Source organism: Enterobacter sp. R-25 (assembly GCF_049913205.1).
GTDB classification, from domain to species: Bacteria; Pseudomonadota; Gammaproteobacteria; order Enterobacterales; family Enterobacteriaceae; genus Enterobacter; species Enterobacter ludwigii.
This window is the reverse complement of the sequence record NZ_CP183982.1, coordinates 3786871-3844541: the sequence shown is the minus strand read 5'-3', so window position 1 is coordinate 3844541 and position 57671 is coordinate 3786871. Positions and strand designations below refer to the sequence as shown.

Here is a 57671-nt window from a genome sequence, read left to right as displayed (position 1 = left end):
ACAGGCGATCTCCCGGTGGCCCTGGTTGATCAGGTAATCCACGGCCTTAAAGGCGGCATCCTGCTGTTCGAAGAACACGCAGCGATCGGGCGCCTGGCTGACTTCACGGTTGATGACCACCAGCGGGGTTTGCACCGAATGGATCAGCTTCATGATCGCTTTTTCGCTCATGTAGCGGGTGTAAAGCACGATGGCATCGCATTTGCGATCGGCCAGCATTTGTACCGCCTGCTCTTCCTGCTCCGGGGCGTCGTGACCATCCGTGACGATCAGCTGTTTGCCGTGGGTTTCCGTCTGCCGGGAGGCCTGCTGAAGAAGACGACCAAAGTAAAAACCATCAAAGGTAGAGACCACCAGACCAATGCTGTTGCTGGTCTGGTTCGCCAGCGAACGCGCGAGAAAATTTGGGCGGTAGCCCAGCTCTTCCATCGCATTAAACACCTGCTGACGCGTACTCTCTTTAACCTGACCTGTGCCGTTCAGCACGCGCGATACCGTGGCTTTCGACACGCCCGCGCGCAATGAGACATCCAGCATTGTTGCCATTAGACATTCCTGATTCCACGTAACGATCTGCAGTTTAACACAGACCATCCGGTGCATAAGCGATGCGGAAAGGGCAAAACTTCCAGCACGATCACGCTTTTAGGTAACGATCGGTCAGTTCGACATACAGGGTTTTAAGTGGTATGCCAAAATCGATACAAACTGCATTTTGGAATACCTGTTACGTCCTTGAGAGCTTAATCACAGAACAAAACCCGACATGAAGCTATTTTTGGTATGCCAATAGTATCCGGCTGTACACCTTATCCAATAAAAGCCCTTTTACTGAGGTATTACCCTATGGCATTACAGGAAAAACTGATCGACGCTCTGGGCAGTTTTGCCACAAAATTCAACAGTTATCGCTATATCATGGCGATCAAGTCTGCCTTTATTACCTTAATGCCGGTCATCATCGTTGGGGCATTCTCTGTCTTGATCTCCAATATGGTACTGGATCCGAAAAATGGCCTGGCGAGCTTCCAGTCCCTCTCTTTTCTCGCCACGCTAAAACCCATCACCAGCGCGCTCAATTACGCTACCCTGAATTTCCTTAACATTGGCGCGGTATTCTTAATCGGTATCGAACTGGGCCGCATCAACGGGATCAAATCCTTATTCCCTGGCCTGCTGGCGGTGATCTGCTTTATCTGCGTGACGCCGACAACCGTTGAGATGCTGGTGGATGGTGAAATGCACGTGGTGAAAGACGTGCTGCTGCGTCAGTTCTCTGATACCCGCAGCCTGTTCCTCGGTATGTTTATCGCGATTCTGTCGGTAGAAATTTACTGCTGGCTGGAAAACCGCAAGGGGCTGAAGATCAGGATGCCGGACACCGTACCGCCAAACGTGGCGGCATCGTTCTCCGCGCTGATCCCGGCGATCATCACCACTACCGCAATTGCCACATTGGGTTTCGTCTTCCATCAACTCACCGGCATGTATCTCTATGACGCGGTCTATCAGGTGGTGCAACAGCCGCTGGAGCGCGTGGTGCAAAGCCTGCCGGGCATTCTGCTGCTGATGTTTGTCGCACAGCTTTTCTGGGTGATTGGTATTCACGGCAACCAGATGATCAAGCCGATCCGCGAGCCGCTGCTGTTAGGCGCCATCACCGTTAATATGAGCGCCTTTGAGCAGGGCAAAGAGGTGCCGAATATCATCACCATGCCGTTCTGGGATGTGTATATGAGCATCGGCGGGTCGGGGCTGACCATCGGCCTGCTGATCGCGGTCATGATTGCCACCAACCGCAAAGAGATGAAAGAGATCGCCAAGCTTTCCATTGGTCCGGGGCTCTTTAACATCAACGAGCCGGTGATCTTCGGCATGCCAATCATGCTTAATCCGATCCTCGCCATTCCTTTCATTATCACGCCGCTGGTGACCGGCTCTATCGGTTACTTTGCCACCGTAACCGGCTTTGCCGGTAAAGCCGTGGTGATGGTGCCGTGGACCACGCCGCCGCTGATCAACGCCTGGCTCTCCACCGCCGGATCGATGGGGGCGGTCATCACTCAGCTTATCTGCATTGTGACTGCCGTCATTATCTACCTGCCGTTTGTGAAGATTGCTTCACGACGTGCCGAACAGGCCGCGCTGCAACAGGCGACCGACAATGCATGAGGATGTGATGACGACAAAACAGATAACCATTCCGCAGGATTTCATTCTGGGCGCGGCCGCGTCAGCCTGGCAAACCGAAGGCTGGAGCGGCAAAAAGGCGGGGCAGGATTCGTGGATCGATCTCTGGTACAAAAACGATCGCCACGTCTGGCACAACGGCTATGGCCCGGCGGTGGCGACCGACTTTATCAACCGCTTTCGCGAGGATGTGGCGCTGATGAAGCAGGCAGGGCTGACGCACTACCGAACCTCGATTAACTGGTCACGTTTTTTAACCGACTATGAAAAAGTGACGGTGGACGAGGAGTACGCCGCCTATTACGACGCGTTATTCGATGAGATGCACCGTCAGGGCATTGAGCCGATGATCTGCCTTGAGCATTACGAGCTGCCGGGCGCGCTGCTTGACACTTACGGCGGCTGGGCTTCAAAGCAGGTTGTCGACCTGTTTGCCCGCTATGCGGAAAAAGTCTTTGAACGCTACCACGGTAAAGTCACCCGCTGGTTTACCTTCAATGAACCGATCGTGGTACAGACCCGCGTTTATCTCGATGCGCTGCGCTGGCCCTACGAGCAGAATACCGGTAAATGGATGCAGTGGAACCACCATAAGGTTCTGGCGACGGCAAAGGTTGTGCAGCTGTTTCGCGCCAAAGGGTACCCTGGCTCGGTTGGCTGTATTCTCAACCCCGAAGTCACCTATCCTCGCTCGTGCGCGCCGCACGATGTTAACGCCGCAGAGAAGTACGATCTGTTCTATAACCGCGTATTTCTCGATCCGCTGGTGCACGGGCGCTACCCGCCAGAACTGTTTACGCTGCTGGAACAGCATCAGGTGGCGTGGGACTACACCGCAGAAGAGCTGGAACTGATTGCGCAGAACACCGTCGATGAGCTGGGGATAAACCTCTATTACCCGCATCGGGTGAAAGCGCCGTCTCGTGCCTGGCATCCGGAGACACCGTTCCACCCGGCGTACTACTACGAACCGTTCGAACTGCCAGGACGGCGAATGAATAAATCCCGCGGCTGGGAAATCTACCCCCGCATTATCTACGATATGGCGATGCGGATAAAAAATGACTACCGCAACATCGACTGGTTCGTGGCGGAGAGCGGGATGGGCGTGGAGAACGAAGCGCAGTTTCGCAACAGTGACGGGGTCATTGACGACGAGTACCGAATTGCGTTCATTCGCGAGCACCTCTATTACACGCTGCTGGCGCGGGAGGAGGGGGCAAACTGTCATGGCTATATGCTGTGGGCCTTCACGGACAACGTATCGCCGATGAACGCCTTCAAAAATCGCTACGGGCTGATTGAGATCGATCTCGATAACAATCGCGCCAGGCGGGCGAAAAGGTCGGCGAGCTGGTTCCGGCAGCTGCGCGATGCGCGCGTGCTCACGCTCCCGGTCGATGATGAATGGAAGTAAGCGAAAACCATGCTGGTTCTGGTAAAATAGCGCACAAACTGGCCGGGAGGACGCCCGGCCTGCGCATTAACTGAAAAAACAGGTGAAAACGTGGATAAGGCTGTCATCCTGCCGGAAAAAAAACAGTACCAGGAAATTGGCGAGGATTTACGGGCGCAAATTATCCAGGGGCACTATCCCGTAGGTTCCCGTCTGCCGCCCGAGCGTAATATTGCTGAGAAGTACGGCGTAAGTCGTACCATCGTGCGTGAGGCATTGTTGATGCTGGAGCTGCAGGGCACGGTGGATATCCGCCAGGGGTCTGGCGTTTATGTGATGCGCATTCCTGAAGAACACGAAAACGAAGAAGAACGTTTTCTGAACAGCGACGTCGGCCCCTTTGAGATCCTGCAGGCGCGCCAGCTCCTCGAAAGCAACATCGCCGCGTTTGCTGCCAAAATGGCGACACGCGCAGACATCGACAATCTGCGCCGTATTATTGAGCAGGAGCAGCGCGCCATTGCCGCCAACGATAACAGCCAGGACAACAATAAAATGTTTCACCTGGTGCTGGCGGGGGCAACGCAAAACCAGATGCTGCTGGCAACGGTAGAGAGTATCTGGCACCACATGGACAGCAGCCCGCTGTGGCAGCAATTCAATGGGCATATCGCCAGCCGTGCATACCGCCTGAAATGGCTGGGCGACAGGCAAACCATCCTCGCGGCGCTTCGTCGTCGTGATGTGATGGGCGCCTGGCAGGCGATGTTCCAGCATCTGGAAAATGTGAAAAAGAGCTTACTTGAACTCTCCGATGAAGATGCGCCGGATTTTGACGGTTATCTTTTTGAATCTGTGCCCGTTTTTCAGGGGAAGCTGGTGTGACTATTCTGCCTCTCTATGCCGCGCCTCAGTATGCGGAACAGGTAACTGACTGGATCTGGCAGGCGTTCGGTGACGGGCTTACGCGGGCGTTTTTCCAGAGCATCGTTGAACACAGCCAGACGCCGGGCGCGTTACCGTTGACCTTTATTGCTCTGGAGGGCGAACAGCTTCTGGGTACGGTCGGGCTCTGGCGCTGCGATTTAATCACCCGACAGGATCTTTGTCCGTGGCTGGCTGCGCTGTACGTTGATGAAGCGGCGCGTGGTAAGGGACTGGCGGGAAAACTGCAGCAGCATGTTATCGCCTATGCCGCGCAGGCCGGGTATCACGAACTGCATCTGTGGTCTGCCTGCCGCGACTTCTACGAACGTTACGGCTGGCAGTACATTGGCGATGCGCTTGAATACCCGAACAAAACGGTACATCTGTATCGCTATTCCTCTCCCGCTTCTGCTGGCGAACCTACAGAGTGACGGCGGACTAAGGTGGGGCTGAACAGGTGGGTGATATCCGGTGGCTGGCGTTGTTCGGCCAGCGCCAGTGCCAGCTCCGCAGCCTGCGTTGCCATTGTGATAATCGGGTAACGTACGGTGGTCAGGCGGGGACGCACGTAGCGGGACACCAGCACATCATCGAAGCCAATGAGTGAAATTTCTCCCGGCACCTCGATTCCGTTGTCATTTAACACCCCCATTGCCCCGGCGGCCATCGAGTCGTTATAGCTGGCAACCGCCGTGAAATTCCGTCCACGCCCCAGCAGCTCTGTCATTGCCTGTTCGCCGCCACTCTCATCCGGCTCGCCGTAGGCCACCAGCCGGTCATTACACGGCAAACCGTTTTCGCGCAGGGCATCGTAGTAGCCCTGCAGGCGATCTTCGGCATCGGAAATCGGGTGATTGGAGCAGAGATAACCAATGCGGGTATGGCCCTGCTGAATCAAATGGCGGGTAGCAAGCCAGGCGCCGTAGCGGTCGTCGAGTGCCACGCAGCGTTTCTCAAAACCGGGAATAATTCGGTTGATGATCACCATGCCGGGGATCTGCTTCATCAGATGAATGAGTTCAGCATCGGGGATCATTTTGGCGTGAACAACCAGTGCAGCGCAGCGGTGGCGCATCAGCTGTTCGATAGCCTGGCGTTCTTTTTGTTCGTTGTGATAGCCATTGCCGATCAGCAGAAAATTGCCGGTCTGATAAGAAACCTGTTCAACCGCTTTTACCATGGCGCCGAAAAACGGGTCAGACACATCGCCCACCACCAGTCCGATGGTTTCAGTGGACTGTTGGGCAAGGGCACGGGCGTTGGCATTCGGATGATAATTCAATGATTCCATGGCGTTTTGCACCGCCTGGCGTGATGCGTCACTGGCTTTAGGGGAGTCGTTAATCACGCGCGAGACGGTCGCCACGGAAACACCAGCCAGACGGGCCACATCCTTTATTGTCGCCATTACATACCTTCTTAGTGGGGGTAAGCGTTTACACACGAAATAGTGTTGCGGAAAAGCGCCGTGCATTCAAGGGGCGCGGGGGTTCGCCCTCCACAAACGTGACGCAGCACAACCCTGGCCGTGTAATCGTTACACGGCCAGTCATGTCTGAATAATGTCAATCTGAACCTTTAGTTACACTTTGCCTCAGGCTGTTGCGATTGTCCGATGGCGAGGATGAGGGGGAGATTGATAGAGTCGAGATCCCAGAGGTATTGATTGGTGAGAATTCTTAGTACGGTTTCGTACTCTTCTCTTGCACCAACCTGCGCGGATGCGCAGGTTTTTTTTCGCCTCAACTTTGCAGTCGCTCCCGTATCACTTCTCGTGTAATCTGCCACCATTTACTATCAACCCTTCACACTGGCTGGCAAAGGGAGTTGAGATGCTTTTTGGGTTCTTCCGTACACTCTTCCGTATTCTCTTTCGCATTCGCGTCACTGGCGATGCTCAGGCGCTTCGCGGCGAACGCGTTCTTATCACACCAAACCATGTTTCCTTTATCGACGGCATTCTGCTGGCGCTATTTCTGCCCGTGCGTCCGGTGTTTGCGGTTTATACCTCCATCAGCCAGCAGTGGTACATGCGTTGGCTCACGCCGCTGATTGATTTTGTGCCGCTCGACCCGACCAAACCGATGATGATTAAACATCTGGTGCGTCTGGTGGAGCAGGGGCGTCCGGTGGTTATTTTCCCGGAAGGTCGCATCTCGGTGACCGGTTCACTGATGAAAATCTACGACGGCGCCGGGTTTGTCGCGGCGAAGTCAAAAGCAACCGTGGTGCCACTGCGTATTGAAGGGGCGGAGCGCTCCTATTTCAGCCGTCTGAAAGGGCTGGTAAAGCAGCGCGTGTTCCCAAAAATTACGTTGCATATCCTGCCACCAACGTCGTTACCGATGCCTGAAGCGCCCCGTGCACGCGATCGCCGTAAAATTGCCGGAGAGATGCTGCACCAGATTATGATGGAAGCGCGTATGGCGGTCCGCCCGCGCGAGACGCTGTATGAATCCCTGCTGTCGGCACAGCACCGCTACGGCGCGAAGAAAAACTGCATCGAAGACATCAACTTTACCCCGGATACCTATCGCAAGCTGCTCACCAAAACATTGTTCGTGGGCCGTATTCTTGAGAAGTACAGTCAGCAGGGTGAAAAGATTGGCCTGATGCTGCCCAACGCAGGCATCAGTGCGGCGGTGATTTTTGGTGCCGTTTCCCGTGGCCGTATTCCGGCGATGATGAACTACACGGCGGGCGTGAAAGGGCTGACCAGCGCCATCACGGCAGCGCAAATCAAAACCGTCTTTACCTCCCGCCAGTTCCTCGACAAAGGCAAACTGTGGCATCTTCCTGAACAGCTTACCCAGGTACGCTGGGTCTTCCTGGAAGATCTTAAAGCGGACGTGACGACAGGCGACAAACTGTGGATTTTTGCTCATCTGCTGATGCCGCGTCTGGCCCAGGTGAAACAGCAGCCGGAAGACGACGCGATTATCCTCTTCACCTCTGGCTCTGAAGGCAACCCGAAAGGTGTCGTCCACAGTCACAAGAGTATTCTGGCGAACGTTGAGCAGATCAAAAGCATTGCCGACTTTACCGCGAAAGACCGGTTTATGTCAGCGCTGCCGCTGTTCCACTCTTTTGGTCTGACGGTGGGGCTTTTCACGCCGCTGCTGACCGGTGCCGAAGTCTTCCTTTATCCAAGCCCGTTGCATTACCGCATTGTGCCGGAGCTGGTGTATGACCGTAACTGTACCGTGTTGTTTGGAACCTCAACCTTCCTCGGGAACTACGCGCGTTTCGCCAATCCGTATGACTTCTTCCGCGTGCGCTATGTGGTTGCTGGCGCGGAAAAACTGCAGGAGAGCACGCGACAGATCTGGCAGGACAAATTTGGTCTGCGCATCCTCGAGGGGTATGGCGTGACAGAGTGTGCGCCGGTGGTCTCTATCAACGTGCCAATGGCGGCGAAGCCGGGGACAGTAGGCCGAATTCTGCCTGGGCTGGATGCTCGTCTGCTGGCGGTGCCTGGTATTGAAGACGGCGGCCGTCTGCAGCTGAAAGGGCCAAACGTGATGAACGGCTATCTGCGCGTGGAAAACCCCGGCGTGCTGGAAGCACCGACTGCAGAAAACGTTAATGGCGAGATTGAAACGGGCTGGTACGACACCGGCGATATTGTACGTTTCGATGAGCAAGGCTTTGTGCAGATCCAGGGGCGTGCAAAGCGCTTTGCCAAGATTGCGGGTGAAATGGTCTCGCTTGAGATGGTTGAACAGCTGGCATCGGGCGTCTCCGCCGAGAAGATGCATGCCACGGTTGTGAAGAGTGATGCAAGTAAAGGCGAGGCGCTGGTGCTGTTCACCACCGACAGCGAGCTTAAGCGCGACCAGTTACTGAGCTATGCCCGCGAGCACGGCATTCCGGAGCTGGCGGTACCTCGTGATATTCGCTACCTGAAACAGCTTCCGGTGCTCGGCAGCGGTAAGCCCGACTTCGTGACCCTCAAGGGCATGGTTGAACAGGCGGAACAACATAATGCGTGAGTCAGTACACACTAACACCTCTCTGCGCTCAAAAGGCATGATGGCGGTGATTGCCGCCCAGTTCCTTTCCGCCTTTGGCGATAACGCGCTGCTGTTTGCCACGCTGGCACTGCTCAAGGCTGAGTTTTACCCCGACTGGAGTCAGCCGGTTCTGCAGATGGTGTTTGTGGGCGCTTACATTATCTTTGCACCGTTTGTCGGACAGGTTGCGGACAGCTTCCCGAAAGGCCGGGTAATGATGTTTGCCAACGGTCTGAAACTGCTGGGAGCCGCCAGCATTTGTTTTGGTTTCAATCCGTTTATTGGCTATACGCTGGTCGGCATTGGCGCCGCAGCCTACTCCCCGGCGAAGTATGGCATCCTCGGGGAGCTGACCACCGGTGATAAGCTGGTGAAAGCCAATGGGCTGATGGAGTCCTCTACCATTGCGGCAATCCTGCTTGGCTCCGTCGCAGGCGGTGTCCTCGCTGACTGGCACGTGCTGGCGGCCCTCGGCGTGTGTGCCGTGGTGTACGGTGGCGCGGTAGTCGCTAACCTGTTTATTCCGAAACTGCCGGTGGCGCGTCCGGGGCAATCCTGGCGCTTTAAGCCGATGACCGGCAGCTTCTTCAATGCCTGCCGCGTACTGTGGCGTAACGGTGAAACGCGATTCTCTCTGATGGGCACCAGTATGTTCTGGGGCGCTGGCGTTACGCTGCGCTTCCTGCTGGTGCTGTGGGTGCCGGTGGCGCTGGGGATCACGGACAACGCGACGCCAACCTACCTTAATGCAATGGTAGCGATCGGGATTGTGGTGGGCGCGGGGGCAGCGGCAAAACTGGTGACGCTCGACACCGTTGCTCGCTGCATGCCGGCAGGGATCCTGATTGGCGTTGCGGTGCTTTTTTTCGCGCTGCAACACGCGTTATTGCCAGCCTACGTACTGCTGATCCTGATTGGTATTCTGGGGGGCTTCTTCGTGGTGCCGCTGAATGCGCTTTTGCAGGAGCGTGGCAAGCAGACGGTCGGGGCGGGCAATGCTATTGCGGTGCAAAACCTCGGTGAAAACCTGGCGATGCTGCTGATGCTGGGCCTGTATTCGCTGGCGGTTAAAGCCGGTGCGCCTGTGGTAGGGATTGGCGTCGGGTTCGGTGGATTGTTCGCGCTGGCGATTGCCGGCTTGTGGGTCTGGCAGCGCCGCCGCTGATTCGGATCGTCTTCAGCGCCTTTTCACAAGCGGGTGCAAACATTAAAAACGGCAACAGAGGTTGCCGTTTTGTTTTTTTACGGTGCCGGATAGGTATAAACCTGATGCACCGCGTCAATCTCCGCCAGCACGTCCTCGCTCAGGTCCAGATGGAAACTCTCAATGTTGGTTTTCAACTGTTCCATCGTCGTTGCGCCCAGCAGGGTGCTGGCCACAAACGGCTGACGGCGTACGAAGGCCAGTGCCATCTGGGCAGGATCGAGCCCGTGACGCTTCGCAATATCAACGTAGGCCGCGACGGCTTTCTGCGTCTGCTCGCCGCTATAGCGGGTAAAGCGGCTGAAGAGCGTATTACGCGCGCCGGCTGGCTTCGCACCGTTCAGGTATTTACCCGTCAGCGTACCAAAGCCCAGGCAGGAATAGGCGAGCAGCTCAACCTCTTCATATTGCGTCACTTCGGCCAGACCCACTTCGTAACTGCGGTTGAGCAGGCTGTAGGGGTTCTGGATGGTGACAATGCGCGGCAGATCGTGTTTATCAGCCAGGTGCAGGTAGCGCATAACGCCAAAAGCCGTTTCGTTAGACACGCCGATGTAGCGGATTTTGCCCGCTCGCTGGCATTCGGTCAGCGCTTCCAGCGTTTCAAGCAGCGTAACGGCGGGAGCACTTTCGTTCCAGCTGTAGCCGAGCTTACCAAAGCAGTTGGTTGGACGCTGCGGCCAGTGTACCTGGTAGAGATCAAGATAATCGGTTTGCAGGCGCTTCAGGCTGGCATCCAGCGCGGCACGGATATTCTTGCGATCGAGGATCTGGTTTGGGCGGATCCCGGCATCGCTGTTACGCGCAGGGCCGCTGACTTTCGAGGCGATAACCAGTTTTTCGCGATTGCCGCGTTTTGCCAGCCAGTTGCCGACGTAGGTTTCGGTAAGCCCCTGCGTTTCCGGGCGTGGAGGAACAGGGTACATCTCTGCGACATCAATCAGGTTAATGCCCTGGCTGACGGCATAATCGAGTTGTGCATGGGCATCGGCTTCGCTGTTTTGTTCACCAAATGTCATCGTGCCCAACCCCAGTTGGCTTATCTCCAGAGAGCTGTGGGGGATACGGTGATAATGCATAGCCGGCTTCCTTCAATAGACATGTAGACCGCGTCAGGAACCTCCCGACAAAGGAATATAAACATGGCAGAGGGGAAGCAAAAGGGGAAGAAAAAAATCAAAAAGGCCAGCAAGGTACTGACCTCTCTCTGTTTATCGCTCGATAATTTGCGAGACTTCGTCGCGATTGATCTGCATTTTATTCCCGGACTGATCGCGGTAGCTGACCAAACCAGTGTCATCATCAACTTCCGGCTTGCCGTCTGTCAGGATCATCCGGCCATCTTTTGTCGCCATCACGTAATCGCTGCTACAGCCCGATACTGCAAACGCTAATCCGACTGCTGAAATTAACACTGCCCATTTTTTCATCGTTATCGTCCTCACCTGGCTCGTATCAAATCATAGTGTAGTAATAACCCGATATTTCGACAGGAGGAAGCGGTAAAATCTTAAAAACCAGGTGATTATGTTTGAGAGCTCTCAAAATAAGTAAAAAACTACGTTTTGAGTAAGAAATGGCGAGCAAGGAGCGCCCCGGTAAAGTTCTTTTTGAGATAAAAACCGCGTGGCAATGTCAGTATCGGCTCGCCCCGGGCACCGATTGCTTCCGTGAGCGCTTTACTGTTCGCCGCCTTTGGCCGCAGCTGTAACACCTCTCCGTGTCGGGCGGTGATGCGCTCAACCTGACCGAGGACAATCATATCCATCAGCTCTTCCCAGTCCAGACGCAGCTGATGCTCTTCATCTTCATCCGGACTCCACAGCAGCGGTGCGCCAACCCGGCGTTCAGCCAGCGGGATCTGACGTTCTCCTTCTACGGGGACCCAAAGCACGCGCTTCAGTTTATGGCGAACGTGACTGGTTTCCCACGTCACACCGGTATTCCCGGTTAACGGTGCAACGCAGACAAATGTCGTTTCCAGGGGCTTCCCAAGGCTATCGATGGGAATGGTTTTTAACTCTACGCCCAGGGCGGCGAAATCCTGCTCCGGTTTACTCCCTGCGCTTGCACCCAACCACAGCTCCAGCAGCATGCCGATCCAGCCTTTATCCCGCTTCAGATCCTGAGGGATCGGCAGGCCAGCCATTGCCGCCAGCTCGCCAAGCGAAAAGCCTGCCAGACGCTGCGCCTGCTGTAGCAACTGGGTTTCGCTGGACGGCGGTGAAAGCAAGGGTAAAAGCGAATGCATGAAGGTAACCTTTTGATTAAAAAATACACTAAGAAATTGTCCCCTGTGGATAGAGTTTAACTTTTTCTGTACGAATATGCCATGTGCATGATTTATAGGTTTTTTTAGTACACTAAAAATGGATGGCGAGGGACAAAAATTCGGTTGTTCAATTCTGGTCACTGACAATGAACAGGATCTTACACCATGTTATCCACAGAAAAGTGGGATAACTGGGCATAACCCTGACTACTGTTTCAATTTACAGCCTTGACGTGCGACGAAAATCCAATTTTCAAACAAATTGTGCCTAACTTATTGGCACAATCTGTGGATAAAACCGACGCTGTTCGATCTTTCATCAGCACAACGATCCCTGATGTGACGATCGTCACGCTTAAGCGGTGTGGGTTGGTTTTATGGTGATTAACTTTATGAAAATAATAATTTTATTTTCTTTCGGTAATGGAGAGGGATTGACGGCGGCTGAGGTTGTTCATCGGTAATCAGACACTTCTTCACAACTATATCCACAGAAAAGGTGAATAAAATTCCCCTCAGAGCCGCTCATCTGTTTATAACTCTGCCTGTATTTGTGAGTTATTCAAATGTTATTAGGTTGCAGCCCTGTAAGAGAGTGGTTTACCGCCTCCCTGTAGTGTGAAACAATCATTCATATATAAGGTTTAGTTTGGGGTAGTCCGGTGATTGATGACGATGGCTACCGCCCGAACGTAGGAATAGTAATTTGTAATCGTCAGGGCCAGGTGATGTGGGCCCGTCGATATGGTCAGCACTCCTGGCAGTTCCCGCAAGGCGGGATCAACCCGGGAGAGTCCCCAGAACAAGCGATGTACCGGGAGCTGTTTGAAGAGGTTGGTTTAAGCCGAAAAGATGTTCGCATCCTGGCTTCGACCCGCAACTGGTTGCGTTACAAGTTACCGAAACGTTTGGTGCGTTGGGACACAAAGCCGGTTTGTATCGGCCAGAAACAAAAATGGTTTCTACTGCAGTTGGTGGGCAACGATTCAGATATCAATATGCAAACCAGCAGTACGCCGGAGTTTGATGGCTGGCGTTGGGTGAGCTATTGGTATCCTGTTCGTCAGGTCGTGTCATTTAAACGCGATGTTTACCGTAGGGTGATGAAAGAGTTCGCAAGTGTTGTCATGCAGCTTCAGGAGATCCCGCCTAAGCCGCAGAGCGCACCTGCCTGGCGACGTAAAAGAGGTTAAGCTACGCAAATCATGCTCACCCGCTTGCGAGAAATAGTCGAGAAGGTGGCCAGTGCGCCGCGTCTGAATGAGGCGCTGAACATTCTGGTTACCGACATCTGTCTTGCGATGGAGACCGAAGTCTGTTCGGTGTATCTGGCCGACCACGATCGGCGTTGCTATTACCTGATGGCGACCCGTGGTTTGAAAAAGCCACGTGGACGCACCGTAACGCTCGCGTTTGATGAAGGTATCGTTGGTCTGGTTGGGCGACTCGCCGAACCTATCAACCTTGCCGACGCGCAAAAACACCCCAGCTTTAAATATATCCCCTCCGTAAAAGAAGATCGTTTCCGCGCCTTCCTTGGCGTGCCGATTATTCAGCGCCGTCAGCTGCTTGGTGTGCTGGTGGTACAGCAGCGTGAGTTGCGTCAGTACGATGAAAGCGAAGAGTCTTTCCTCGTCACGCTGGCCACGCAGATGGCCGCGATCCTCTCCCAGTCCCAGTTGACGGCACTGTTTGGTCAGTATCGTCATACGCGTATTCGCGCGCTTCCGGCGTCGCCGGGCGTCGCTATCGCCGAAGGCTGGATGGACGCCACTCTGCCGTTGATGGAGCAAGTGTACGAAGCCTCAACGCTTGATGAAGCGCTTGAGCGTGAGCGTCTCACCGCCGCACTGGAAGAGGCGTCGAATGAGTTTCGTCGCTACAGCAAGCGCTTTGCCGCTGGGGCGCAAAAAGAGACAGCGGCCATTTTTGACCTTTACTCGCACCTTCTCTCCGATGCACGTCTGCGCCGCGAGCTTTTTGACGAAGTCGACAAAGGTGCGGTTGCGGAGTGGGCGGTTAAAAAGGTCATCGAAAAATTTGCCGAACAGTTTGCGGCACTGACCGACGGTTACCTGAAAGAGCGGGCCGGTGATTTACGCGCCCTGGGGCAGCGTTTACTGTTCCATCTTGATGACACTATTCAGGGCGCGAATGCCTGGCCAAAACGTTTTGTGCTGGTTGCCGATGAACTCTCCGCGACAACGCTGGCTGAACTGCCTCATGACCGCCTGGCGGGCGTGGTGGTACGCGATGGCGCGGCGAACTCGCACGCGGCCATTATGGTGCGCGCGCTGGGAATTCCCACCGTTATGGGGGCGGATATCCAGCCATCGGTGCTGCACCGACGCACCCTGGTGGTCGACGGTTATCGCGGTGAGCTGTTGGTTGATCCTGAGCCGGTTCTGCTTCAGGAATACCAGCGCCTTATCAGCGAAGAGAATGAATTAAGCAAGCTGGCAGAGGATGACGTTAATCTGCCCGCGCAGCTCAAAAGCGGCGAGCGAATCAAAGTCATGCTCAACGCAGGTTTAAGCCCCGAGCATGAAGAGAAGCTCGGCAGCCGCATCGACGGTATCGGCTTATACCGCACCGAAATCCCGTTCATGCTGCAAAGTGGCTTTCCCTCTGAAGAGGAGCAGGTCGCGCAGTATCAGGGCATGCTGCAGATGTTTAACGACAAACCGGTCACCCTGCGCACCCTTGATGTCGGGGCAGATAAACAGCTGCCGTACATGCCGATCAGTGAGGAAAACCCGTGCCTGGGCTGGCGTGGGATACGCATTACGCTCGATCAGCCTGAGATCTTCCTGATCCAGGTGCGTGCCATGCTGCGCGCGAATGCGGCGACGGGTAACCTCAGCATTTTACTGCCGATGGTCACCAGCATTGATGAGATTGACGAGGCGCGGCGTCTGATTGAGCGTGCCGGTCGTGAAGTCGAAGAGATGATTGGCTATGCGATCCCCAAACCACGAATTGGGGTGATGCTTGAAGTGCCGTCAATGGTCTTTATGCTGCCGCAGCTGGCTAACCGTGTCGACTTTATCTCGGTCGGTACCAATGACCTGACGCAGTATATTCTGGCCGTCGACCGTAACAACACGCGTGTTGCCAGCATCTATGACAGCCTGCACCCTGCGATGATCCGGGCGTTAGCGATGATCGCGCGAGAAGCCGAACAGCACGATATTGATTTGCGCCTGTGTGGTGAAATGGCCGGAGATTCGATGTGCGTTGCAATCCTGATTGGGCTGGGGTACCGCCACCTCTCCATGAACGGCCGTGCGGTTGCCCGCGTGAAGTACCTGCTGCGGCATATCGATATTGAGGATGCCCGCGAGCTGGCTGAACGCAGTCTTGAAGCGCAGCTGGCCGCTGAAGTGCGTCATCAGGTGGCTGCTTTCATGGAACGACGCGGTATGGGCGGCCTGATTCGCGGCGGTCGCTAATACGTACTTTTCCCCTCACTCCGTCCTCGTCCTTTGTGACAGGGCGGAGGTGAGGATATAACACACTCCTCTATACACATCTTTTACATCTCTGGCGCATCCTCCGCGTCCGCCTTATGCTATGATTCGCAACTTTGGAGCCTCTGCTAACAGCAGAATCGCATTTCTACCGCTGTCCACTTTCAGCGGAATAACAACATCTTGTGGTGACAGATGAACAGTGGTTATCTGCATTTTCCGGAATTCGATCCGGTCATTTTCTCAATAGGACCTGTTTCGCTTCACTGGTACGGTCTGATGTACCTGGTCGGCTTCATTTTTGCCATGTGGCTTGCTGGCCGTCGCGCCAGTCGTCCCGGCAGTGGCTGGACCAAAAACGAAGTCGAGAACCTGCTGTATGCAGGTTTCCTTGGCGTGTTCCTGGGCGGCCGTATTGGGTATGTTCTGTTCTATAACCTCCCGGTATTCCTGAACGATCCACTCTACCTGTTCCGCGTCTGGGATGGCGGCATGTCCTTCCACGGCGGGCTGATTGGTGTGATCCTGGTGATGGTGATTTTTGCCAAACGCACCAAGCGCAACTTCTTCCAGGTGTCAGATTTTATCGCGCCACTGATCCCGTTTGGTCTGGGAGCAGGACGTCTGGGCAACTTTATCAATGGTGAGCTCTGGGGGCGTGTCGACCCGAGTGTCTCCTTTACCATGCTGTTCCCGGGCTCGCGTGCAGAGGACATGGCGCTGCTGCCGTCTCATCCTGAGTGGCAATCCCTGTTCGATACTTACGGTGTTCTGCCGCGCCACATGTCTCAGCTTTACGAGCTGGCGCTGGAAGGTGTGGTGCTGTTTATCATCCTGAATCTGTTTATCCGTAAACCGCGTCCGATGGGGTCTGTCTCAGGTCTGTTCCTGATTGGCTACGGTGCATTCCGTATCATCGTCGAGTTCTTCCGCCAGCCCGATGCACAGTTCACCGGCGAATGGGTACAGTACATCAGCATGGGGCAGATCCTCTCCATTCCGATGATTGTCGCGGGTGTCATTATGATGATTTGGGCGTATCGTCGTCGTCCACAGCAACAACTTTCCTGAGGAACCATGAAACAGTATCTTGAACTGATGAAAAAAGTGCTCGATGAGGGCACGCCGAAAAATGACCGTACCGGTACCGGCACGCTCTCCATTTTTGGCCACCAGATGCGCTTCAATCTGCAGGAAGGTTTTCCGCTGGTGACGACAAAGCGCTGCCACCTGCGCTCGATCATTCATGAACTGCTCTGGTTCCTGCAAGGCGATACCAACGTTGCGTATCTGCATGAAAACAACGTCTCTATCTGGGACGAATGGGCAGATGAAAACGGCAACCTGGGCCCGGTGTACGGTAAGCAGTGGCGCGCATGGCCTACGCCGGATGGCCGCCATATTGACCAGATCACCACCGTGATGAACCAGCTGAAAAACGATCCGGACTCGCGCCGTATTATCGTTTCCGCCTGGAACGTCGGCGAGCTGGACAAAATGGCACTGGCACCGTGCCATGCGTTCTTCCAGTTCTATGTGGCAGACGGTAAGCTCTCCTGCCAGCTCTATCAGCGTTCCTGCGACGTGTTCCTCGGCCTGCCGTTCAACATTGCCAGCTATGCGCTGTTAGTGCATATGATGGCGCAGCAGTGCGATCTGGACGTGGGCGATTTCGTCTGGACCGGTGGGGATACCCATCTCTACAGCAACCATATGGAACAGACGCATCTCCAGCTGACTCGCGAACCGCGCGCCTTGCCTAAGCTGATTATCAAACGCAAACCGGAATCCATTTTTGATTACCGCTTTGACGATTTTGAGATTGAGGGTTATGACCCTCATCCTGGCATCAAAGCGCCCGTCGCTATCTGAGTCCGTCAATCGTGACATAACCGGTGCTGTTTAGCGCCGGTTTTTTTTCGCCTTCTTGCCGCTTTCCGACGCGTTATCCAGAACGTATGCAACGCACTGCAACCGCTTAACTTTCCTTGATAAGGGCTCGTAAAACGGTCATCCGTTGCTCGTCAATTCCAGGCCATTTCGCCACACTCCCGGCATGAAAAAAGAGAACGGTTTTACGCTTATCGAAACCCTGGTGGCTATCTCGCTGGTGGTCATTCTCAGCGCCTCCGGGCTATACGGCTGGGACAACTGGCAACGGCAGCAACGGCTCTGGCAAACTGCCGGGCAGGTGCGTGATTACCTGGTCTTTCTGCGTAATGACGCAAACCGGCACAACCGTGACCACCAGGTCACACTGCGGCGCGACAGGGGCGTCACCTGTCTGATGAGCGCATTCGTGCAGGGCTGTGATAAGGGCAGTCCGTTTGTATTTATTCCCCTGTGGCCGGAGGTCACGGTGAGTGAAATAACGCCGTTATTTGGCTTCTATGGACTCAGGGATACGGCATGGGCAGGGCGAATACGCCTGCAAAGTCGTGCAGGAGAATGGCTCGTCATTGTCTCGAATGGAGGGCGAATCAGGATGTGCAATGTCACAGGAGAAGGTTCATGTCCCTAAACCAGCAGGGTTTCTCACTGATGGAAGTTTTGATTGCCACGGCGATCAGCAGTCTTTTACTGATAAGCGCCTCGCGCTTTTTACCGGGCTTGCAGCGGGCTGTTTTACAGCAGTCCGGTCAGCGGGAGCTTGAGGAGGAGGTGTGGCAACGCCTTTTTTCCCTCGGCAAGCAGCTTCAGCGTGCGGGTTATTGCGCCGGAAACTGTGCGGGGCAGGGACTGACGATCGGCAGGCAAGGTCGCTGTGTCATTGTACGGTGGGATGCAAACAGTAACGGTAACTGGGATAGCTCGTCTTCGGAAAACGACAGCACAGGTTTTCGTCTGGAATCAGGTGCACTGGAGACCCTGCATGGGGCGACCTCGTGTGAAGGTAAAGGATGGGAGAAACTCACTGACCCCAACAGGCTTCTCATCCAGCACTTTGTGGTGAGTCAAGTTGAGCATGCGGGGTTTGCCCCCCAGTTGAATATTGAAATGACCGCCCTTCGTCAGGGCGAGCAGGGGGTGCCCTGTCAGGCTTTTTATGGCGTCACAGGGTACAACCTGTGAACCGGCAGCGCGGGATGTCCTCGCTGGCGCTGGTGTTACTTTTACTGGTGTTGGGCTCGCTGATCCTCACCGGCCTCAATCAGCAGCTGACCACGTTTAGCGCACTGGTGGGCGGTGAGAGCCGCTCGGTTCAACAGCAGGCATCCGTGCAGTCAGCGCTTGAATGGGGACGCGTTCAGAGCTGGTTATCTGAGCCTGAGATCCAGTGCAAAAAGGTATCGGCGTGGCGAGTTTGCCTGCGGCTACTGAATGAAGCGCGTGTGCTGCTTATCGCCGGGAGTGATGACCTGCAGCTATGGCGCAGAGGCGAAATCATCGACGGTAAGATCCATTTCTCGCCACACGGCTGGAGTGATTTTTGTCCGCTTAAGGAGAGTGCGTTATGCCAGCTGCCGTGAGCAGAGAAAAAGGCTTTAGCATGGTTGAGGTATTACTGGCGATGATGCTGCTGGTGATGATCGTCACGGCACTGTCGGGTTATCAGCGGGCACTGGCGACGCGGTTCTCCATGTTTAATCAGTATCGTCAGCTCTGGCACCATGCCTGGAATCAGTCTCAGCTTTCAACAATTGCTCTCCCGGCAGGCTGGCAGGTCAGTCGGGGGCAGACAACACTCTCTGGATGTGTCAGCATCACGGTTACACTTATTTCTCCTCTGGGGCGGCGCGGCGAGATGACGCGTCTGCATTGCCCGGTTAGCCAGTAGTCGGGAGCGTCTATGTTAAGGGTCTACCACTCAAATCGTCTGGATGTGCTGGAAGCGCTGATGGAATTTATCGTTGAGCGCGAGCGGCTTGACGATCCTTTTGAGCCAGAAATGGTGCTGGTGCAGAGCACCGGTATGGCGCAGTGGCTGCAGATGTCGCTTTCGCGTAAATTCGGCATTGCCGCAAATATCGATTTCCCGCTGCCCGCGAGTTTTATCTGGGAGATGTTTGTCCGCGTGTTGCCGGACATCCCGGAACAGAGTGCCTTCAACAAGCAAAGCATGAGCTGGAAGCTGATGGCATTGTTGCCGGACATGCTGCAGCATGATGAATTCGTCATGCTACGCCACTACCTCAATGACGACACCGATAAACGCAAGCTGTTCCAGCTGGCATCGCGCACCGCCGATCTCTATGACCAGTATCTGGTGTATCGCCCGGAATGGCTGACTCGCTGGGAAGCGGGCGAGCGGGTCGACGGGTTACCGGAGGCGCAAGTCTGGCAGGCACCGCTCTGGAAAGCGCTGGTGGAACACACTGAGAAACTTGGCCAGCCGAAGTGGCACCGTGCAAACCTCTACCAGCGGTTTATCTCCATACTGGAAAACAGCGCTGAGCGACCAGCCCGGCTGCCCTCTCGCGTGTTTATCTGCGGCATCTCGGCGCTGCCACCGGTGTATTTGCAGGCGCTGAGTGCACTGGGTAAACACATCGACATACATATCCTCTTTACCAATCCGTGTCGCCAGTACTGGGGCGACATTCAGGATGAACGCTGGCTTTCGCGACTGGTGTCTCGCCAGAGACGACGCCTGTTTGAAGAGCGTACCGTACCATTGTTTAAAGACAGCGCGTCTGCCGCACAGCTATTTGATGAGCACGGCATTCAAAACCTGCCAAACCCGCTGCTTGCCTCTTGGGGAAAGCTGGGCCGCGACTACATTCACATGCTCTCAGACATCACGTCGTCAGGCGAAGGGGATGTGGATGCCTTCGTCGAGATCGCTCCGGATAGCCTGCTGCATAATATCCAGCTCGACATTCTGGATCTCGAAAACCGCGCCGTCATGGGCGTTACGGCGAAAGAATTTGAACGCAGCGACAGTAAGCGCAAGCTGGACGGCGACGATCGCAGCGTCACGATCCACGTTTGCCACAGCCCGCAGCGCGAGGTTGAAGTCCTTCACGATCAACTGCTGGCGATGCTGCAGGACGATCCTGAGCTGACGCCACGTGACATTGTGGTGATGGTGGCGGATATCGACAGTTACAGTCCCTTTATTCAGGCTGTTTTTGGGAGTGCGACGGGTGAACGCTACCTGCCGTACGCCATTTCTGACCGACGGGCCCGCCAGTCTCATCCGGCCTTGCAGGCCTTTATTACTTTGCTTTCATTACCGGATAGCCGGTTTATCTCCGAAGATGTCCTGGCATTACTGGATGTCCCAGTCCTGGCCGCACGTTTCAATATCAATGAAGAGGGGCTGCGCTACCTTCGTCAGTGGGTTAACGAGTCCGGCGTACGCTGGGGCATTGATGATGACAACGTTCAGGCGTTCGAGCTTCCTCCTACCGGCCAGCACACCTGGCGGTTTGGCCTGACGCGTATGCTGCTGGGCTATGCGATGGAAAGCAGCCAGGGCGAGTGGAATGAAGTCCTGCCCTACGATGAGTCCAGCGGGTTGATCGCTGAGCTGGTCGGTCATTTAGCTTCCCTGCTGATGCAACTTAACCGCTGGCGGCTTGAGTTGATGCAGCCGCGTCCGCTGGATGCGTGGCTCCCGGTTTGCAGGGCATTGCTCAATGATTTCTTCCTGCCGGACAGTGATACCGAAGCCGCTATGGCGCTCATTGAAACGCAGTGGCAGGCAATCGTCGAAGAGGGCGTGAGTTCCCACTATAACGAGGCTATCCCATTGTCATTGCTGCGCGATGAGCTGACGCAACGGCTCGATCAGGAGCGAATTAGCCAGCGTTTCCTGGCAGGCCCAATCAATATTTGCACCCTGATGCCAATGCGTTCTATCCCGTTCAAAGTGGTGTGCCTGCTCGGAATGAATGACGGTATTTATCCACGCGCCCTGGCACCACTGGGTTTTGATCTGATGAGTGCGAATCCAAAGCGGGGCGATCGTAGCCGTCGTGACGATGACCGCTATCTCTTCCTTGAGGCGCTCATTTCGGCTCAACGTCAGCTGTATATCAGCTATATCGGTCGTTCTATCCAGGACAACAGCGAGCGCTTTCCTTCTGTTCTGGTGCAGGAACTGGTGGATTATATCGGGCAGAGCCACTATCTGGCGGGGGATGAAGCCCGTAACTGTGATGAAAGCGCGCAGCGGGTGAAGGCGCATATCACCCGCTTCCATAGCCGCATGCCGTTTGACCCGGTGAACTACGTGGTCAGCGATCATCAGAGCTATGCCCACGAATGGCTGCCTGCGGCGAAAAAAGAGGGGAGAGCGCATACCGATTTCATTCAGGAGCTTGATCCTCGCCCGATAGACACCCTGACCTTTGAACAGCTTCAGCGGTTTTGGGGGCATCCGGTACGCGCTTTCTTCCAGCAACGGTTGCAGGTCAATTTCCGTTCTGAAGAGAGTGAAATTCCTGATGCAGAGCCGTTTACGCTGGAAGGGCTGGAGCGTTATCAGTTAAACCTGCAGCTGCTGAACGCGCTGGTTGAAGAGGAAGATGCCGACAAGCTTTACCGCCGCTACCGTGCTGCGGGGCAGTTACCCTACGGGGCGTTCGGAGAAATTGTCTGGGAGGCGCAGCGCCAGGAGATGGAAGCTCTGGCAGAACGCGTGAGGGAATGCCGGCAACCCGGAACCAGTCTTGAAATCGATCTCAACTGCCAGGGTGTGCAGCTCACGGGCTGGCTAACTCAGGTACAGCCGGATGGGCTCCTGCGCTGGCGTCCTTCCATGCTTAGCGTTTCACAAGGTTTGCAACTCTGGCTCGAACATCTTGTCTACAGTGCTGGCGGCCATAAAGGCGAAAGCCGTATTTTTGTCCGCAAAGAGGGCGAATGGCGCTTTCCGCCGATGGACGCAGAGCAGGCGTTACGTTATTTATCCTTGTACGTTGAAGGCTATCTGCGGGGAATGAATAAACCGCTCCTGCTACTGCCCGAGAGCGGTGGCGCCTGGATAAAAGCTTGTTATGACGCACAGAATGATGCCATGTTAACGGATGACGCTTCACTGCAGAAAGCACGGAGTAAATTCATGCAGGTGTATGAAGGTAACATGATGGTGCGCGGCGAAGGTGAGGATGTCTGGTATCAACGTTTATGGCGAACGCTTGAGCCTGAATACTTCGAGGCTATCACGGAAGAAGCACAACGCTACCTGTTACCGTTGTTCAAATTTAATCAGTCCTGAGTGCTGTATAAAAATTGCGCAGCATGGGGTGTTCATTTATGATGCACTTCTTATCACGGACTGATGTACCCAAAGAAAGAGATGTTGGTGAGTCCAGCACGCAGTTTGTTAATGATGTAGCCGTGATAAAGAGGTCGTAATGCCAGGCAGCACCTTGTTCAAAGCGTTTGTTTTGTTTGTCGCCCTTTGGGCACCTTTCACTCAGGCAGGCTCCGGTTGGCAACCCATTCAGGAAACTATCCGTAAGAGCGAAAAAGATACCCGTCAGTATCAGGCTATTCGCCTTGATAACGGGATGACTGTGCTGCTGGTTTCCGATCCGCAGGCGGTAAAATCCCTGTCGGCACTGGTGGTGCCGGTTGGGTCGCTGGAAGATCCGGAAGCCCACCCTGGGCTTGCACACTATCTGGAACATATGACGCTTATGGGTTCCAAAAAATACCCACAGCCAGATAGCCTGTCCGAATTTCTCAAAATGCATGGCGGCAGCCACAACGCCAGCACGGCGCCGTACCGTACAGCCTTCTATCTCGAAGTTGAGAATGATGCGCTGGGAGGTGCAGTGGATCGTCTGGCGGATTCTATCGCGGCTCCCCTGCTGGATAAAAAATACGCTGACCGCGAGCGCAATGCCGTTAATGCTGAACTGACCCTTGCCCGTACGCGAGACGGGATGCGCATGGCGCAGGTGAGTGCAGAAACCATTAACCCGGCGCACCCGGGATCGCGTTTTTCCGGTGGTAACCTGGAGACGCTGAGCGATAAACCGAACAGCCCGGTGCTGGATGCCCTGCATGCCTTTCGCGATAAATACTACTCCGCCAATCTGATGAAAGCGGTCATCTACAGCAACAAACCGTTGCCTGAGCTGGCAAGCATGGCGGCACAGACGTTTGGCCGGGTACCGAATAAAAATATCGACCTGCCGCAGATAAACGTTCCTGTGGTCACGGACGCGCAAAAAGGGATCGTTATCCACTACGTTCCTGCACTGCCGCGTAAAGTGTTACGCGTTGAGTTCCGCATTGATAACAATACGGCGCAGTTTCGCAGCAAAACCGATGAACTGGTCACCTACCTGATTGGCAATCGTAGCCCGGGAACACTTTCTGACTGGCTGCAAAAACAAGGGCTGGTGGAAGGTATCCGTGCCGACTCCGATCCGGTTGTGAACGGCAACAGCGGCGTGCTGGCGATCTCCGCCACCCTGACTGACAAAGGTCTGGCTCACCGTGATGACGTCGTGGCGGCTATCTTCAGCTATCTCTCTTTGCTGCGCGATAAAGGCGTCGATAAACGCTACTTTGATGAACTGGCGCACGTGCTGGATCTCGATTTCCGTTATCCGTCCATTACCCGCGACATGGATTACGTTGAATGGCTGGCGGATACCATGATCCGTGTGCCGGTGGAACATACCCTCGACGCGGTCAATATTGCCGACCAGTATGACGCCGACGCGGTAAAAGCCCGCCTGGCGATGATGACGCCGCAGAATGCCCGCGTCTGGTATATCAGCCCGAACGAACCGCATAACAAAATGGCCTATTTTGTCGATGCCCCTTACCAGGTGGATAAAATCAGTGACCAGACCTTCGCCGACTGGCAGAAAAAGGCCGGTGAGATCGCGCTTAAATTGCCGGAGCTGAACCCCTACATTCCGGATGATTTCTCGCTGATTAAAACCACGAAAGCCTATCCGCACCCGGAACTTATCGTTGATGAGCCGACGCTGCGCGTGGTGTATACGCCAAGCCGCTATTTCGCGAGTGAACCGAAAGCCGATGTGAGCGTGGTTCTGCGTAACCCAAAAGCAATGAACAGCGCTAAAAATCAGGTGATGTTTGCGCTCAATGACTATCTTGCCGGTATCGCACTCGATCAGCTTAGCAATCAGGCGGCCGTCGGCGGGATAAGCTTCTCGACCAACGCCAATAACGGTCTGATGGTCAATGCCAACGGCTACACCCAGCGTCTGCCGCAGCTGTTCCAGGCGTTACTGGAAGGTTATTTCAGCTATACCCCGACGGAAGAGCAACTTGAGCAGGCCAAATCCTGGTATGCGCAGATGATGGATTCTGCCGAGAAGGGTAAAGCGTATGACCTGGCGCTCATGCCGACGCAAATGCTTTCGCAAATTCCCTATTTCCAGCGCGAAGATCGCCGGGCGCTACTGCCCTCTATCACCTTAAAAGATGTGCTGGCGTATCGTGATGCGCTGAAAACGAACACGCGTCCGGAGTTCCTTATCGTCGGAAACATGAGTGACGTACAGGCCAAAACACTGGCAGAAAATGTCCGTACGCAGCTTGGTTCGAAAGGTGACGAGTGGTGCCGCAACCAGGACGTACTGGTTGAGAAAAAACAGAATGTGATTTTTGAAAAGGCGGGTAACAGCACGGATTCAGCCCTGGCTGCTGTGTTTGTACCCACGGGTTATGATGAATTCACCAGTACCGCGCAGAGTGCGGTGCTGGGGCAGATTATTCAGCCGTGGTTCTACAACCAACTGCGTACAGAAGAGCAGCTTGGTTACGCGGTCTTTGCCTTCTCCATGAACGTGGGTCGCCAGTGGGGGCTGGGCTTCCTGCTGCAAAGCAGTGATAAACAGCCTGCTTATCTCTGGCAGCGTTATCAGGCATTCTTCCCACAGGCGGAAGCGAAGCTGCGGGCGATGAAGCCGGAGGAGTTTGCTCAGATTCAGCAGGCCGTCATCGCGCAGGTGATGCAGCCGCCGCAGACGCTGGGTGAAGAAGCATCACAACTGAGCAAAGATTTTGATCGCGGTAATCTGAAATTTGATTCGCGTGATAAAGTAGTGGCCGAGATAAAACAGCTGACGCCGCAGAAGGTTGCTGATTTCTTCCACCAGGCGGTGGTTAAACCGCAGGGAATGGCGATTCTGTCGCAGGTTTCCGGTAGTCAGAATGGGAAAACGGACTACGTTAACCCGAAAGGCTGGACGATCTGGAAGAGCGTCAGCGCGCTGCAGCAATCTATGCCCTGGAGTAAGAAAGAATGACCGATACCGCTGAGCCCCTTAATCCCTTACGTTTACCTCTACAGGGTGAACGATTGATTGAAGCCTCAGCGGGAACGGGAAAAACCTTCACCATTGCCGCGCTCTATCTGCGTCTTCTGTTAGGGCTTGGTGGTAACGCCGCTTTTCCACGTCCGTTAAGCGTGGAAGAGCTGCTGGTGGTCACCTTCACCGAGGCCGCTACCGCTGAGCTGCGCGGTCGTATTCGTGCCAATATTCATGAGCTGCGCATCGCCTGCCTGCGCCAGACCACGGATAACCCTCTCTACGCCAGCCTTCTTGAAGAGATTGCAGATAAGCAACAGGCCGCCCAGTGGCTGCTGTTGGCGGAACGGCAGATGGACGAAGCGTCCGTTTTCACCATTCATGGTTTTTGTCAGCGCATGCTGAGCCTGAATGCGTTTGAATCCGGAATGCTGTTTGAACAGCAGCTCATTGAAGATGAATCTGTGCTTCGCTATCAGGCCTGTGCGGATTTCTGGCGTCGCCACTGTTACCCTTTATCGCGCGATATCGCTGAAGCGGTCCATGCGTTGTGGAAAGGTCCCGAAGAGCTTCTTTGCGCTATCGACCGTTATCTTCAGGGCGAAGCGCCGGTTATCAAATCCCCGCCACCTGCAGACGAAACGCTGGCTTCACGTCATGAAAAGATCGTCGGAAAAATTGCTGCGCTCAAGCAACAATGGAATGAGTCTGTCGGTGAGATTGAGGCGATCATCGAAAACTCCGGGATCGACAGACGTAAATTTAACCGCGGCAACCAGGGTAAATGGATCGAGAAGATCAGCGCCTGGGCGCAGGAAGAGACGCGCGGTTATCAGCTTCCGGACGCACTGGAGAAATTCTCGCAGCGTTTTTTGATTGAGCGGACTAAAGCCGACGGCATTGTGCCTGAGCATCCTCTGTTTGTTGCGATTGAATCGCTGCTCGCTGAGCCACTTACGCTCAATGACCTGATGATCACCCGCGCCATGACGGAAATTCGCGAAGCCGTATCACGTGAGAAACGTCGCCGTGGCGAACTGGGTTTTGACGATATGTTGAGCCGCCTTGATGCGGCGCTGTGCAGTGAAAACGGCGAAGCCCTTGCCTGCGCGATCCGTACCCGCTTCCCGGTAGCGATGATTGACGAATTTCAGGATACGGACCCTCAGCAGTACCGTATTTTCCGCCGCATCTGGCGACAACAGCCCGACACTGCGCTGTTGTTAATCGGCGATCCGAAACAGGCCATTTACGCCTTCCGCGGTGCGGATATTTTCACCTACATGAAGGCCCGCAGTGAGGTAGAGGCGCACTATACGCTGGATACCAACTGGCGCTCTTCCCCGGGCATGGTGCAAAGCGTCAATGCGCTGTTTAGCCGCATGGATACGGCGTTTATGTTCCGTGAGATCCCCTTTCAGCCGGTAAAGTTTGCCGCAAAAAACAGCTCGTTGCGTTTCGAATTCAACGGGATAACGCAGCCAGCCATGAACTTCTGGCTGCTGGACGGCGAAGGCTGTGGCGTCGCGGACTATCAAAATGCCATGGCCCAGCATTGTGCCGCGCAGATCCGTGACTGGCTCAGCGCTGGTGCGCGTGGCGAGGCGCTGTTGTGGAAGGAAAATGAGTCAGCCCCCGTGAAGGCGTCTGATATCACGGTGCTGGTGCGCAGTCGTCAGGAGGCGTCGCTGATCCGCGATGCGCTTACCCTGCTGAACATCCCGTCCGTGTACCTCTCAAACCGTGACAGCGTTTTTGAAACCCTGGAAGCACAGGAGATGCTGTGGCTGCTTCAGGCCGTGCTGTCCCCGGAGCGCGAAAGTACGCTTCGCAGCGCACTAGCCAGCGCAATGCTCGGTCTGAACGCCCGTGACATTGATGCACTCAATAATGACGAAGCCGCATGGGATGCGGTCGTCGAAGAGTTCGTTCACTACCGTGAGCGATGGCAGAAGCGCGGTGTGATGGCGATGGTGCGCGAGCTCATGGCGAAGCGACACCTTGCGGAGAATATGCTCGCGACAGCAGGCGGTGAGCGCCGCCTGACCGACATTTTACATATCAGTGAGCTGTTGCAGGAGGCGGGCACGCAGCTTGAAAGCGAACATGCTCTGGTGCGCTGGCTGGCGCAACAGATTGCCGACCCAAACAGCAACGCCTCCAGCCAGCAGATGCGTCTTGAGAGTGATAAACATCTGGTACAGATCGTCACGATTCACAAGTCGAAAGGCCTGGAGTATCCGCTGGTCTGGCTGCCGTTTATCGCCAATTACCGCGTGCAGGATCAGGCCTTTTACCACGATCGCGAGTCGTTCGACGCGGTGCTCGATCTCAGTAAAGCGGAGTCCAGCGTTGAGCTGGCCGAGGCCGAACGTCTGGCGGAAGATTTACGCCTGCTCTACGTGGCATTGACCCGTTCGGTCTGGCACTGCAGCCTGGGCGTGGCGCCGCTATTCCGCCGTCGTGGCGACAAGTCGGGGGAGAGCGATTTCCACCTGAGCGCGCTGGGGCGACTCATTCAGCTCGGCGAGCCCAAAGATGCTGCCGGGCTGCGCCAGTGCATCGAGTCGCTGTGCGGCGAGCATGTTGCCCTGCACATTCCGTCGCCACCCGATAACAGCCGCTGGCAGATGCCGGACTGGCGGGAATCTAAACTGGAAGCCCGGCAGATTCTGCGCACCATTGCCGACGACTGGCGCGTTACCAGCTACTCCGGGTTACAGCAGCACGGGCAGAGCATTGCGCAGGATCTGATGCCAAAGCTGGATATTGATGCCGCCGGAGCCGGTAGCGTACCGGTTGAGCCTGCGCTTACGCCGCATCAATTTCCACGCGGCGCGTCACCGGGAACCTTTTTGCATAGCCTGTTTGAAGAGCTGGATTTTACCCAGCCTGTCTCTGACGAATGGGTCCTGAAGATGTTACAGAGTGGGGGCTATGATGCACAATGGCAGCCGGTCCTCACCGAGTGGATCCGCGCTATTCTGCACGCCCCGCTCACGGCAGAGGGCCTCTCTCTCAGCCAGTTGACCGCCAAAGATAAACAGGTGGAGATGGAGTTTTATCTTCCCATCGCCAGCCCGCTGCGGGCTGACGCGCTTGATGCGGTGATCCGCGAGTATGACCCGTTGTCCGCCGGTTGCCCGCCGCTAAACTTCCGCCAGGTGCAGGGGATGTTAAAAGGCTTTATCGACCTGGTTTTCCGTCACGAAGGGCGCTACTACCTGCTGGATTACAAATCAAACTGGCTGGGTGAGAACAGCGAAGCCTACACCCAGCAGGCGATGGCATCCGCCATGCAAATGCATCGCTACGATCTGCAGTACCAGCTCTACACTCTGGCGTTGCATCGTTATCTGCGCCATCGCATTGCTGAATACCGTTACGAAGAGCACTTTGGTGGGGTGATTTACCTTTTCCTGCGCGGTGTGGATGCGGCTGACCCGCGTTCAGGTATCTTTAGCACACGCCCGCATGCGGCACTGATTGAGAAAATGGATAACTTATTTGCAGCAAACACGGAGGAAGTGGCATGACGATGCAGGAATTGTTGCTGGAAGCGGTAGAACAGCGACTACTGCGCCACCTGGACGTACAGTTCGCCATGATGGTGTCAGGTGATGAGCCTGCCGTGATGCTCGCCGCTGCCATCCTGAGTAAAGACGCAGGGGAAGGGCATGTTTGCCTGCCGCTTTCGCGTCTGGCGATGGATGAGAAAATGCCCGCGACCCTGCAGTCCTGCTTTGCTCTGCTGGGAGAATCCGTGGACTGGCCGACGGTGTTGCACCGTTCGCCTGCCGTCAGCGCAGCCGATAGCCAGACCCCCATGATCCTGACGGGCGATCGTTTGTATCTCAACCGACTGTGGCGTAATGAACTGGCGGTCGCGCGTTTTTTCAGCGAGACCAATGCGCCTCTTCCCTGCGATGAAGACCAACTGCGGCAAACGCTGGATACCTTGTTTACCTCTGTTGAGGCGACAGACTGGCAGAAAGTGGCGGCGGCCGTGGCCTTAACACGGCGGATCTCCGTCATCTCTGGCGGCCCGGGAACCGGTAAAACCACCACCGTGGCCAAACTGCTTGCCGCCCTGATTCAGTTATCAGGTGAGCAAAAGTGCCGTATTCGTCTGGCGGCCCCTACCGGCAAAGCGGCGGCGCGCCTGACCGAGTCGTTAGGTGGTGCGCTGCAGAAGTTGCCACTCACCGGGGAGCAGCTTGCCTTTTTCCCAAACGAAGCCAGCACGCTGCACCGGCTGCTGGGCGCTCAGCCGGGAAGCCAGCGTCTGCGTTATCACGCCGGTAACCCGTTGCACCTGGATGTGCTGGTGGTGGATGAGGCGTCAATGATCGACCTGACGATGATGGCGCGGTTGATTGATGCTCTGCCAGCGCACGCCCGCGTCATTTTCCTGGGCGATCGCGACCAGCTTGCCTCGGTGGAAGCCGGGGCGGTGCTGGGAGATATCTGCACTTATGCAAGCCTGGGATATACCGCTGAACGCGCTGAGGAGCTGTCCCGTCTGACCGGCTGTTCGCTCGCCAGTGAAAACCATTCCCTGGCGGGGGCGCTGCGCGACAGCCTGTGCCTGCTGCAAAAAAGCTACCGTTTCGGCAGCGACTCGGGCATCGGTCAGCTGGCTTCGGCTGTGAACAGAGGCGACCGGCAGACGACCTGTGCGGTATTTGACGGTCAATTCACCGATATCGAGAAAAAATCGCTGCAAACCGGGGACGAGTATCAGGCGATGCTTGATGACGCCCTGCAGGGGTATCAGCATTTCCTGACGGGTGTACAACAGCAATGCACGCCGGCACAGGCGCTCGCCGCCTTTGGCGAGTATCAGCTACTGTGTGCACTGAGGGAAGGGCCATTTGGCGTGAGCGGTCTGAACGACAGGTTCGAACAGCTGCTGGGCCAGAAACGCAAAATCCACCGTACCCCGCACTCGCGCTGGTATGAGGGGCGCCCGGTGATGATCGCCCGCAACGATAGCGCGCTGGGGCTGTTTAACGGGGATATCGGGATTGCCCTCGATCGTGGACTGGGGCTGCGCGTCTGGTTCCAGATGCCGGATGGAAGCGTGAAATCCGTTCAGCCCAGCCGTCTGCCTGAACATGAAACGGCCTGGGCAATGACGGTGCATAAGTCTCAGGGCTCCGAGTTCAACCATGCGGCGCTGATCCTGCCGACGCAGCTTTCGCCCGTCATTACCCGCGAACTGATTTATACCGCCATTACGCGCGCGCGTCAGCGCCTGTCGCTGTATGCCGATGAACGTGTGCTGCTACAGGCGATTGCCACCCGCACGGAACGTCGAAGCGGCCTGAGCGCGATATTTGAATCCCTTTAAGCGAAAGCCCCCACCGGGTGGTGAGGGCTTCGTATTATCCCAGATCGGCCATCAGCACTTTTGACCGGCGCTGATAGTTGTACATCTCTTTCTTACTCTCCGGCAGTGATTCAATGTCCACCGGTGTAAATCCGCGCTCCTGGAACCAGTGAATGCTGCGCGTAGTCAACACGAACAGCTTGTTCAGCCCCATCTGACGCGCCTGAGCCGCCACGCGTTCAAGCAGCATTTCACCCCGTGAAGAGCTCCGGTAGTCAGGATGCACCGCTACGCAGGCCATTTCTCCGATCTGCTCTTCCGGGAACGGGTAGAGGGCGGCGCAGGCAATGGTCAGGTTATCGCGCTGAATAATGGTGAATTTGTCGATCTCCATCTCCAGCTGTTCGCGGGAGCGCCGAACCAGAATGCCCTGCTGTTCCAGTGGGCGAATCAGCTCCAGAATTCCGCCGATATCATTGATGGTGGCGCGACGGATCTGCTCCGCGCTCTCCATCACAATCTGGGTGCCGATACCATCGCGGGAGAACAGTTCCTGCAGCAGGGCACCGTCTTCCTGATAGCTGATCAGGTGGCTACGGCGTACGCCGCTGCGACAGGCCTTCACAGCACCGCGCAAAAAACGCACGGTACCCGAGTGGTAATCCCCTTCGGCTTCCAGCGCTTCCACGCGAGCCTGGGCCTCATTCGGGAAGAGCTCTGGCACAATCACCCCTTCATCATTCACGACGCCCTGGGAAGAGCAAAACCCAATCATTTTCTCCGCCTTCAGCTTGATGGCCAACTGAGTGGCAATCTCTTCTGAGGTGAGGTTAAAGCTTTCACCGGTCACGGACACTGCCACAGGCCCCATCAGCACGATGGCACCGCTGTCTAGCTGGCGGTGAATGGCCTCTTCATCGATACGACGAATACGTCCGCTATGGCAATAGTCCACGCCATCGTCCACGCCGAGAGGCTGAGCGATGATAAAATTGCCGCTCACAACGTTGATGTGCGCGCCCTGCAGCGGTGTGTTGTTAAGGCTCATCGACAGGCGAGCGGTGATATCCAGCTGCAGCAGACCCGCCGCCTGTTTCACCAGCTCAAGGGTTTTCGCATCCGTGACGCGGGTATGTTTATGGTAAATCGGCTCGTGGTGATGCGCGGCCAGGTTGGCATCAATCTGCGGGCGCGCGCCATACACCACAACCAGGCGGATCCCGAGGCTGTGCAGCAGGCCAATGTCATTGACGATGCTGGAAAAGTTTTCATGCTCAATGGCTTCGCCGCCGAGCATGATGACAAACGTTTTTCCCCGATGGGCGTTGATATAGGGAACAGAATGGCGGAATCCCTGGACCAGTTCGGTTCTACGTTCCTTCACCATGACACAACCCTTAATGAATGTTTATTCGTAATTTCTGTATTTTTATTCGATTGTGGCCATGTGTGCAAGCCTAAATTTTCTGCGACCCATAGAAATTGATAAGTAATCCGTGCGTTAGCGTATGAATGTTTACCCTTTTATAGATGACAGTTTATGCGTCATTCGTTAAAGTTTTCGGTCAATTTAGCGATTTTGTAAATCAATCACTTTTCTTGCTCGGGAGAAGCATGTCGGGATCCAATTCAGCAATAAGCCGCCGCCGGTTGTTAAAAGGGGCAGGGGCGATGTGGTTGCTTAGCGTCAGCCAGGTGGGTCTTGCCGCCACCAGTCAGGTGGTGGCGGTGCGCGTCTGGCCGTCGTCGACCTATACACGCGTTACGGTAGAATCCAATCGGGTGCTGAAATATAAGCAATTTGCCCTCAGCAATCCTGAGCGTGTGGTGGTGGATCTCGAAGGTGTTAACCTCAACTCTGTGCTTAAGGGAATGGCGGCGCAGATCCGCGGCGACGATCCGTTTATCAAATCGGCGCGCGTGGGTCAGTTTGATCCGCAAACCGTGCGCATGGTGTTCGAGCTGAAGCAAAACGTTAAACCGCAGCTGTTTGCCCTGGCACCTGTTGCGACGTTTAAAGAGCGTCTGGTCATGGATCTCTACCCGGCGAATGCGACGGATATTCAGGATCCGCTGCTGGCATTACTGGAAGACTACAACCAGGGCAACCTGGAGAAGCAGGTACCACCGGCCCAGAGCGGTCCGCAGCCCGGAAAAGCAGGGCGCGATCGCCCGATTGTGATCATGCTTGATCCTGGCCATGGCGGCGAAGACTCGGGCGCAGTGGGGAAATATCGTACCCGGGAAAAAGATGTGGTGCTGCAAATCGCCCGCCGGCTGAAGGCGCTGATCGATAAAGAAGGCAATATGCGCGCCTACATGACGCGAAACGAAGATGTCTTTATTCCACTGAAAGTCCGCGTGGCGAAAGCCCAGAAGCAGCGTGCAGACTTGTTCGTCTCGATCCATGCCGATGCGTTTACCAGCCGCCAGCCGAGCGGTTCGTCGGTGTTTGCGCTCTCGACTAAAGGGGCAACTAGCACCGCCGCAAGATTCCTGGCTGACTCTCAGAACGCCTCGGACCTGATTGGCGGCGTGAGCAAAAGTGGCGACCGCTATGTCGACCACACCATGTTTGATATGGTGCAGTCGCTGACCATCACCGACAGCCTGAAATTTGGTAAAGCGGTGCTGGGCAAGCTAGGCAATGTTAATAAGCTGCACAAAAACAGCGTTGAACAGGCCGGGTTCGCGGTGCTGAAGGCCCCGGATATTCCGTCGATTCTGGTCGAGACCGCGTTTATCAGTAACGTGGAAGAGGAGCGTAAGCTCAGGACGGCAAAATTCCAGCAGGAAGTGGCAGAGTCGATTCTGGCAGGGATCCGGGCGTATTTCTCTGATGGGGCGACGCTGGCAAGGCTTGGGTAGTTGAGTGCGCCGGGTAAACGCCCGGCAGTTTCACACACCGCAGATACAAAAAAACACCCTGAAGGGTGTTTATTGTTTTAGAAGTATTGGTTGCGGGGGCCGGATTTGAACCGACGACCTTCGGGTTATGAGCCCGACGAGCTACCAGGCTGCTCCACCCCGCGTCCGTCTTTCTACTCTTGTAGAAACTTACTTCTTCAAATTTGATTGGTTGCGGGGGCCGGATTTGAACCGACGACCTTCGGGTTATGAGCCCGACGAGCTACCAGGCTGCTCCACCCCGCGTCCGTCTTCCTACTGTCGTAGAAGATACTTCATCAAATTTTAATTGGTTGCGGGGGCCGGATTTGAACCGACGACCTTCGGGTTATGAGCCCGACGAGCTACCAGGCTGCTCCACCCCGCGTCCGTGGAAGCGCACTATACTCGGTTAGGTTTGTGATGCAACCCCTTTTTCACATAAATCATTAACTTTGTATGTAAATTGAACGGCGTTGCGATATTTGGACTATTTTTTGCTCAGAATTTGCCAAAGGGCATGTGATTCCGTTTCTTTAGAACAGTGGGTTTGTTATCTTCATCACGCGGTAATGGGCAACTTTAAGACGAGATATAATGAAAGGACGTTGGGCGAAGTATCTAATGACAGGGGCAATGGTAGCCATTCTTGCGGCCTGCTCTTCTAAACCGACCGATCGCGGTCAACAGTATAAAGACGGGAAGCTATCCCAGCCTTTCTCTTTAGTTAATCAACCTGATGCCGTTGGCGCACCGATCAACGCCGGAGACTTTTCCGAGCAGGTTTACCAGATCCGCAACGCGTCGCCACGTCTGTATGGCTCACAGAGCAGCGTTTATAACGCGGTACAGGACTGGCTGCGCGCGGGCGGTGATACGCGCAATATGCGCCAGTTTGGTATCGACGCCTGGCAGATGGAAGGGGCGGATAACTATGGCAACGTCCAGTTTACCGGCTACTACACCCCGGTTATCCAGGCGCGACACACGCGTCAGGGCGAGTTCCAGTATCCCATTTACCGAATGCCGCCTAAACGCGGTCGTCTGCCGTCCCGCGCTGAGATCTACTCCGGTGCGCTGAGCGAAAACTACGTTCTGGCCTACAGCAACTCGCTGATGGACAACTTCATCATGGATGTTCAGGGCAGCGGCTATATCGACTTTGGCGATGGCTCCCCCCTGAACTTCTTCAGTTATTCCGGTAAAAACGGTCATGCCTATCGCAGCATTGGTAAAGTGCTGATCGACAGAGGCGAAGTGAAAAAAGAAGACATGTCGATGCAGGCGATCCGCGAGTGGGGTGAAAAACACAGCGAAGCCGAAGTGCGTGAGTTGCTGGAACAGAACCCGTCGTTTGTCTTCTTTAAACCGCAAAACTTTGCGCCAGTGAAAGGGGCGAGTGCCGTTCCACTGATTGGCCGCGCCTCGGTAGCTTCGGATCGTTCTATTATTCCTGCGGGCACCACGCTGCTGGCGGAAGTGCCTCTGCTGGATAACAACGGCAAATTTAACGGTCAGTACGAGCTACGTCTGATGGTCGCGCTGGATGTCGGCGGTGCGATTAAAGGTCAGCACTTCGATATTTATCAGGGCATTGGCCCGGATGCGGGGCACCGTGCAGGCTGGTATAACCACTATGGGCGCGTATGGGTGCTCAAGGCAGCCCCTGGCAGCGGTAACGTATTCAGCGGCTGATTGTGGTATTCTGAGTCGTACTGAATTAACAGAGAAGGGTGAGGAATAACCTCACCCTTTTGACATCTGAGGTTTTATGTCTGTAGTAATCAGCGATGCCTGGCGTCAGCGTTTTGGCGGCACGGCACGTCTATATGGTGAAAAAGCCCTGCAGCTGTTTGCGGATGCGCATGTCTGCGTCGTGGGGATTGGCGGTGTTGGCTCCTGGGCGGCGGAAGCGCTGGCGAGAACCGGCATTGGCGCGATCACGCTGATTGATATGGATGACGTTTGCGTCACCAACACCAACCGTCAAATCCATGCCCTGCGCGATAACGTCGGGCTGGCGAAATCTGAGGTGATGGCGGAGCGTATTCGCCTGATTAACCCGGAATGCCGCGTGACGGTGATTGATGACTTTGTGACGGCAGATAACGTCGCCGAATACATGAGTAAAGGATACAGCTATGTCATCGACGCTATCGACAGCGTGCGTCCAAAAGCGGCGTTGATTGCCTACTGTCGGCGTTACAAGGTTCCTCTGGTTACCACCGGGGGGGCTGGCGGGCAAATCGATCCCACGCAGATTCAGGTGGCCGATTTGGCAAAGACGATTCAGGACCCGCTGGCGGCCAAGCTGCGCGAGCGCTTAAAAAGCGATTTTAACGTCGTGAAAAACAGCAAAGGCAAGCTGGGCGTTGACTGTGTCTTTTCGACGGAAGCCCTGGTCTACCCGCAGGCTGACGGTTCGGTGTGTGCGATGAAAAGCACGGCGGAAGGGCCAAAAAGGATGGATTGCGCCTCAGGCTTTGGTGCGGCCACCATGGTGACCGCCTCTTTCGCCTTTGTAGCCGTCTCTCACGCCCTGAAGAAAATGATGGCGAAGGCGGAACGTCAGGCCTGAGCCTGACGCGCGGCATCCTGTACTGCCTCACTGAGCGCGATCAGGCCCTGACCGCGCGAGGCGCTGAGCTGCGCCCGTAGCCCCAGTTCATCGAACAATGCCAGCGGCGAGTGCGTCAGCAGCTCCGCTGCGCTTTTCCCTTCCACGGCGGTTAACAGTACCGCCAGCAGCCCGCGAACGATACGTCCTTCGCTGTCGCCAAAGAAATGCAGTTTTTCACCGGATACCGTGCATCCCAGCCAGACGCGGTTCTCGCAGCCGGAAATCTCTTTCGCCTGCGCTTTGCGTTCGTCTGACAGCGCCGGCAACTGCTTGCCGAGCAGGATCAGCTGGCGATATTTGTCTTCCCATTGCAACAGCGGGGCGAAAGTCTGTTTTAAGGTCTCTTCTGTGATGACCGTGCCAAACGGATGCTCGGCTAACGCTGAATTCGTCATTAATCCACCAGTATTTCAAGGGCGCGGTCAACGGCATCAACCAGCGCATCCACATCGCTTTGCGTATTATACGGCGCAAACGACGCACGCAGTGTACCGCTCACACCCAGCGCGGCCAGTAATGGCTGCGCGCAGTGCTGGCCGGCACGCAGGGCAATGCCATACCCGGCAAGCAACGTAACCATATCGCTATGATGAACGCCGGCAAAATCAAAGGCCAGCAGGCTTGAGTCCTGCACGCGGAACGATCGAAAACCCGGACGTTTCTGCAGCGCCTCTTCTGCAAGCGTCGCCAGACCCCGGCTCCAGCGTTCTGCCTGAGCGATATCCGTTTCAGCCAGCCATTCAAGCGCGGCACTTAGGCCGATGACGCCTGCGACGTTCGGCGTTCCGGCTTCCAGACGGTAAGGGACATCCTGAGTTTTAAAGCCCTCAAAGGTCACCTCGGTGATCATTTTGCCTCCCCCAAGCCACGGCGTCATTTGCGCCAGCAGGGCCGGTTTTCCGTACAGCACTCCGATCCCGGTTGGGCCGTACAGCTTATGTCCTGAGAAGGCATAAAAATCAATATCCAGCTTTTGTACATCAGCGGGGAAATGCACCACGCCCTGGGCACCGTCGACCATCACCACCATGTCGTTGGCGTGGGCCACGTCGATGGCCAGAGCCAGATCCGGGCAACCCCCTGTGACGTTCGACATTTGTCCGAGTGCCAGAATGCGGCTGCGGGGGGTAATGAACTCAGATAAGCGCGCTACGTCTGGCAGAAGATCTGCACCCAGCGGCAGTTTCACAATGCACGCGCCCGTTTGCTCAGCCACCATCAGCCACGGAACCAGGTTGGCGTGGTGTTCTGCCTCGCTGACAATAATTTCATCGCCGGGCTTTAGCCGCGGGCGCGCATAGCACTGGGCCACCATGTTAATGGCTTCAGTTGTGCCTCGCGTCCAGACGATATTTTTCCCGCTTTCGGCGTTGATCAGGCGTGCGACCTGATCGCGCGCGGCTTCATAGCGCGCGGTTAATCGCTGTGCTTCGGCAAACTGGCTACGGTGCACGTTCCCGGCGCTCAGGCTGTAGAACTGCTGCGTCGCCTCAATGACTGCCTGAGGCTTAAGGGCGGTGGCAGCGCTATCAAGGTAAATACCGGCATCGGCCAGCGCCGGGAACTGTGCGCGAAACTGCGCGGGACTGAAAGCGTTCATGGAATTCCTCATCTCAATAGTGAGATCGTCGCGCAATTTCATCGGCAGGGCAAGGAGGTTGATATCTATCAGATTTGTCTGCTAATCCTCACTTATCCTGGCGACTCTGAAAAAGCAGGTTATGCTAAATAAGGTTAGGTGAATGTTTAAGCCTGTTATAAATCGATGTTTGAATAGCATTAATTGCTAAAGGAGAATAAGCATGAAAAAGACAGCCGCCATTATCTCTGCCTGTGCGTTGACCTTTGCCCTGAGCGCCTGTTCCGGTAACAACTACGTAATGCATACTAACGATGGCCGTTCTATCGTCTCTGAAGGGAAACCGACAACCGATAACGACACCGGTATGATTTCGTATAAAGATGCGAACGGGAACAAGCAGCAGATTAATCGCACTGACGTGAAGGAAATGAAAGAAATCGAGCATTAATCGATCGCAGGCGAAAAAAAAGCACCGCAAATTGGCGGTGCTACATTAATCACTATGGACAGACAGGGTAAATGTACAGGAAGTGAAAAATTGGTAGCGTTGCTACCGTGGTCTGAATCGCAGACCAATTGCAAACACAACAACACAACATCACAACCGTAAGCCAAAAGCCCTTCAGAACACGCATTCCGAAAAAAGCTCTTCGTTCCGGCTCAGGAAGTGCCGCCACTATAGGTATTTGCTGGTAGTTCCTCAACGGACAAATTATAATGCCTCAGATAAAAAAAACTAATAGGTTAAACATTGTTTCCTGTTTGTTAAATCTCGTTAACATCTAAGCCAGATAACCATGTCGAAGCGATTGCCACCCCTAAATGCATTACGTGTTTTTGATGCAGCAGCACGTCACCTGAGTTTCACGCGCGCAGCCGATGAGCTTTTTGTGACACAGGCCGCAGTAAGTCACCAAATCAAGTCTCTGGAGGATTTCCTGGGCCTTAAGCTGTTCCGTCGGCGCAACCGTTCATTACTTTTGACCGAAGAGGGGCAGAGCTATTTTCAGGATATTAAAGAGATTTTTTCCCAGCTCACGGAAGCCACGCGCAAGCTGCAGGCCCGCAGTGCAAAAGGCGCGCTGACGGTAAGTTTATTACCCAGTTTTGCCATTCAGTGGCTGGTGCCAAGACTCACAAGCTTTAACTCAGCTTATCCGGGAATCGACGTTCGAATCCAGGCGGTGGACCGTCAGGAAGACAAGCTGGCCGATGATGTGGACGTCGCCATTTTTTATGGCCGCGGTAACTGGCCAGGCTTGCGTGTCGAAAAATTATACGCAGAATATCTGCTGCCGGTCTGTTCACCGCTGCTCTTAACGGGCGAAAAGGCGCTGAAGACCCCCGCTGACCTGGCGCGACATACGCTTTTACATGATGCTTCTCGCCGTGACTGGCAAACTTATACCCGTCAATTAGGTCTTAATCATATAAACGTGCAGCAGGGCCCCATTTTTAGCCACAGCGCAATGGTGTTACAGGCTGCCATTCACGGGCAAGGCGTGGCGTTGGCAAATAACGTCATGGCGCAGTCCGAAATTGAGGCAGGCCGTCTGGTTTGTCCATTTAATGATGTGCTGGTCAGCAAGAACGCGTTTTATCTGGTTTGTCATGACAGTCAGGCAGAACTGGGTAAAATAGCCGCTTTCCGACAGTGGATTCTGGCGAAAGCGGCGAGTGAGCAAGAAAAATTCCGCTTCAGGTATGAACAGTAACTTTTGTGTGCCGGGCACGCATCACTTTAGGATTTAAACATGACCAGCCGATTCATGCTGATTTTTGCCGCGGTGAGTGGCTTTATTTTTGTTGCACTGGGCGCCTTTGGCGCACATGTATTAAGCAAGTCGTTGGGGGCGGTAGAAATGGGCTGGATCCAGACCGGCCTTGAATACCAGGCATTCCACACGCTGGCGATTTTTGGGCTGGCGGTGGCAATGCAGCGCCGCATCAGCATCTGGTTTTACTGGAGCAGCGTATTCCTGGCGTTAGGCACCGTGTTGTTCAGCGGTAGTCTGTACTGCCTGGCGCTTTCGCATTTACGCCTGTGGGCGTTTGTTACACCTGTCGGCGGCGTCAGCTTCCTGGCAGGTTGGGTATTAATGTTTATCGGAGCCATCCGTCTGAAACGCAAGGGCGTTGTTCATGAATAAGGTTGTTTTATATTGTCGCCCAGGGTTTGAGAAAGAGTGCGCCGCGGAAATTACTGATAAAGCGGCGAAGCGCGAAGTCTTTGGCTTTGCACGCGTTAAAGAAAATGCCGGCTACGTCGTATTCGAGTGCTACCAGCCTGAGGATGCGGATAAACTCGCGCGTGAGCTGCCGTTCAGCTCACTGATCTTTGCTCGTCAGATGTTTGTCGCCGGTGAACTGCTAAAAGATCTTCCGCCGGAAGACCGCATCACGCCGGTTGTGGGTATGCTGCAGGGGGTCGTGGAAAAGGGTGGCGAGCTGCGTGTTGAAGTCGCGGATACCAACGAAAGCAAAGAGCTGATGAAGTTCTGCCGTAAGTTCACCGTACCGCTGCGCGCTGCACTGCGTGACGCTGGCGTGCTGACAAACTACGAAACGCCAAAACGTCCGGTGGTGCATATATTCTTTATCGCCCCTGGCTGCTGTTACACGGGTTACTCCTACACCAATAACAACTCTCCCTTCTTCATGGGCATTCCGCGTCTGAAATTCCCTTCAGATGCGCCAAGCCGTTCGACCCTGAAGCTGGAAGAGGCGTTCCACGTATTTATCCCGGCGGATGAGTGGGATGAGCGTCTGGCGAACGGCATGTACGCGGTCGATCTCGGCGCGTGTCCGGGCGGCTGGACCTATCAACTGGTGAAACGCAACATGTGGGTCTCTTCGGTTGATAACGGCCCGATGGCCCAAAGCCTGATGGATACCGGACAGGTCACCTGGCTGCGTGAAGATGGTTTCCGCTATCGTCCCACCCGCAACAACATCTCCTGGATGGTGTGCGATATGGTTGAGAAGCCGGCAAAAGTGGCCGCGCTGATGGCCTCCTGGCTGGTGAACGGCTGGTGCCGTGAGACTATCTTTAACCTCAAGCTGCCGATGAAAAAGCGCTATGAGGAAGTCTCGCAAAACCTGGCCTATATCCAGGCGCAAATGGATGAGCACGGCATTAACGTGGAGATTCAGGCGCGCCAGCTGTATCACGACCGCGAAGAAGTGACGGTGCACATTCGTCGCTGGTGGGCTGCTGTCGGTGGACGTCGCGACGAGCGATAATACGCGTTACATTGCCCGGTGGCGTTTTGCTTGCCGGGCGATTCATCTGAAAACGATTTAACGTTCTAAGCGCAACTGCTGCAAGTTCCCGTCCAGCTGTAAATCCGTCTGTAACGTCGCCACATCCCGGCAGATAAAGGCCATCTCTTTATGCGCCTCCAGCTTCTTGCGCCATTTTTCCGGGACCTCGTCCAGCCTGGCGTAAATCCCTTCCAGACTCTGAAAATCCGTCAGCAGTTGGGCGGCACTCTTCGGCCCGATGCCTGCCACTCCCGGAACCTTCGAGCTGCTTATTCCGGCCAGTCCCCAGTAGTCAGGAAGTTGTTCCGGCGAGACGCCAAACTCACTGGCGATAAAAGGGGCATCAAGCCAGCGCTTCTGGAAGTAATCGCGGATGCGGACGGTGGGTGAAAGCAGCTGGCAGTAGCCTTTATCGGTTGAGACGATGGTGGCCTGATGTCCGGCGCTCGCGACCTTGACGGCTAACGTGGCGGCCAGATCATCGGCTTCATTGCCATGGGCTCCCCAGCAGGGAACGCCGCGCTGTTCAAAGGCGGCGCGAATGGCCGGCATTTCGGCATGCAGATCGTCAGGCATTGGTGCGCGCCCGGCCTTATAGTCGGGAAGGCGCTGGTGTCGCCAGCCGCTGTTACGCGCTTCGTCATCAAAAACGGCAACCACATGGGTCGGTTCGCTATGGCGGATAAGTTGCTCCAGCGCGTGCAGACACGTGTCCTTACAGGGCGTACCTTGCACCGCATGGATCCGGCGAATGAGGTTGAGCGCATCGACGATAAGCAAATGAACAGCCACAGATAATCTCCCTTCTGTTTAATGGGGGAAGGGTAACATTGTCAGCGGTGGGAAACTATGTGCGGTGGGGAAAACAGGAAGAAGCCTCGCAAAACGAGGCTTCCTGAAAGGCTTAATCGCAGGTCACGATCTTCATCGCCAGGCCGCCGCGAGATGTTTCGCGGTATTTGGCGTTCATATCTTTACCTGTTTCGTACATGGTTTCGATAACTTTATCGAGGCAAACGCGCGGTTCACTGGTACGACGCAGCGCCATACGTGCGGCGTTGACCGCCTTCACGGAGGCGATGGCGTTACGCTCGATGCAAGGCACCTGTACCTGTCCGGCAACCGGGTCGCAGGTCAGTCCCAGGTTATGTTCCATGCCGATTTCAGCCGCAATACAGACCTGTGTCGGGCTTGCGCCCAGCAGTTCTGCCAGACCCGCCGCAGCCATGGAGCAGGCGACGCCAACTTCACCCTGACAGCCTACTTCTGCACCGGAAATGGAGGCGTTCATCTTGTACAGTGAACCAATCGCACTGGCGACCAGCAGGTAGCGTGCCAGCGAGTTCGCGTTCACTTCGCGGATAAACTTGTCGTAGTACGCCAGTACCGCCGGAACGATACCGCAGGCGCCGTTAGTCGGTGCTGTCACCACGCGGCCACCCGCAGCGTTCTCTTCGTTTACCGCCAGCGCGAACATATTGATCCAGTCAACGACCGCCATAGGGTCCGTGGTCGTTTTGTCGGTGCTCACGAGCATCCGACGCAGCGCTGCCGCACGGCGTGGTACGCGAAGCTTACCGGGCAGAACACCTTCGGTAGTGATCCCGCGTTCGATACCGCCGCGCATGACTTCCCAGACGTTGGTGAAGTGCTGCTCCAGTTCCGCTTTGCTGTGCAGGGCCAGCTCGTTTTTCATCATCAGGCCGGAAAGAGAGAGACCCGTTTCCTGGCAGTGACGCTGAAGATCCGCCGCGGTTTTGTACGGATAAGGCACGTCAACGGAGGATGTGCTGGTTTCACCAAAGTGGTCTTCGTCGACGATAAACCCGCCGCCGATAGAGTAGTAAGTCTGGCTGTATACCGCTTTGTCGCCTGCCAGTGCGGTAATACGCATTCCGTTTTCGTGCAGTGACAGGTTGTCTGCATGGAAATTCATGCAATGATCAACCGGGAATTCCACTTCATGTTCGCCATTTGCCAGCAGCAGGCGACCGTGGGTATTGACGTCCTGGATGAAACCAGGAATCGCATCAATATCAACGGTATCCGGCAGGTTTCCTGCCAGGCCCATGATAATGGCGATATCGGTATGGTGGCCCTTACCTGTCAGGGAGAGAGAGCCGTACACATCGACAACCACGCGGGTTACGTCGTGCAAAATGCCGCGCGCAATCAAGTCATCCGTGAACTGCTTACCGGCTTTCATTGGTCCGACGGTGTGAGAGCTGGAAGGACCAATACCGATTTTGAAAATATCGAATACGCTAATCATGATGCGTCCATTGCTTTCAGTCAGAGGGGGAGGAGTGCGCCGTCCTGAGACGGCGCGGGTGATAATCAGAACATGGTGTACAGGGAGTAGAAGATTGCGGAGATAGCGATAAGCCCCATGATAACCACGAAGATATTGCTAATCTGACCGCTGTACTTGCGCATGGCAGGTACTTTCTGAATCGCGTACATCGGCATCAGGAACAGAATCATCGCGATAACCGGGCCGCCCAGGGTTTCAATCATGCCCAGGATGCTTGGGTTCAGCGTGGCAACTGCCCAGGTGGTGACCAGCATGAACAGCGCGGTCATCTTGTTCAGTTTGTTGACTTCAATGCTCTTGCCTTTACCGCGCAGAGATTTAATCACCATACCGTTGAAGCCTTCACGTGCGCCCAGGTAGTGGCCGAGGAAGGATTTGGTAATGGCGATGATCGCGATGATAGGTGCCATCCACGCGATGACCGGTGCGTTAAAGTGGTTCGCCAGGTAAGACAGAATGGTGATGTTCTGCTCTTTCGCTGCTGCCAGATCCGCCGGGGAGAGGCTCAGTACGCAGCTGAAGACGAAGAACATAACGGTCAGCACCATCATGATGTGTGCACGCGCCAGGATGCTGGAGCATTTCTTCTCTGCACCGTCGCCGTACTCTTCACGCTTCGCCACGGCGAAGGAGGAGATGATCGGTGAGTGGTTAAAGGAGAATACCATCACCGGGATAGCCAGCCACAGGGTCATCAGCAGGCCGTTACCGGTTGCAGATGCGCTGCTCAGGGAGAGCGTTTCCAGCGCGGCACCGTGCCACTGTGGAATCAGATACAGCGCCAGTACCATCAGTGCAGCCACAAACGGGAACACCAGGATGCTCATCGCTTTCACGATCATCTGCTCACCGAAACGGACAATGGTCATCATGCCCACAATCAGGATCAGAGACAGAATGGCACGCGGTGGTGGCGTCATGTGCAGCTGGTGCAGCATGAAGCTTTCAACGGTGTTAGTGATTGCAACGCTGTAAACCAGCAAAATAGGGTAAATCGCGAAGAAGTAGAGCAGGGTAATCAGTTTACCTGCGCCCACGCCGAAATGTTCTTCAACGACTTCAGTAATGTCTTCGCCAGGATTTTTACCGGACAGCACGAAGCGGGTCAGGCCGCGGTGCGCAAAGTAGGTCATCGGGAAGGCAATGATAGCCATGATGATCAGCGGAATCAGACCGCCGACGCCTGCGTTAATAGGAAGGAACAATACACCAGCGCCGATAGCTGTGCCGTAAAGGCCAAGCATCCACATGGTATCTGATTTGCGCCAACCACTTCGGGATTCAATCGAAGCAACGGTGCTGGTTTGAGTGGTTTCCATCTGTATCTCCTGGAGGAAGCAAATTGTCAGGTTTGTAGTCAAATCCGATGAAAAAGTGCCTGACGGTAATATGAAATTCGTTCAGTGACGGTTTTTTAATAATTTTCGCCCGTAACTATTGGCGGGCGGAAAGATACATTCTCGTTATGAATCTATCAGTGATCCCGATCCCAATTGCAATAATCCACTTTTGATGTGGGCATCTTTAGACCATTTATCTATTAAAAAAACATCGAATAGGATTTACGGGCGCGAAGGCTACCATCAACAACATGTGAGCTAAAAGAGCACCCGCGAAGATAGGTGTCTTACGCTGTAAAGAAATGGGTTTTTAGGATTTTCTGGCAGGTAATTTAGTTTAAGGCTGATAATTTACGGTTGTAAAAACGAGGTAATCGTTTGCGTGGCATCGGAGTTTGTAAAAGGTATAAGCAATATCTATGAGTTGTTTCGGTAATAAAAAAGCCGGGCCCCACAGCATCGTGGCCCGGCTTTTATCAGGAGAGTGAAAATGTTACGTGCAGATTTCGTAGCAAGGAATGTACGCCGACCCGGGTAGCTTCATGCGGTGCTGGGCAACAAAGCCCTGCAGCATGTCATCCATGCGGCGCATCATTTCGCGATCGCCATGGATCTTATACGGACCATACTTCTCGATAGCACGGATACCCATCTCTTTCACGTTACCCGCCACGATGCCGGAGAAGGCGCGTCGCAGGTCGGCAGCCAGGACTTCTACCGGCTGGTCCGGGTACAGTTTCAGGTTGGCCATGTTTTCGTGCGAGGGTTCGAAGGGGATCTGCAGGTCCGGCGCGATGCGGATTGACCAGTTAAAGCTGTAGGCATCTCCGGTGTCGCGACGGTTCTCTTTAACCAGCGGCATCGCTTTTTTCATCTGACGCGCCACTTCTGCCGCATCGTCAATGATGATGCGATAGTGACGACGCGCGGTTTCCCCCAGCGTATGCACGATAAACTCGTCCAGTACGCGGAAGTAGTCAGCGCTCTCTTTCGGCCCGGTCAGGATCAACGGCAGAACCTGATCTTTGTTAGCCGGGTTCATCAGAATACCCAGCAGGTAGAGCAGCTCTTCTGCGGTTCCCACGCCGCCCGGGAAGATGATTATCCCGTGAGCGATACGGACAAACGCCTCAAGGCGCTTCTCGATATCCGGCATAATAATCAGTTCGTTAACCAGCGGGTTAGGTGGCTCAGCGGCGATGATCGACGGCTCGGTCATGCCGATAAAGCGCCCTTCTTTGTAACGCTGCTGAGCGTGTCCCACTGCCGCGCCTTTCATAGGCGCTTCCATCGCCCCGGGACCACAGCCGGTACAGATATTCAGCTCACGCAGGCCGAGCTGGTTTCCTACCCGACGGGCATAGAGATATTCGGTTTCGTTAATCGAGTGACCACCCCAGCAGACGACCATATTAGGGGCTTCGCCCACGTGCAGGGCGCGGGCGTTACGTAAAATGGAGAACACCAGATTGGTGATATGTACCGAGCTTTCCAGGTCGAGATGCTGGAAGCGCCCTGCGTTGTGGATCTGCCCGTTAACAAACAGGATGTCACGCAGCACGGCAAACAGGTTGGCCTGAAGGGAGCGAATGATGCGCCCGTCCACAAAGGCCTCTTCCGGCGGGTTGATCACTTCAAGTTTCACGCCACGCTCGCGGCGCAGCACGTTGATATCAAAGCTTTCGAAGCGGGACAGCAGCTCTTTACTGTTGTCGGTCAGGCTTCCGGAGTTCAGTACGGCAAGTGAACAGTTACGAAACAATTGATAAAGATCGCTGCTGGCCGTGCGTTTAAGCATGTCCACTTCCAGCTGCGACAACATATCCATTGAGCCAAGAGGGCTAATATGTGTAATCAAGTGAGCTCCTTACGGGACGATTATCGTCTTTCCCTGTCGATTACAATAGCCCTGGCTTACGACGTTTCACAACCTAAAGCGCGGAATAGACCGCGCATATTGCGAAAATATTTAGGTTACTGGCGTACAAGACGGCCGGTGGCAGGCACAAAGTCCGTGTTGGTGCGCCATGGATTGATATCCAGACCACCACGGCGGGTGTAGCGCGCATAAACGCTTAACGTTTCGGGATGACAGAAACGCTGAATATCATTAAAGATGCGCTCCACGCACTGCTCGTGGAATTCGTTGTGATGGCGGAACGACACCAGGTAGCGCAGCAGTTTTTCCCGGTCAATCTTCGGACCGCGATACTGGATCTGCACGGAGCCCCAGTCCGGCTGATGGGTGATCAGGCAGTTGGATTTCAGTAAATGACTTACCAGCGTCTCTTCAACGGTCTTTCCGCTTGCCGCATTTTCGAGGTAATCGGTACTGAATTCGTAATTATCCACTGCGATATCCTGATCGTCGATGCAGGTGCCGTTGAAGTGGGCAACCGGCTGCCCTTCCAGCTCATTCAGACGATAGAGTGACACGCTCACCTTGCCCTGTGCGCAGGCGCTTAAATCCCGCTCCAGGGTATGCTGAACCTCTTCCTGACTGTCGAATTTGGTCTGGTTAAAGCTGTTGAGATAGAGCTTAAAGCTTTTGGATTCCACCAGGTTCTGGCTGGCATAATCCAGTTCAACATGGCCCACAGCAACCTGCGGCAGACCGCGGGCGTTGAGCCAGGAAAGCTCGTACAGCGTCCAGATATCACCGCCAACAAACGGCAGCGCGTCAGCGCGCAGGCCCAGAGGATCGCGATTCAGACTGCGCGGTACGCCCTGCAGCAGGCTTGCATCGTAGGTGTCGCGGTAATCGGTCGATTTACCCAGCGTTAAGCCCGTTAACGCCTGATGATTTTCGTAAGACATGTTTCATAGCCACTTTACAGGTACACTTATGGGCTGAGTTTATCCTGTCTTACAAGAAGAGAGAAATCGGTGGACATCGAAACTGCAAATGCCCTCACTGCCTTCACGACCCGCTATTGCGATGCATGGCATGAAACGCACGGCACATGGCCGCAAAGCACTGACTTATATGGTGTACCTTCGCCGTGTATTATCTCTTCTCCGGATGATTACGTTATCTGGCAACCGCAACCCCCGACGGGTGAGCAAAATGTAAATGCGGTTGAACGGGCAATGGACATTGTGGTACAACCAGCGGTTCACGCGTTTTATACCACGCAATTTGCAGGGGATATGCCTGCGCGATTTGCTGGTATCACGCTGACGCTGTTGCAGACCTGGAGTGAAGACGATCTGCAGCGTGTTCAGGAAAACCTGATTGGTCATCTGGTCACGCAAAAACGCCTTAAGCTTTCTCCGACGCTCTTTATTGCCACGCTGGCCAGTGAACTGGACGTTATCTCTGTCTGCAACCTGTCTGGTGAAGTGGTTAAAGAGACCATCGGTACCCGCAATCGCGAGACTCTCGCCCCCTCACTTGCGGAATTCCTCACCCGACTTGAGCCACTTCTGTAATCCACGATGCTATCGCGCGTGTGAGAGATCTCTTACAGAGTTGTGAGAGATCGCTGGATCATTCAGTATTGCCTTATTTAATTAAGATTAACATTACTCTATTTTTCAATATGTTAATGAGGTATCGCCGCGTCCAGGGGGGCACGGGACGGCTTACAGCGCTGCCAGCATGGGTTGTAAGACGAAGCAGAATAGCGGATTCTAGTTGTGTCGACAGGACGCCGACACGAGAAACGAACATCAGGATGATGGCGTTTCTCACCAGGAACACGTCAGGATGACGCTGCAGGAAGGCTTCAGGATGAAGCAAAAGGATCGCGCAGGATGCGTAAGGGACACCTCCAGGAAGGGAGAATGAGAGCCGGTCAGGATGGTCGGTGGGTCAGGATGGCCAGGACGTTTCAGGATGAAACAAACACATCAGGACGATGTGAGCAGGATGCGCAAGGTGAAGGATGACCAGGCCTTCGGGCTTCAGGAAAAGTTGTCACGGATGAGCAGGGAGCACGAATTGTAGCTGGATTGCTGCGGAACGAACCGGGAGCACTGTTTTTACAGTGCTCCCTTTTTTTATTTCTGTCTCCTGCAATGCTATGCTGCGCGCCGTTCACTTTTTCAGTTGAGGTTACTATGACGCAACACGATAGCGTTCGTGCCCGGTTGCACGCCATCGAGGCATTATTGCGCCAACATCAGCTGTGGCAGGAGACCGCGCCGCAGCCAGAAGCCTTCGCAAGCACTCAGCCGTTCTGTCTGGATACGCTGGCGCCGTTCGAATGGCTCCAGTGGGTATTAATTCCGCGTATGCACGCGCTGCTCGACGGTGGCCACCCGCTGCCGCAGGCGTTCGCTGTTGCGCCTTATTATGAAATGGCGCTGGACGCGACCCACCCTGCGCGCGATGTCATGCTGATTGAGCTGGAAAAGCTGGATGCCGTGTTTGCCGGTGAAGATGCATGACGCTTGAGATCCTCTATCAGGATGAGTGGCTGGTCGCGGTAAACAAACCGTCTGGCTGGCTGGTGCACCGAAGCTGGCTGGACCGCGATGAAAAAGTGGTGGTGATGCAAACCGTGCGCGACCAGATTGGTCAGCACGTCTTTACGGCTCATCGTCTCGACAGGCCAACCTCCGGTGTGTTGCTGATGGGGCTTTCCAGCGAAGCGGGCCGCCTGCTGTCGCAGCAGTTCGAACAGCACCAGATCCAGAAACGCTACCACGCGATCGTTCGTGGCTGGCTGACGGAGAGCGCTACGCTCGATTATCCGCTGGTGGAAGAGCTGGACAAAATTGCCGATAAATTTGCCCGCGATGACAAAGGCCCGCAGCCCGCCGTGACGGATTACCGCGGCATGGCCACCACGGAAATGCCGGTGGCAACCAGCAAGTTTCCGACCACCCGCTACAGCCTGGTTGAGCTGTTGCCCAAAACCGGGCGCAAACACCAGCTCCGCCGTCACCTGAAACATCTGCGTCATCCGATTATCGGTGACAGCAAGCACGGCGATTTGCGCCAGAACCGCAGTGCTGCCGAACATTTTGGCTGCGACCGCCTGATGCTGCATGCCAGTGAACTGAGCCTGACGCACCCGTTTACCGGCGAACCGCTGACTCTCCATGCGGGGCTGGACAACGTCTGGATGCAGGCGCTGTCACAGTTTGGCTGGCTGGGGCAACTCCCCGAAAATGAAAGGGTTGAGTTTGTATCGGGCAACGTTCAGGATGAACAGCAAGCGCAATAATCAAGGAAATACATCATGGCTGAAGTGGGCATTTTTGTCGGCACAATGTACGGCAACTCGCTGCTGGTAGCAGAAGAGGCTGAGGCGATACTCGCAGGTCAGGGCCATAAAACCACGGTCTATGAAGACCCGGAACTGGCAGACTGGGAAAAGTACAAAGATAAATACATTCTGGTGGTTACCTCCACTACCGGGCAGGGCGATCTGCCGGACAGCATCGTGCCGCTTTTCCAGGCAATCAAGGATCAGCTTGGCTATCAGCCGGATGTTCACTACGGCATCATTGCTCTGGGCGACAGTTCTTACGCCAATTTCTGCGGCGGTGGTAAGCAGTTCGATGCGCTTTTGCAGGAACAGAGCGCGCAACGCGTCGGTGAAATGCTGCTGATTGATGCAGGTGAACACCCTGAGCCAGAGAGTGAATCGAACCCGTGGGTTGAACACTGGGCAACGCTGCTTAAATAACCCTCTGGCCGGGCAGCCCTTCGCATACCCGGGCCCACGTGGCGCGAGCGCAAACACAAAACGGTAACGTCGGTTACCGTTTTGCTTTTCTCCCGCCTTCCGGCGAATTCCGTGAACTACCTTCCACTGCTTTGGGCTTATGCCCCAAACAACTTCTCATTGACCCCTCAATGTTGTGTTCATGCACGGTGAGGGACAGAGGCACTTCTCCCTATACTTTTCCGGTCAGTCATCAAAAAGGCAGTGCGCACTATAAAACGGCATCAAGCCGTACCAAAACTGCCAAATACTAACCCTCATTCTGGTTACCCTACCGGTGCTGTACAGAATGAACTGGCGAGAGCCTGGATTCAGGAGTGCAACAATGAGTACATTAAGCCACGCGGCGAGCAGCGCTGAGAAGCGCACAAATGCGCGCTACTGGATAGTGGTGATGCTGTTTATCGTCACATCCTTTAACTATGGTGACCGTGCCACGCTGTCGATTGCCGGTTCTGAAATGGCAAAAGACATCGGTCTTGATCCGGTTGGCATGGGCTACGTTTTCTCCGCATTTTCATGGGCCTACGTTATCGGCCAAATTCCTGGCGGCTGGCTGCTTGATCGTTTTGGCTCCAAACGCGTCTATTTCTGGTCCATCTTCATCTGGTCGGCATTTACCCTGTTGCAGGGCTTCGTCGATGTGTTCAACGGATTTGGCATCATCGTTGCGCTCTTCACCCTGCGATTCCTGGTGGGCTTAGCCGAAGCACCTTCCTTCCCCGGTAACAGCCGTATTGTGGCGGCGTGGTTCCCGGCGCAGGAGAGGGGAACGGCGGTAGCAATTTTTAACTCTGCGCAATACTTTGCGACGGTGATCTTTGCCCCCATTATGGGCTGGCTGACGCATGAAGTGGGCTGGTCACATGTCTTCTTCTTTATGGGTGGGCTTGGGATCATCATTAGCTTCGTCTGGCTGAAAGTGATCCACGAACCGAACCAGCATCCCGGCGTGAATAAAAAAGAGCTGGAGTACATTGCTGAAGGCGGGGCGCTGATCAACATGGATCAGAAATCGGCAAAAGCAAAAGTACCGTTCAGCCAGAAATGGGCGCAGATCAAGCAGCTCGTCGGCTCGCGCATGATGATCGGCATCTATCTGGGCCAGTATTGCATTAACGCCTTAACTTACTTCTTCATCACCTGGTTCCCGGTTTACCTGGTGCAGGCGCGCGGGATGTCGATCCTGAAAGCGGGCTTTGTGGCGTCAGTCCCGGCTATCTGCGGTTTTGTAGGGGGTGTGCTGGGGGGCGTGATTTCCGACTGGCTGATGCGTCGTACAGGCTCTTTGAATATCGCGCGTAAAACGCCGATTGTGCTCGGCATGCTGCTCTCCATGACCATGGTGTTCTGTAATTACGTCAGCGCTGAGTGGATGATTATTGGCTTTATGGCGATGGCCTTCTTCGGTAAAGGGATCGGTGCCCTCGGCTGGGCGGTCATGGCGGATACCGCACCGAAAGAGATCAGCGGTCTGAGTGGTGGACTGTTCAATATGTTTGGCAACATCTCCGGGATTGTGACCCCCATTGCCATCGGCTACATCGTGGGAACCACCGGCTCCTTCAACGGCGCGCTGATTTACGTTGGCGTACACGCGCTGGTGGCGGTCCTGAGCTACCTGGTTCTGGTGGGTGATATCAAGCGCGTGGAACTTAAACCTGTAGTGGAGCGCGGCTGATGACGACTCAATCAAGCCCGGTGATTACCGACATGAAGGTCATACCGGTAGCCGGACAGGACAGCATGCTGCTCAACATCGGCGGCGCACATAACGCCTGGTTTACCCGTAATATCGTGGTGCTGACGGACTCCGCGGGCCACACCGGCGTTGGGGAAGCGCCGGGTGGCGAGGTCATCCACCAGACGCTGGTAGACGCCATTCCGCTGGTCGTCGGGAAAGAGGTCGCTCGCCTCAATAACGTGGTTCAGCGGGTGCACAAGGGCAATCAGTCGGCAGACTTTGACACGTTCGGCAAAGGCGCCTGGACGTTCGAACTGCGCGTCAACGCCGTCGCCGCGCTGGAGGCTGCGCTGCTTGATTTACTGGGTAAGGCGCTGAAGGTCCCGGTCTGCGAACTGCTGGGGCCAGGAAAACAGCGCGACGCGGTGACGGTGCTCGGTTATCTGTTTTACGTTGGCGATCGCAACAAAACCGACCTGCCTTATCTGGCGCATTCCCCTGGCGACCATGAGTGGTATCACCTGCGTCACCAGGAGGCACTTTCCGGTGAGGCGGTGGTTCGGCTGGCGGAAGCCGCGCAGGATCGCTACGGATTTAAAGATTTCAAGCTGAAAGGCGGCGTATTGCCCGGCGAGCAGGAGATTGAAACTGCCCGCGCGCTCAAAAAACGCTTCCCGGATGCGCGCATCACGGTGGATCCGAACGGTGCATGGCTGCTGGATGAGGCCATTGCCTTATGCAAAGGGCTGGACGACGTGTTGACCTACGCGGAGGACCCGTGCGGGGCCGAGCAGGGCTTCTCCGGTCGTGAAGTGATGGCGGAATTCCGGCGTGCCACCGGTCTACCGGTGGCCACCAATATGATCGCCACCAACTGGCGTGAAATGGGCCACGCGGTGATGCTGAACGCGGTCGATATTCCGCTGGCGGACCCGCATTTCTGGACACTCTCAGGAGCCGTTCGCGTCGCACAGCTCTGCGACGACTGGGGACTGACCTGGGGTTGTCACTCCAACAACCATTTCGACATTTCGCTGGCGATGTTTACGCACGTTGGCGCGGCGGCTCCGGGCAACCCGACCGCCATTGATACCCACTGGATTTGGCAGGAGGGAGAAGCCCGCCTGACGAAAGAACCGCTGGTAATCAAAAATGGCAAGATTGCCGTACCAGATGCACCGGGGCTGGGCGTTGAGCTTGACTGGGATCAGGTTCATCACGCGCATGAGGCGTATAAAAAACTGCCAGGCGGCGCGCGTAACGACGCGGGGCCGATGCAGTACCTGATCCCCGGCTGGACATTTGATCGTAAGCGCCCTGTTTTTGGACGTCACTGATAAAAGGATTGAACGATGAGTACTTTTACTACCCCTGTAGTCACCTCCATGCAGATCATTCCGGTCGCCGGCCATGACAGCATGTTGATGAACCTGAGCGGAGCGCATGCGCCGTTTTTCACCCGCAATATTGTCATTATCAACGATAACTCCGGGCATACCGGCGTCGGTGAAATCCCCGGTGGTGAGAAGATCCGCAAAACGCTGGAAGAGGCCGCTCCGCTGGTGGTGGGAAAAACGCTGGGCGAATATAAAAATATCCTCAATACCGTGAGAAGCACCTTCGCTGACCGTGATGCCGGCGGTCGTGGCCTGCAAACCTTCGACCTGCGAACCACCATTCACGTGGTCACCGGTATCGAAGCCGCGATGCTGGATCTGCTGGGCCAACACCTGGGCGTTAACGTTGCGTCGCTGCTGGGCGAAGGCCAGCAGCGCAGTGAAGTGGAAATGCTGGGCTATCTGTTCTTCGTTGGCGACCGCACGCTGACGCCGCTGCCGTACCAGAACCAGGCGGATGAAAAATGTGACTGGTACCGACTCCGCCACGAAGACGCGATGACACCGGATGCGGTGGTGCGCCTGGCGGAAGCCGCGTACGAAAAATATGGCTTTAACGATTTCAAACTGAAGGGCGGCGTGCTTGCGGGTGAACAGGAGGCGGAAGCCATTACCGCACTGGCAAAACGTTTCCCGCAGGCGCGCGTCACGCTCGACCCGAACGGTGCCTGGTCTCTGGATGAAGCTATCCGCATTGGTAAACAACTGAAAGGCGTGCTGGCGTACGCGGAAGATCCGTGCGGGGCTGAGCAGGGCTTCTCGGGCCGTGAAGTGATGGCGGAATTCCGTCGCGCCACCGGTTTACCCACCGCGACCAATATGATTGCCACCGACTGGCGTCAGATGGGGCACACCCTGTCGTTACAGTCTGTCGATATTCCGCTGGCAGACCCCCACTTCTGGACGATGCAGGGGTCGGTGCGTGTGGCACAGATGTGCCATGAATTTGGCCTGACCTGGGGCTCGCACTCCAATAACCACTTTGATGTCTCGCTGGCGATGTTCACCCACGTGGCCGCTGCTGCACCGGGCACGATCACCGCTATCGATACCCACTGGATCTGGCAGGAAGGTAATCAGCGTCTGACCAGAGAGCCGTTTGAGATCAAAGGAGGCATGGTGCAGGTGCCAACCACGCCGGGTCTGGGCATTGAGCTGGATATGGATCAGGTGATGAAAGCCCACGAGCTGTATCAAAAACATGGTCTGGGGGCACGCGACGATGCGATGGCCATGCAATATTTGATACCTGACTGGAAATTCGACAATAAACGTCCGTGCATGGTACGATAAACGCATTGGGACCGCTCCCATGAGCGGTCGTTTACGTGGTGTATGCTTAACGTAATGACTATGCGTAAGGATGGCTTATGAAGATTGTTATCGCACCGGATTCGTATAAGGAAAGCCTGAGTGCCCTTGAGGTAGCCACCGCGATTGAGCAGGGTTTTCGCGAGATTTTCCCCGCAGCTGACTTTGTGAAATTGCCGGTCGCCGATGGTGGAGAAGGTACCGTAGAAGCTATGGTGGCGGCGACGCAGGGGCGCATTGTCCATGCCTCTGTCTCAGGCCCGCTGGGTGAGCCTGTGGACGGGTTCTATGGCATCTCGGGTGACGAACAGAGCGCGTTTATTGAAATGGCGGCGGCAAGCGGTCTGGAGCTGGTTGCGCCTTCGCAACGCAATCCCCTTTTTACCACCTCCTGGGGGACCGGCGAGCTTATCCGGCACGCGCTGGATGCGGGCGTTAAGCATATTATTATTGGCATTGGCGGCAGTGCCACCAATGACGGCGGTGCCGGCATGGTGCAGGCGCTGGGGGTAAAGCTGCTGGATACCAACGAGCAGCCCCTTGGACAGGGGGGCGGCGAGCTGGCAAAACTGGCCCGTATCGACCTGAGCGGGCTGGATAAACGTCTGGCGGAGTGCCGGATTGAAGTCGCCTGTGACGTCACTAATCCGCTCACCGGCGACGAAGGGGCATCCGCGGTCTTTGGCCCGCAAAAAGGCGCCACGCCGGAGATGATTGTGACCCTGGATAATGCCCTGGCGCATTACGCGCAGGTCATTGCCCGGGATCTGGATATCGACGTCATCAACCTTGCCGGCGGCGGTGCGGCGGGTGGGATGGGGGCGGCACTCTACGCTTTCTGCGGTGCGCAGCTTCGTCAGGGGATTGAGATTGTCACCGATGCGCTGCATCTGGCAGAGCAGGTGGCTAACGCCGATCTGGTGATTACGGGAGAAGGGCGCATCGACAGTCAGACGATCCACGGCAAAGTGCCGGTGGGCGTCGCGAAGGTGGCTAAACGCTTTAATAAACCGGTCATCGGTATTGCGGGTAGCCTGACGGCGGATGTCGGGGTGGTACATAATCACGGCATCGACGCGGTATTCAGCGTGATTTATACCATCTGTTCGCTGGAGGACGCGCTGGAAAATGCCAGCGACAATGTGCGGATGGCCGCACGCAATATCGCTGCAGTGCTGAAAGTGGGGCAGGCGTTCAGGCTCTGAACGGCGGGCAATCCTGTTTGCCCTCTCCCGGCGGGAGAGGGCAACGCTAGTTACCTAACACCTTCATGGCTTCCCGCGTCACATTATCCATCTCGTCCAGCAGCTCCAGAAATTCCGGTTCAAGATCTGTTTCCGGCGTGCCCGCGCGAAGCTGTTGCTCCAGCAGCTGGCAGAGATTCTTCAGCCGCGGCACACCGCTGTAGCCGCAGCTACCGTGCAGCTTATGAATGGCTTCCAGCAGATCTTCCGGGTTTTCACCCACCAGCTGCTCTTCGACCTTATTACGAATTTCCGGCAGAAACGCGACCAGCATTTGCAGCATATCGCGGGCCAAATCAGGCTTACCCGCCGCCTGGCGCAGCGCAAGCTGCCAGTCAAAGGTGGCGTTTTGATTGACGCTGATTTCCACCGGTTCGGACGATACCGCGTACGTTCCGCCGATATGCCCCGGCTTATAGCGTAACAGCAGGCTGTGCAGCTTCTCTTCGTCGATAGGTTTGGCCAGATAATCATTCATTCCGGCGCTCAGCAGCTTCTCTTTCTGACCGGCCATCGCGTGGGCGGTGACCGCAATCACCGGCGTTTGCTGCTGATGCGGGAGCTGACGGATCAGCTCGCAGGCACGAATGCCATCCATGCCGGGCATTTGAATATCCATCAGAATTAAATCGAACTGCATCTGTTTCGCATGCTCAACCGCCTGCGCACCGCTGGTACACAGCTCTACGTGCTGAACCTGATCTTCAAGCAACACGCCAATCAGCTTCAGGTTGGCCGGATTATCATCCACCGCCATTACGCTCATCGGCAATTTTTGTTCATCGTCAATCAGCGGCAGGGCGTGCTGGCTCAGACGACAGTATTCCGTCAGTGCTGGCAGCAGGCGGGTCGCGGTAAGTGGCTTCAGCAGGCAGGCGGCGGCCCCGTCATTTTTTAACTCTTCTGCATTGATCTGGGCATGACACGGCAGGGCCAGCAGCAGGTAGTCGGTCATCGATGCGGCTTTCGCCAGCCGTTCCTGTTGCATGGTGAGCTCGCCGGTAAAGGTGACCGGGACCCCCAACAGCAGGATGTCGTAATGCTCCACGGCAAGCGCTGAGAAGGTAGGGCTGTAGATCACCTCCAGCGGCGTGGTGCTTAAGATATCAAGCGTACACTGCGCCGCTGCGGCGTTCGGCTCAACGTAGGCAAGGCGCATTCCTTTCAGGCAATTGGTTACCGGACCGTCGGTCAACACGTTCGGGTTAAGGTCCAGATTGATATGGAACCAGAACGTGGAGCCTCGGTTTGGCTGGCTGTGGAAAGAGATATCTCCCCCCATCTCCTTAACCAGTTTCTGTGTGATAACCAGACCCAGCCCCGTGCCGCCATGACGTCTGGAAATACTTGCATCGGC

General features: G+C 55.3%; 47 protein-coding genes, 3 tRNA genes and 1 pseudogene (2 of these 51 only partly in view). 33 read left to right on the top strand and 18 right to left on the bottom strand.

Annotated elements, in window-relative coordinates; all coding sequences use genetic code 11:
• Window positions 1–546 carry the 5' portion of a LacI family DNA-binding transcriptional regulator gene (locus tag ACN9MQ_RS18260; protein ID WP_032678896.1) on the bottom strand. 492 nt of this gene lie to the left of the window's left edge, so 546 of the gene's 1038 nt are visible here — the first part of the coding sequence; it begins with the start codon at window positions 544–546; its stop codon lies off the left edge, out of view.
• Window positions 547–846: 300 nt separating this feature from the next.
• On the opposite strand from ACN9MQ_RS18260, the gene ACN9MQ_RS18255 reads away from it, so the two are divergent.
• From ACN9MQ_RS18255 to ACN9MQ_RS18240, 4 genes are all read left to right on the top strand, one after another.
• Window positions 847–2172, top strand: coding sequence for a PTS sugar transporter subunit IIC (locus tag ACN9MQ_RS18255; protein ID WP_346589822.1), 1326 nt, complete (start codon window positions 847–849; stop codon window positions 2170–2172).
• Between the two features lie 7 nt (window positions 2173–2179).
• Window positions 2180–3607 carry a glycoside hydrolase family 1 protein gene (locus ACN9MQ_RS18250; protein WP_346589824.1) on the top strand — a complete coding sequence of 476 codons (1428 nt, stop codon included), beginning with the start codon at window positions 2180–2182 and terminating at the stop codon, window positions 3605–3607.
• A 90-nt stretch (window positions 3608–3697) separates the two neighbouring features.
• Window positions 3698–4471, top strand: a complete 774-nt coding sequence (locus ACN9MQ_RS18245; protein WP_014171459.1) for a GntR family transcriptional regulator — start codon at window positions 3698–3700, stop codon at window positions 4469–4471.
• Entirely contained in the window at window positions 4468–4944 is a 477-nt protein-coding gene (locus tag ACN9MQ_RS18240; protein WP_063925560.1) for a GNAT family N-acetyltransferase, read from the top strand. Before ACN9MQ_RS18245 ends, ACN9MQ_RS18240 begins: the two co-directional genes overlap by 4 nt.
• Here the strand turns inward: ACN9MQ_RS18240 and galR are convergent.
• Complete coding sequence (gene galR, locus ACN9MQ_RS18235) at window positions 4905–5921, bottom strand: HTH-type transcriptional regulator GalR (protein ID WP_020883772.1); 1017 nt, start codon at window positions 5919–5921, stop codon at window positions 4905–4907. The two genes, ACN9MQ_RS18240 and galR, sit on opposite strands and share 40 nt — an antisense overlap.
• 424 nt (window positions 5922–6345) lie before the next feature.
• Here galR and aas point away from each other — a divergent pair, with 424 nt between their 5' ends.
• Both aas and lplT read left to right on the top strand, forming a co-directional pair.
• Complete coding sequence (gene aas, locus ACN9MQ_RS18230; RefSeq protein ID WP_426021165.1) at window positions 6346–8505, top strand: bifunctional acyl-ACP--phospholipid O-acyltransferase/long-chain-fatty-acid--ACP ligase; 2160 nt, start codon at window positions 6346–6348, stop codon at window positions 8503–8505.
• Entirely contained in the window at window positions 8498–9691 is a 1194-nt protein-coding gene (gene lplT, locus ACN9MQ_RS18225; RefSeq protein ID WP_025203340.1) for a lysophospholipid transporter LplT, read from the top strand. The genes aas and lplT overlap by 8 nt, the downstream gene beginning before the upstream one ends.
• A gap of 77 nt (window positions 9692–9768) precedes the next feature.
• Here lplT and ACN9MQ_RS18220 read toward each other — a convergent pair whose 3' ends face one another.
• The 4 genes and pseudogenes from ACN9MQ_RS18220 to ACN9MQ_RS18205 all read right to left on the bottom strand — a co-directional run.
• Window positions 9769–10809, bottom strand: coding sequence for an NADP(H)-dependent aldo-keto reductase (locus ACN9MQ_RS18220; RefSeq protein ID WP_025203341.1), 1041 nt, complete (start codon window positions 10807–10809; stop codon window positions 9769–9771).
• Window positions 10810–10941: 132 nt separating this feature from the next.
• Window positions 10942–11160 carry a YgdI/YgdR family lipoprotein gene (locus ACN9MQ_RS18215; RefSeq protein WP_020883776.1) on the bottom strand — a complete coding sequence of 73 codons (219 nt, stop codon included), beginning with the start codon at window positions 11158–11160 and terminating at the stop codon, window positions 10942–10944.
• 128 nt (window positions 11161–11288) lie between these two features.
• Window positions 11289–11981 (bottom strand): DNA mismatch repair endonuclease MutH, encoded by a 693-nt coding sequence (gene mutH, locus ACN9MQ_RS18210; RefSeq protein ID WP_032678891.1) that lies wholly within the window; start codon window positions 11979–11981, stop codon window positions 11289–11291.
• Between the two features lie 154 nt (window positions 11982–12135).
• Window positions 12136–12201: pseudogene (locus ACN9MQ_RS18205) on the bottom strand (hypothetical protein); the annotation flags it as partial.
• A 463-nt stretch (window positions 12202–12664) separates the two neighbouring features.
• Here ACN9MQ_RS18205 and rppH point away from each other — a divergent pair.
• The 12 genes from rppH (at window position 12665) to recD (ending at window position 31015) form a co-directional block, all read left to right on the top strand.
• Window positions 12665–13195: an RNA pyrophosphohydrolase gene (gene rppH / locus ACN9MQ_RS18200; RefSeq protein ID WP_013098553.1), complete on the top strand. Its 531-nt coding sequence runs from the start codon at window positions 12665–12667 to the stop codon at window positions 13193–13195.
• A 12-nt stretch (window positions 13196–13207) separates the two neighbouring features.
• Complete coding sequence (gene ptsP / locus ACN9MQ_RS18195; protein WP_014171450.1) at window positions 13208–15454, top strand: phosphoenolpyruvate--protein phosphotransferase; 2247 nt, start codon at window positions 13208–13210, stop codon at window positions 15452–15454.
• A gap of 213 nt (window positions 15455–15667) precedes the next feature.
• Window positions 15668–16543, top strand: a complete 876-nt coding sequence (gene lgt, locus ACN9MQ_RS18190; protein ID WP_014171449.1) for a prolipoprotein diacylglyceryl transferase — start codon at window positions 15668–15670, stop codon at window positions 16541–16543.
• A gap of 6 nt (window positions 16544–16549) precedes the next feature.
• Entirely contained in the window at window positions 16550–17344 is a 795-nt protein-coding gene (gene thyA, locus ACN9MQ_RS18185; RefSeq protein ID WP_014171447.1) for a thymidylate synthase, read from the top strand.
• 184 nt (window positions 17345–17528) lie between these two features.
• Window positions 17529–17993 (top strand): prepilin peptidase-dependent protein, encoded by a 465-nt coding sequence (locus tag ACN9MQ_RS18180; protein ID WP_032680368.1) that lies wholly within the window; start codon window positions 17529–17531, stop codon window positions 17991–17993.
• Window positions 17984–18544: a prepilin peptidase-dependent protein gene (locus ACN9MQ_RS18175; RefSeq protein WP_223398789.1), complete on the top strand. Its 561-nt coding sequence runs from the start codon at window positions 17984–17986 to the stop codon at window positions 18542–18544. Before ACN9MQ_RS18180 ends, ACN9MQ_RS18175 begins: the two co-directional genes overlap by 10 nt.
• A complete protein-coding gene (locus tag ACN9MQ_RS18170) occupies window positions 18541–18942 on the top strand; it encodes a DUF2509 family protein (RefSeq protein WP_068794979.1) in 402 nt (133 codons plus the stop codon). Before ACN9MQ_RS18175 ends, ACN9MQ_RS18170 begins: the two co-directional genes overlap by 4 nt.
• A complete protein-coding gene (locus ACN9MQ_RS18165) occupies window positions 18927–19250 on the top strand; it encodes a prepilin-type N-terminal cleavage/methylation domain-containing protein (RefSeq protein ID WP_014171443.1) in 324 nt (107 codons plus the stop codon). The genes ACN9MQ_RS18170 and ACN9MQ_RS18165 overlap by 16 nt, the downstream gene beginning before the upstream one ends.
• A gap of 12 nt (window positions 19251–19262) precedes the next feature.
• Entirely contained in the window at window positions 19263–22637 is a 3375-nt protein-coding gene (gene recC, locus ACN9MQ_RS18160; protein ID WP_063925552.1) for an exodeoxyribonuclease V subunit gamma, read from the top strand.
• Between the two features lie 139 nt (window positions 22638–22776).
• Window positions 22777–25659, top strand: coding sequence for a pitrilysin (gene ptrA / locus ACN9MQ_RS18155; RefSeq protein WP_020883783.1), 2883 nt, complete (start codon window positions 22777–22779; stop codon window positions 25657–25659).
• Window positions 25656–29198, top strand: coding sequence for an exodeoxyribonuclease V subunit beta (gene recB / locus ACN9MQ_RS18150; RefSeq protein ID WP_426262664.1), 3543 nt, complete (start codon window positions 25656–25658; stop codon window positions 29196–29198). The genes ptrA and recB overlap by 4 nt, the downstream gene beginning before the upstream one ends.
• Window positions 29195–31015: an exodeoxyribonuclease V subunit alpha gene (recD, locus tag ACN9MQ_RS18145; protein ID WP_426021168.1), complete on the top strand. Its 1821-nt coding sequence runs from the start codon at window positions 29195–29197 to the stop codon at window positions 31013–31015. The genes recB and recD overlap by 4 nt, the downstream gene beginning before the upstream one ends.
• Window positions 31016–31049: 34 nt before the next feature.
• Here recD and argA read toward each other — a convergent pair whose 3' ends face one another.
• A complete protein-coding gene (gene argA, locus ACN9MQ_RS18140; RefSeq protein WP_020883786.1) occupies window positions 31050–32381 on the bottom strand; it encodes an amino-acid N-acetyltransferase in 1332 nt (443 codons plus the stop codon).
• A 227-nt stretch (window positions 32382–32608) separates the two neighbouring features.
• On the opposite strand from argA, the gene amiC reads away from it, so the two are divergent.
• Window positions 32609–33862, top strand: coding sequence for an N-acetylmuramoyl-L-alanine amidase AmiC (gene amiC / locus ACN9MQ_RS18135; protein ID WP_020883787.1), 1254 nt, complete (start codon window positions 32609–32611; stop codon window positions 33860–33862).
• A gap of 87 nt (window positions 33863–33949) precedes the next feature.
• Here amiC and ACN9MQ_RS18130 read toward each other — a convergent pair.
• The 3 genes from ACN9MQ_RS18130 to ACN9MQ_RS18120 all read right to left on the bottom strand — a co-directional run bounded on the left by ACN9MQ_RS18130 (window position 33950) and on the right by ACN9MQ_RS18120 (window position 34268).
• Window positions 33950–34026: transfer RNA gene (locus tag ACN9MQ_RS18130), tRNA-Met, on the bottom strand.
• 44 nt (window positions 34027–34070) lie between these two features.
• A tRNA-Met gene (locus ACN9MQ_RS18125) sits at window positions 34071–34147 on the bottom strand.
• 44 nt (window positions 34148–34191) lie between these two features.
• Window positions 34192–34268, bottom strand: a tRNA-Met gene (locus ACN9MQ_RS18120).
• Window positions 34269–34477: 209 nt separating this feature from the next.
• Here ACN9MQ_RS18120 and mltA point away from each other — a divergent pair.
• Window positions 34478–35575, top strand: coding sequence for a murein transglycosylase A (gene mltA / locus ACN9MQ_RS18115; protein WP_025203349.1), 1098 nt, complete (start codon window positions 34478–34480; stop codon window positions 35573–35575).
• A gap of 76 nt (window positions 35576–35651) precedes the next feature.
• Window positions 35652–36458, top strand: coding sequence for a tRNA cyclic N6-threonylcarbamoyladenosine(37) synthase TcdA (tcdA, locus tag ACN9MQ_RS18110; protein WP_426021169.1), 807 nt, complete (start codon window positions 35652–35654; stop codon window positions 36456–36458).
• Here the strand turns inward: tcdA and csdE are convergent.
• Both csdE and csdA read right to left on the bottom strand, forming a co-directional pair.
• A complete protein-coding gene (csdE, locus tag ACN9MQ_RS18105) occupies window positions 36449–36895 on the bottom strand; it encodes a cysteine desulfurase sulfur acceptor subunit CsdE (protein WP_426021170.1) in 447 nt (148 codons plus the stop codon). The genes tcdA and csdE overlap by 10 nt on opposite strands.
• Window positions 36895–38100 carry a cysteine desulfurase CsdA gene (csdA, locus tag ACN9MQ_RS18100; RefSeq protein WP_063934232.1) on the bottom strand — a complete coding sequence of 402 codons (1206 nt, stop codon included), beginning with the start codon at window positions 38098–38100 and terminating at the stop codon, window positions 36895–36897. The genes csdE and csdA overlap by 1 nt, the downstream gene beginning before the upstream one ends.
• Before the next feature lie 202 nt (window positions 38101–38302).
• Between csdA and ACN9MQ_RS18095 the strand changes: the two genes are divergently transcribed.
• From ACN9MQ_RS18095 to rlmM, 4 genes are all read left to right on the top strand, one after another.
• Window positions 38303–38530, top strand: a complete 228-nt coding sequence (locus ACN9MQ_RS18095) for a YgdI/YgdR family lipoprotein (protein WP_003862759.1) — start codon at window positions 38303–38305, stop codon at window positions 38528–38530.
• A 349-nt stretch (window positions 38531–38879) separates the two neighbouring features.
• Window positions 38880–39797: a glycine cleavage system transcriptional regulator GcvA gene (gcvA, locus tag ACN9MQ_RS18090; RefSeq protein WP_014171433.1), complete on the top strand. Its 918-nt coding sequence runs from the start codon at window positions 38880–38882 to the stop codon at window positions 39795–39797.
• Window positions 39798–39836: 39 nt separating this feature from the next.
• Window positions 39837–40232 (top strand): DUF423 domain-containing protein, encoded by a 396-nt coding sequence (locus ACN9MQ_RS18085; RefSeq protein WP_008499646.1) that lies wholly within the window; start codon window positions 39837–39839, stop codon window positions 40230–40232.
• A complete protein-coding gene (gene rlmM, locus ACN9MQ_RS18080) occupies window positions 40225–41325 on the top strand; it encodes a 23S rRNA (cytidine(2498)-2'-O)-methyltransferase RlmM (RefSeq protein ID WP_020883791.1) in 1101 nt (366 codons plus the stop codon). Before ACN9MQ_RS18085 ends, rlmM begins: the two co-directional genes overlap by 8 nt.
• 57 nt (window positions 41326–41382) lie before the next feature.
• On the opposite strand, the gene xni is transcribed toward rlmM, so the two are convergent.
• The 5 genes from xni to queF form a co-directional block, all read right to left on the bottom strand.
• A complete protein-coding gene (xni, locus tag ACN9MQ_RS18075) occupies window positions 41383–42138 on the bottom strand; it encodes a flap endonuclease Xni (protein ID WP_014171431.1) in 756 nt (251 codons plus the stop codon).
• A 112-nt stretch (window positions 42139–42250) separates the two neighbouring features.
• Window positions 42251–43618 (bottom strand): L-serine ammonia-lyase, encoded by a 1368-nt coding sequence (locus ACN9MQ_RS18070; protein WP_032680378.1) that lies wholly within the window; start codon window positions 43616–43618, stop codon window positions 42251–42253.
• A gap of 65 nt (window positions 43619–43683) precedes the next feature.
• A complete protein-coding gene (locus ACN9MQ_RS18065; protein ID WP_020883794.1) occupies window positions 43684–44979 on the bottom strand; it encodes an HAAAP family serine/threonine permease in 1296 nt (431 codons plus the stop codon).
• 514 nt (window positions 44980–45493) lie between these two features.
• On the bottom strand, window positions 45494–46858 hold the full coding sequence (gene ppnN, locus ACN9MQ_RS18060; protein ID WP_014171428.1) for a nucleotide 5'-monophosphate nucleosidase PpnN: 1365 nt from the start codon (window positions 46856–46858) through the stop codon (window positions 45494–45496).
• A gap of 116 nt (window positions 46859–46974) precedes the next feature.
• Window positions 46975–47817 (bottom strand): NADPH-dependent 7-cyano-7-deazaguanine reductase QueF, encoded by an 843-nt coding sequence (gene queF / locus ACN9MQ_RS18055; protein WP_020883795.1) that lies wholly within the window; start codon window positions 47815–47817, stop codon window positions 46975–46977.
• A gap of 69 nt (window positions 47818–47886) precedes the next feature.
• Here queF and syd point away from each other — a divergent pair, with 69 nt between their 5' ends.
• The 8 genes from syd (at window position 47887) to ACN9MQ_RS18015 (ending at window position 56275) form a co-directional block, all read left to right on the top strand.
• Window positions 47887–48432, top strand: a complete 546-nt coding sequence (gene syd, locus ACN9MQ_RS18050; RefSeq protein WP_426262663.1) for a SecY-interacting protein — start codon at window positions 47887–47889, stop codon at window positions 48430–48432.
• Window positions 48433–49062: 630 nt separating this feature from the next.
• Window positions 49063–49392 (top strand): YqcC family protein, encoded by a 330-nt coding sequence (locus ACN9MQ_RS18045; protein ID WP_032678877.1) that lies wholly within the window; start codon window positions 49063–49065, stop codon window positions 49390–49392.
• Complete coding sequence (gene truC, locus ACN9MQ_RS18040; RefSeq protein ID WP_014171422.1) at window positions 49389–50174, top strand: tRNA pseudouridine(65) synthase TruC; 786 nt, start codon at window positions 49389–49391, stop codon at window positions 50172–50174. Before ACN9MQ_RS18045 ends, truC begins: the two co-directional genes overlap by 4 nt.
• A gap of 15 nt (window positions 50175–50189) precedes the next feature.
• The gene (locus ACN9MQ_RS18035; protein ID WP_426021173.1) at window positions 50190–50639 is read left to right on the top strand and encodes a flavodoxin; all 450 of its coding nucleotides are present in this window, start codon (window positions 50190–50192) and stop codon (window positions 50637–50639) included.
• A gap of 364 nt (window positions 50640–51003) precedes the next feature.
• Window positions 51004–52359 carry an MFS transporter gene (locus tag ACN9MQ_RS18030; protein ID WP_020883799.1) on the top strand — a complete coding sequence of 452 codons (1356 nt, stop codon included), beginning with the start codon at window positions 51004–51006 and terminating at the stop codon, window positions 52357–52359.
• Window positions 52359–53699 (top strand): enolase C-terminal domain-like protein, encoded by a 1341-nt coding sequence (locus ACN9MQ_RS18025; protein WP_025203355.1) that lies wholly within the window; start codon window positions 52359–52361, stop codon window positions 53697–53699. Before ACN9MQ_RS18030 ends, ACN9MQ_RS18025 begins: the two co-directional genes overlap by 1 nt.
• Before the next feature lie 15 nt (window positions 53700–53714).
• The gene (gudD, locus tag ACN9MQ_RS18020) at window positions 53715–55052 is read left to right on the top strand and encodes a glucarate dehydratase (RefSeq protein ID WP_020883801.1); all 1338 of its coding nucleotides are present in this window, start codon (window positions 53715–53717) and stop codon (window positions 55050–55052) included.
• Window positions 55053–55129: 77 nt separating this feature from the next.
• Window positions 55130–56275, top strand: a complete 1146-nt coding sequence (locus tag ACN9MQ_RS18015) for a glycerate kinase (protein WP_079231717.1) — start codon at window positions 55130–55132, stop codon at window positions 56273–56275.
• 46 nt (window positions 56276–56321) lie between these two features.
• On the opposite strand, the gene barA is transcribed toward ACN9MQ_RS18015, so the two are convergent.
• Window positions 56322–57671, bottom strand: the end of a protein-coding gene (barA, locus tag ACN9MQ_RS18010) for a two-component sensor histidine kinase BarA (RefSeq protein WP_426021174.1). Its footprint extends 1410 nt past the window's final position; only the last 1350 of its 2760 coding nucleotides appear in the window; the start codon falls outside the window, past its right edge — the gene reads right to left on this strand; its stop codon occupies window positions 56322–56324.

Excerpts from the sequence above, each read along its gene's own strand:
- gcvA (WP_014171433.1), top strand. The coding sequence starts at position 38,880 with ATGTCGAAGCGATTGCCACCCCTAAATGCATTACGTGTTTTTGATGCA.
- ACN9MQ_RS18215 (WP_020883776.1), bottom strand. The coding sequence starts at position 11,160 with ATGAAAAAATGGGCAGTGTTAATTTCAGCAGTCGGATTAGCGTTTGCA.
- csdA (WP_063934232.1), bottom strand. The coding sequence starts at position 38,100 with ATGAACGCTTTCAGTCCCGCGCAGTTTCGCGCACAGTTCCCGGCGCTG.
- csdE (WP_426021170.1), bottom strand. The coding sequence starts at position 36,895 with ATGACGAATTCAGCGTTAGCCGAGCATCCGTTTGGCACGGTCATCACA.
- ACN9MQ_RS18065 (WP_020883794.1), bottom strand. The coding sequence starts at position 44,979 with ATGGAAACCACTCAAACCAGCACCGTTGCTTCGATTGAATCCCGAAGT.
- galR (WP_020883772.1), bottom strand. The coding sequence starts at position 5,921 with ATGGCGACAATAAAGGATGTGGCCCGTCTGGCTGGTGTTTCCGTGGCG.
- recB (WP_426262664.1), top strand. The coding sequence starts at position 25,656 with ATGACCGATACCGCTGAGCCCCTTAATCCCTTACGTTTACCTCTACAG.
- rlmM (WP_020883791.1), top strand. The coding sequence starts at position 40,225 with ATGAATAAGGTTGTTTTATATTGTCGCCCAGGGTTTGAGAAAGAGTGC.
- aas (WP_426021165.1), top strand. The coding sequence starts at position 6,346 with ATGCTTTTTGGGTTCTTCCGTACACTCTTCCGTATTCTCTTTCGCATT.
- ACN9MQ_RS18255 (WP_346589822.1), top strand. The coding sequence starts at position 847 with ATGGCATTACAGGAAAAACTGATCGACGCTCTGGGCAGTTTTGCCACA.
- ACN9MQ_RS18070 (WP_032680378.1), bottom strand. The coding sequence starts at position 43,618 with ATGATTAGCGTATTCGATATTTTCAAAATCGGTATTGGTCCTTCCAGC.
- ACN9MQ_RS18045 (WP_032678877.1), top strand. The coding sequence starts at position 49,063 with ATGACGCAACACGATAGCGTTCGTGCCCGGTTGCACGCCATCGAGGCA.
- ptsP (WP_014171450.1), top strand. The coding sequence starts at position 13,208 with ATGCTCACCCGCTTGCGAGAAATAGTCGAGAAGGTGGCCAGTGCGCCG.
- ACN9MQ_RS18015 (WP_079231717.1), top strand. The coding sequence starts at position 55,130 with ATGAAGATTGTTATCGCACCGGATTCGTATAAGGAAAGCCTGAGTGCC.
- tcdA (WP_426021169.1), top strand. The coding sequence starts at position 35,652 with ATGTCTGTAGTAATCAGCGATGCCTGGCGTCAGCGTTTTGGCGGCACG.
- truC (WP_014171422.1), top strand. The coding sequence starts at position 49,389 with ATGACGCTTGAGATCCTCTATCAGGATGAGTGGCTGGTCGCGGTAAAC.
- mutH (WP_032678891.1), bottom strand. The coding sequence starts at position 11,981 with ATGCATTCGCTTTTACCCTTGCTTTCACCGCCGTCCAGCGAAACCCAG.
- lgt (WP_014171449.1), top strand. The coding sequence starts at position 15,668 with ATGAACAGTGGTTATCTGCATTTTCCGGAATTCGATCCGGTCATTTTC.
- recD (WP_426021168.1), top strand. The coding sequence starts at position 29,195 with ATGACGATGCAGGAATTGTTGCTGGAAGCGGTAGAACAGCGACTACTG.
- queF (WP_020883795.1), bottom strand. The coding sequence starts at position 47,817 with ATGTCTTACGAAAATCATCAGGCGTTAACGGGCTTAACGCTGGGTAAA.
- ACN9MQ_RS18095 (WP_003862759.1), top strand. The coding sequence starts at position 38,303 with ATGAAAAAGACAGCCGCCATTATCTCTGCCTGTGCGTTGACCTTTGCC.
- ACN9MQ_RS18085 (WP_008499646.1), top strand. The coding sequence starts at position 39,837 with ATGACCAGCCGATTCATGCTGATTTTTGCCGCGGTGAGTGGCTTTATT.
- ACN9MQ_RS18180 (WP_032680368.1), top strand. The coding sequence starts at position 17,529 with ATGAAAAAAGAGAACGGTTTTACGCTTATCGAAACCCTGGTGGCTATC.
- ACN9MQ_RS18250 (WP_346589824.1), top strand. The coding sequence starts at position 2,180 with ATGACGACAAAACAGATAACCATTCCGCAGGATTTCATTCTGGGCGCG.
- mltA (WP_025203349.1), top strand. The coding sequence starts at position 34,478 with ATGAAAGGACGTTGGGCGAAGTATCTAATGACAGGGGCAATGGTAGCC.
- amiC (WP_020883787.1), top strand. The coding sequence starts at position 32,609 with ATGTCGGGATCCAATTCAGCAATAAGCCGCCGCCGGTTGTTAAAAGGG.
- gudD (WP_020883801.1), top strand. The coding sequence starts at position 53,715 with ATGAGTACTTTTACTACCCCTGTAGTCACCTCCATGCAGATCATTCCG.
- recC (WP_063925552.1), top strand. The coding sequence starts at position 19,263 with ATGTTAAGGGTCTACCACTCAAATCGTCTGGATGTGCTGGAAGCGCTG.
- ACN9MQ_RS18165 (WP_014171443.1), top strand. The coding sequence starts at position 18,927 with ATGCCAGCTGCCGTGAGCAGAGAAAAAGGCTTTAGCATGGTTGAGGTA.
- lplT (WP_025203340.1), top strand. The coding sequence starts at position 8,498 with ATGCGTGAGTCAGTACACACTAACACCTCTCTGCGCTCAAAAGGCATG.
- ACN9MQ_RS18175 (WP_223398789.1), top strand. The coding sequence starts at position 17,984 with ATGTCCCTAAACCAGCAGGGTTTCTCACTGATGGAAGTTTTGATTGCC.
- ACN9MQ_RS18030 (WP_020883799.1), top strand. The coding sequence starts at position 51,004 with ATGAGTACATTAAGCCACGCGGCGAGCAGCGCTGAGAAGCGCACAAAT.
- thyA (WP_014171447.1), top strand. The coding sequence starts at position 16,550 with ATGAAACAGTATCTTGAACTGATGAAAAAAGTGCTCGATGAGGGCACG.
- ptrA (WP_020883783.1), top strand. The coding sequence starts at position 22,777 with ATGCCAGGCAGCACCTTGTTCAAAGCGTTTGTTTTGTTTGTCGCCCTT.
- ACN9MQ_RS18035 (WP_426021173.1), top strand. The coding sequence starts at position 50,190 with ATGGCTGAAGTGGGCATTTTTGTCGGCACAATGTACGGCAACTCGCTG.
- argA (WP_020883786.1), bottom strand. The coding sequence starts at position 32,381 with ATGGTGAAGGAACGTAGAACCGAACTGGTCCAGGGATTCCGCCATTCT.
- ACN9MQ_RS18220 (WP_025203341.1), bottom strand. The coding sequence starts at position 10,809 with ATGCATTATCACCGTATCCCCCACAGCTCTCTGGAGATAAGCCAACTG.
- ACN9MQ_RS18025 (WP_025203355.1), top strand. The coding sequence starts at position 52,359 with ATGACGACTCAATCAAGCCCGGTGATTACCGACATGAAGGTCATACCG.